37 protein-coding genes, 1 tRNA gene and 1 rRNA gene are annotated in these 42,804 nt (G+C 70.9%); 5 read left to right on the forward strand and 34 right to left on the reverse strand.

Annotated elements, in window-relative coordinates:
- Positions 1-365: 365 nt before the first annotated feature.
- The 9 genes from IEZ24_RS20650 to IEZ24_RS20690 form a co-directional block, all read right to left on the reverse strand.
- A complete protein-coding gene (locus IEZ24_RS20650) occupies positions 366-3,275 on the reverse strand; it encodes a BTAD domain-containing putative transcriptional regulator (RefSeq protein ID WP_165356212.1) in 2,910 nt (969 codons plus the stop codon).
- A gap of 556 nt (positions 3,276-3,831) precedes the next feature.
- On the reverse strand, positions 3,832-4,278 hold the full coding sequence (locus tag IEZ24_RS20655) for a signal peptidase II (protein ID WP_165356213.1): 447 nt from the start codon (positions 4,276-4,278) through the stop codon (positions 3,832-3,834).
- 763 nt (positions 4,279-5,041) lie between these two features.
- Positions 5,042-5,518, reverse strand: coding sequence for a hypothetical protein (locus tag IEZ24_RS20660; protein WP_129456987.1), 477 nt, complete (start codon positions 5,516-5,518; stop codon positions 5,042-5,044).
- Between the two features lie 212 nt (positions 5,519-5,730).
- A complete protein-coding gene (istB, locus tag IEZ24_RS20665; RefSeq protein ID WP_129456988.1) occupies positions 5,731-6,528 on the reverse strand; it encodes an IS21-like element helper ATPase IstB in 798 nt (265 codons plus the stop codon).
- Positions 6,528-7,790 (reverse strand): IS21 family transposase, encoded by a 1,263-nt coding sequence (gene istA / locus IEZ24_RS20670; protein WP_129456989.1) that lies wholly within the window; start codon positions 7,788-7,790, stop codon positions 6,528-6,530. Before istA ends, istB begins: the two co-directional genes overlap by 1 nt.
- A gap of 563 nt (positions 7,791-8,353) precedes the next feature.
- Positions 8,354-8,932, reverse strand: a complete 579-nt coding sequence (locus tag IEZ24_RS20675) for a hypothetical protein (protein ID WP_129456990.1) — start codon at positions 8,930-8,932, stop codon at positions 8,354-8,356.
- A gap of 634 nt (positions 8,933-9,566) precedes the next feature.
- Positions 9,567-10,172, reverse strand: coding sequence for a response regulator (locus IEZ24_RS20680; RefSeq protein WP_207206943.1), 606 nt, complete (start codon positions 10,170-10,172; stop codon positions 9,567-9,569).
- Positions 10,169-12,130, reverse strand: coding sequence for a sensor histidine kinase (locus tag IEZ24_RS20685; RefSeq protein WP_129456991.1), 1,962 nt, complete (start codon positions 12,128-12,130; stop codon positions 10,169-10,171). The genes IEZ24_RS20680 and IEZ24_RS20685 overlap by 4 nt, the downstream gene beginning before the upstream one ends.
- A gap of 4 nt (positions 12,131-12,134) precedes the next feature.
- Positions 12,135-12,842, reverse strand: a complete 708-nt coding sequence (locus tag IEZ24_RS20690) for a DUF4386 family protein (protein WP_165356214.1) — start codon at positions 12,840-12,842, stop codon at positions 12,135-12,137.
- A gap of 605 nt (positions 12,843-13,447) precedes the next feature.
- Here IEZ24_RS20690 and IEZ24_RS20695 point away from each other — a divergent pair.
- Complete coding sequence (locus IEZ24_RS20695) at positions 13,448-13,729, forward strand: helix-turn-helix transcriptional regulator (RefSeq protein WP_129456993.1); 282 nt, start codon at positions 13,448-13,450, stop codon at positions 13,727-13,729.
- A gap of 124 nt (positions 13,730-13,853) precedes the next feature.
- On the forward strand, positions 13,854-14,948 hold the full coding sequence (locus IEZ24_RS22495; RefSeq protein WP_207206944.1) for a tyrosine-type recombinase/integrase: 1,095 nt from the start codon (positions 13,854-13,856) through the stop codon (positions 14,946-14,948).
- A gap of 67 nt (positions 14,949-15,015) precedes the next feature.
- Here the strand turns inward: IEZ24_RS22495 and IEZ24_RS20705 are convergent.
- Positions 15,016-15,089 (reverse strand) — tRNA-Pro (locus IEZ24_RS20705).
- Between the two features lie 179 nt (positions 15,090-15,268).
- On the opposite strand from IEZ24_RS20705, the gene IEZ24_RS22500 reads away from it, so the two are divergent.
- The gene (locus IEZ24_RS22500; protein ID WP_129456995.1) at positions 15,269-15,934 is read left to right on the forward strand and encodes a M23 family metallopeptidase; all 666 of its coding nucleotides are present in this window, start codon (positions 15,269-15,271) and stop codon (positions 15,932-15,934) included.
- 17 nt (positions 15,935-15,951) lie between these two features.
- On the opposite strand, the gene der is transcribed toward IEZ24_RS22500, so the two are convergent.
- The 14 genes from der to IEZ24_RS20780 all read right to left on the reverse strand — a co-directional run bounded on the left by der (position 15,952) and on the right by IEZ24_RS20780 (position 29,788).
- Positions 15,952-17,331, reverse strand: coding sequence for a ribosome biogenesis GTPase Der (der, locus tag IEZ24_RS20715; protein ID WP_129456996.1), 1,380 nt, complete (start codon positions 17,329-17,331; stop codon positions 15,952-15,954).
- Positions 17,332-17,337: 6 nt separating this feature from the next.
- Complete coding sequence (locus tag IEZ24_RS20720; RefSeq protein ID WP_129456997.1) at positions 17,338-18,087, reverse strand: lysophospholipid acyltransferase family protein; 750 nt, start codon at positions 18,085-18,087, stop codon at positions 17,338-17,340.
- Positions 18,084-18,791 (reverse strand): (d)CMP kinase, encoded by a 708-nt coding sequence (gene cmk / locus IEZ24_RS20725; RefSeq protein WP_129456998.1) that lies wholly within the window; start codon positions 18,789-18,791, stop codon positions 18,084-18,086. Before cmk ends, IEZ24_RS20720 begins: the two co-directional genes overlap by 4 nt.
- Before the next feature lie 11 nt (positions 18,792-18,802).
- Positions 18,803-19,888: a prephenate dehydrogenase gene (locus IEZ24_RS20730; protein WP_129456999.1), complete on the reverse strand. Its 1,086-nt coding sequence runs from the start codon at positions 19,886-19,888 to the stop codon at positions 18,803-18,805.
- Complete coding sequence (gene aroH, locus IEZ24_RS20735) at positions 19,881-20,258, reverse strand: chorismate mutase (protein ID WP_129457000.1); 378 nt, start codon at positions 20,256-20,258, stop codon at positions 19,881-19,883. Before aroH ends, IEZ24_RS20730 begins: the two co-directional genes overlap by 8 nt.
- 25 nt (positions 20,259-20,283) lie before the next feature.
- Positions 20,284-21,087: a pseudouridine synthase gene (locus tag IEZ24_RS20740; RefSeq protein WP_129457001.1), complete on the reverse strand. Its 804-nt coding sequence runs from the start codon at positions 21,085-21,087 to the stop codon at positions 20,284-20,286.
- A 7-nt stretch (positions 21,088-21,094) separates the two neighbouring features.
- Positions 21,095-21,889 carry an SMC-Scp complex subunit ScpB gene (gene scpB / locus IEZ24_RS20745; RefSeq protein WP_129457002.1) on the reverse strand — a complete coding sequence of 265 codons (795 nt, stop codon included), beginning with the start codon at positions 21,887-21,889 and terminating at the stop codon, positions 21,095-21,097.
- Positions 21,886-22,788 carry a segregation and condensation protein A gene (locus tag IEZ24_RS20750; RefSeq protein WP_129457003.1) on the reverse strand — a complete coding sequence of 301 codons (903 nt, stop codon included), beginning with the start codon at positions 22,786-22,788 and terminating at the stop codon, positions 21,886-21,888. Before IEZ24_RS20750 ends, scpB begins: the two co-directional genes overlap by 4 nt.
- Entirely contained in the window at positions 22,785-23,147 is a 363-nt protein-coding gene (locus tag IEZ24_RS20755) for a hypothetical protein (RefSeq protein ID WP_207206945.1), read from the reverse strand. The genes IEZ24_RS20750 and IEZ24_RS20755 overlap by 4 nt, the downstream gene beginning before the upstream one ends.
- Positions 23,132-24,052, reverse strand: coding sequence for a ParA family protein (locus IEZ24_RS20760; protein WP_318151931.1), 921 nt, complete (start codon positions 24,050-24,052; stop codon positions 23,132-23,134). The genes IEZ24_RS20755 and IEZ24_RS20760 overlap by 16 nt, the downstream gene beginning before the upstream one ends.
- 321 nt (positions 24,053-24,373) lie before the next feature.
- Entirely contained in the window at positions 24,374-26,971 is a 2,598-nt protein-coding gene (locus tag IEZ24_RS20765; protein WP_129457004.1) for a DEAD/DEAH box helicase, read from the reverse strand.
- A 49-nt stretch (positions 26,972-27,020) separates the two neighbouring features.
- A complete protein-coding gene (gene xerD, locus IEZ24_RS20770; protein ID WP_242498620.1) occupies positions 27,021-27,953 on the reverse strand; it encodes a site-specific tyrosine recombinase XerD in 933 nt (310 codons plus the stop codon).
- Complete coding sequence (gene ald, locus IEZ24_RS20775) at positions 27,950-29,065, reverse strand: alanine dehydrogenase (RefSeq protein ID WP_129457005.1); 1,116 nt, start codon at positions 29,063-29,065, stop codon at positions 27,950-27,952. Before ald ends, xerD begins: the two co-directional genes overlap by 4 nt.
- Before the next feature lie 78 nt (positions 29,066-29,143).
- Entirely contained in the window at positions 29,144-29,788 is a 645-nt protein-coding gene (locus IEZ24_RS20780) for an NUDIX domain-containing protein (protein WP_129457006.1), read from the reverse strand.
- 45 nt (positions 29,789-29,833) lie between these two features.
- On the opposite strand from IEZ24_RS20780, the gene pepN reads away from it, so the two are divergent.
- On the forward strand, positions 29,834-32,281 hold the full coding sequence (pepN, locus tag IEZ24_RS20785; protein ID WP_129457007.1) for an aminopeptidase N: 2,448 nt from the start codon (positions 29,834-29,836) through the stop codon (positions 32,279-32,281).
- 58 nt (positions 32,282-32,339) lie between these two features.
- Here pepN and IEZ24_RS20790 read toward each other — a convergent pair whose 3' ends face one another.
- The 8 genes from IEZ24_RS20790 to IEZ24_RS20825 are packed head-to-tail and all read right to left on the reverse strand — an operon-like array spanning position 32,340 to position 40,942.
- The gene (locus IEZ24_RS20790) at positions 32,340-34,034 is read right to left on the reverse strand and encodes a CTP synthase (RefSeq protein WP_129457008.1); all 1,695 of its coding nucleotides are present in this window, start codon (positions 34,032-34,034) and stop codon (positions 32,340-32,342) included.
- An 11-nt stretch (positions 34,035-34,045) separates the two neighbouring features.
- On the reverse strand, positions 34,046-34,939 hold the full coding sequence (locus IEZ24_RS20795; protein WP_165356215.1) for a copper transporter: 894 nt from the start codon (positions 34,937-34,939) through the stop codon (positions 34,046-34,048).
- On the reverse strand, positions 34,936-36,135 hold the full coding sequence (gene steA / locus IEZ24_RS20800; protein WP_129457010.1) for a putative cytokinetic ring protein SteA: 1,200 nt from the start codon (positions 36,133-36,135) through the stop codon (positions 34,936-34,938). The genes IEZ24_RS20795 and steA overlap by 4 nt, the downstream gene beginning before the upstream one ends.
- Before the next feature lie 15 nt (positions 36,136-36,150).
- The gene (recN, locus tag IEZ24_RS20805) at positions 36,151-37,923 is read right to left on the reverse strand and encodes a DNA repair protein RecN (protein WP_129457011.1); all 1,773 of its coding nucleotides are present in this window, start codon (positions 37,921-37,923) and stop codon (positions 36,151-36,153) included.
- Complete coding sequence (locus IEZ24_RS20810; protein WP_242498621.1) at positions 37,916-38,881, reverse strand: NAD kinase; 966 nt, start codon at positions 38,879-38,881, stop codon at positions 37,916-37,918. Before IEZ24_RS20810 ends, recN begins: the two co-directional genes overlap by 8 nt.
- Positions 38,878-39,717 (reverse strand): TlyA family RNA methyltransferase, encoded by an 840-nt coding sequence (locus IEZ24_RS20815; RefSeq protein ID WP_129457012.1) that lies wholly within the window; start codon positions 39,715-39,717, stop codon positions 38,878-38,880. The genes IEZ24_RS20810 and IEZ24_RS20815 overlap by 4 nt, the downstream gene beginning before the upstream one ends.
- Before the next feature lie 6 nt (positions 39,718-39,723).
- The gene (locus IEZ24_RS20820; protein ID WP_129457013.1) at positions 39,724-39,912 is read right to left on the reverse strand and encodes a hypothetical protein; all 189 of its coding nucleotides are present in this window, start codon (positions 39,910-39,912) and stop codon (positions 39,724-39,726) included.
- A gap of 10 nt (positions 39,913-39,922) precedes the next feature.
- Positions 39,923-40,942, reverse strand: coding sequence for an HAD-IIA family hydrolase (locus IEZ24_RS20825; RefSeq protein ID WP_129457014.1), 1,020 nt, complete (start codon positions 40,940-40,942; stop codon positions 39,923-39,925).
- A 48-nt stretch (positions 40,943-40,990) separates the two neighbouring features.
- On the opposite strand from IEZ24_RS20825, the gene IEZ24_RS20830 reads away from it, so the two are divergent.
- Entirely contained in the window at positions 40,991-42,109 is a 1,119-nt protein-coding gene (locus tag IEZ24_RS20830) for a DUF1015 family protein (RefSeq protein WP_129457015.1), read from the forward strand.
- Here the strand turns inward: IEZ24_RS20830 and IEZ24_RS20835 are convergent.
- Entirely contained in the window at positions 42,084-42,464 is a 381-nt protein-coding gene (locus IEZ24_RS20835; RefSeq protein WP_242498622.1) for a single-stranded DNA-binding protein, read from the reverse strand. The two genes, IEZ24_RS20830 and IEZ24_RS20835, sit on opposite strands and share 26 nt — an antisense overlap.
- Before the next feature lie 220 nt (positions 42,465-42,684).
- Positions 42,685-42,802, reverse strand: a 5S ribosomal RNA gene (gene rrf, locus IEZ24_RS20840).
- Positions 42,803-42,804 lie beyond the last annotated feature (2 nt).

Consider the following 42,804-nt stretch of genomic DNA (forward strand, 5'->3'; position numbering starts at 1 on the left):
CATCCCGCCCGCCGAGTTCGAGGCGAACCACTGGGCCACCGGAGTCGTCACCGACTACGTTGAAACACCCGTCCCGACCGGGGCTGGTTCCAAGTAACCGAGCCTCCACGAAACCCGGGGCGATTCAGTGTGGTGTTGCATTCAACTGTGTCCCACATGGCTGGTCACTCCTTGGTCCATGCGGTTCCTAGTGCGGAGCCGACGCAGACAGGCTCACCTCGAGCGCTGAGGTTCCGCTGAAGGGAGGTTGAAAGCACCTGTGTTAGCAGGTTGTCCCCGGCTCAGGCATGCCGTCGGATCAGACCTTGTGGATTCGCAAGGCTCGCGCGGGTGGTTAGAGAGACAACCTTCGAGTGCAGGTCTAGTCACCAGGTGAGTGCGTAGGCGACGGCATCGTCGTATGTCATGGCGCGTCCCTTGGCGAGCAGGTCAGCGTATTCAGCGGCCACTAGCACCGCACGCACCTCTTCTCGGCACTGCTCGCGTTGGTCGGTGAAGTAGGGAACCAGGCCGGTCGTGACAGCGATGGCGTCAACGGCGCCCAGGAGGTGGGCGGCCGTCCGAGGTTGGCCGCAAGCAACTGCAAGGGAGGCCATCCCGGCAAGAACGTCGAACACCATCGAGACGTCCCACATCTCGGTCCCGAGCACCAATGCCTCGTCATACAAACGTCGGGAACGGTCTCGATCCCCCTCCCTCCGAGCAATCTCGGCCAGGCCCAGCAGTGCCTCGTTCATGAACTCGGCGTCGCCCAGCTCACGACCACCTTCCAAGACCTGCCGATAGAGCGATCGCGCACGAACGAGCTCGCCTGTGCCAACGGCGAGCCGTGCCAGACCCGTGGTGGCATGGATGATTCCGCCCTTCATCCCCACTGCGATTTGGATGTCCAGCGCCTCTTGGTGCAAAGCCCGCGCATCATCGAGACGATCCTGACGCTCCGCGATGTGACCCAGGTCGCAAAGCGTGGCGGCCGCCAGTACGGGTACGGCCTGTCGGAGGATCGGCAGTCCTGCCTCCTTGGTCGCTCGCGCACGTTCGAAGTCACCTTGGAACCGGTAGAGCTCGCCGAGGCACATGAGCGCGCGTGCTCGCTTGGGATCCTCCGAGCCGTCCGAGTGCGCAAGGACCCGCTCGATCAAAGCGGCGCCCTCGCGCAGCCGGCCGCGCTGGATCCAAACGCGCCACGCTCCGATCGCGATGTCCATTGCAGGCCCAATCCGTTGCGTCTCGAGTAGCCACTCCGTGGCGCTACGGAGGTTGCCGTGTTCGACCTCGAGCTTGTCGCGCCACCCACGTCCCTCCATGGATTGCAGAAAGGCCGTCGCCTTCACTGCCAGATCCGAGAAGAAGTCGGCGTGTCGGTCGCGCACTACTGCATGAGCCGGGTCGCTCACCAGTCGTTCCTCTGCATACTCGCGAACGGTCTCCAGCATCGTGAATCGGGGCTCGCCTTGAGGGGACTCGTCCTGGCGCACCAAGTTCTTGTCGACCAGTGAGGCCAGCCCGTCGAGCACCTCCAGGCCGATGTGATTGTCTGCGTCGCAGACCGCTTCGGCTGCCTCTAAGGTGCATCCGTCGACGAACACAGCCAGACGGGCGAAGAGCAAACGCTCCGATGCGGTAAGCAAGTCATAGCTCCAGTCGATCGTTCCGCGCAGAGTCTGCTGACGTGCCGTCACACCCCTGGCGCCGGCGGTAAGCAGGCGCAGCCGCTGACCCACGCGTTCCAGCATCGCCTGCGGAGGGAGCACCTTGATCCTGACCGCTGCGAGCTCGATCGCCAGAGGGAGCCCATCGAGCCGAATGCAGATCTCGGCGACCGCCCGCACATTGCGGTCAGTGATCTTGAAGCTCGGCTTGACTGCTTGAGCGCGCTCGACGAAGAGGGCCAACGCCTCGAACTGGGCCAACGTGGCGGTGCTGGCAAGCGCCAGGCTCCTCTGGTCGGGTACGGCCAGCGGCGGTACCGGGTACTCCTGCTCACCATGCTGCCGCAGCGGTTGCCGGCTGGTCACCAGCACGGAGAGACTCTGACAGTCCGCCAACAGAGCCGCGACATCTGGGGCCGCGGCGATCACCTGCTCGAAGTTGTCCAGCACGAGCAGCAGCCGCCGGTCCCTCAATAGTTCTCGCAGAGCCTGCTCGACCGTACGACCGGCACCCTCCTGAACGCCAAGGGTCTGGGCCACCGTGGCCATCACGTCTGAAGGGTCGCCTACTGCCGCCAGTTCTACCGAGTAGACGCCCCCGGGGAAGTCCTTAAGCACCTCGGCGGCGACCTCGAATCCAAGGCGGGTCTTTCCCGTGCCGCCGGGTCCGGTCAGCGTGACCAGTCGCGATCGTTGATCGCGAAGTAGTCCGCAAACCTCCACCAGCTCTTGCGCTCGCCCCAGCAGCGCCGTCGGTTGGCTCCGAAGGTTCGTCGGCGGCGCGTCCGCGGCATCGAGCCGCACAACTGATTCCTTGAGCGCCCCCACGACGACGCGTTGAGCCTGAGGCGCGGCCGCGACCAGCGCCGGATCATCCGCCAGGATCGCAGTATGCAGCGCCTTCAAGACTGGCCCCGGATCCAACCCCAGTTCGTCCCGCAGGAACGCCCGCGCCTCGCCGTACATGTCCAGGGCCTCCACGCCACGGCCTTGTCGGTACATCGCCGTCATCACAGCTGCGCGCAACCGCTCCCGGAACGGAAACTCCCGCACTAACGGGGCGACCTCGTCCACTATCCGCTCATCGTCTCCAATGGCAAGCAGCGCCTCAGCCAAGTATTGCACCGCCGCCGCCCGGAGCTGCGTCAACCGCGCGGCCTCCACCCGGGCAAACTCATAGTCGCCAAGGTCCGCCAAGGGTTGATCGCCCCGCCACAAACGCAGTGCCGCCTCGAAGACACCCACCGCTTCGCCCGGACGCCCCGAAGTCACCAGATGCGCGCCGGCAGCGACGCGTCTGCCGAACTCGTGGGTGTCAACAGATGACGGGTCCAGCGCCAGACTGTAGCCCGCCGCTCCAGACCGGATCACCTCCTGCCCCAAGCGTCGACGCAGGTGCGAGACGTATACCTGCAGCGTGTTGCGCGCGCCCGACGGAGGAGCATCACCCCACAGGTCGTCGATCAACCGATCTACGGTCACGACCCGACCGACGTCGAGGGCCAACCGCGCAAGCAACGCCCGCTCCCGCGGGGCAATCCGGTCGGCCGCCCCGTTCAGTCCCTGTGCCCGCAACTCCACCGCGCCCAGCAACAACAACTCCAGCCGATCCAGATCGATCACCGGGATCCTTCCGCCAACCCTCACCGACTCTCGAGACCCACGTTCCACTTTCGGGCTGTCTAGACGGGGCGTCAACCTCCCCGATGCCGAGCGCCGGGTAAGGAATCACCTGGAAGCAGGGAGTCATGCCGGCATCTAGGACGTGCCCGCGGAGCCCCGCGACGGGCCGATGCGTCTGGTCGACGATGTGCCTGACGATCCGAAGCTGGAGTCGGCAGTGACCGCGGCGTGTAGCGGGGTCAGAGGTCGGTTGGCTTCTAACGGTGGCCATGTTGCGGGTGGGGTCAAGAGACAACGGAGCGACGCTGGGGTTCAGCTGTTCTCTCCATCTACGATCGCCGACGTCGTGTCGATCCTCTGCGACAGACCGCGAGCCGTGCCGCGCGAACGGGATCGGGAAGACCGTTCGGACCTTTCCTCGTGCCTGTGCGGGGCCCCCGTCGCCCCGCTCGTTAGGTTCATCGACGGCACCCCACGCACTGGGACGTGGGGTCGCGCGTCATGAGCTCGAGGTTGGAACCGACCTGCCGTCGGCCGTCCCTACACTCCTGTCAGATCACCGCGGCCACTCCACGCGGGTGTCGGTGCGGGATACCCGGGTGCCGGTGGGGAGCAGCGAGTAGGCGGTGATGGCCATGCCGATCACGACGGCGGCGTCGGCGAGGTTTAGGACCACGTGCCCGACGACGAGGTAGTCCTGAACGGCTCCGTTCAGAGCCCGGTCCACTGTGTTGGCGACCGCCCCGCCGATGGTCAGCCCCGCAGCCCACGCGGGAACCCTGCCTCGTGTGACCAGAGGGATCACGACGGCAAGGGCGGCGACGACACCCAGGGTCATCAAGGCGACCATCACGAGGGGGTGGCCCCCGGCAACTCCGAGGGTGAACTCGGGATTGGTTATCGGTGCCAACAGAGCGAGCTGCTGGCGCGGCGGGATCCAGGTGACGACGAGGTACTTGATGGTCAGGTCCACCGCGGTCACCGCAGCGCCGGTCGCGGTCATGGCGGTCAGAGGGCGACGCCGCTGGTTCTCCACGGCGCGCGCCGGTAGGACCCGAGGACTTGTGGTTGCTCGGATGGTCATGGTCGATCTGCCGTTCTGTGATTTGGTACCGCGCGGTGTATGCGGGGCTCGGGTGCGGTTCCGCTGGTTGGTTGTCCGGCCCCCGTGGCCGGGTGCCGGACAACCGGTCGAACTGGAACTGGCGTCGGTCACGGGAATCCTCGGCCGGCGGTCTCGACGAGCACGAAGGCCAGCGGCCCGACGGTCGCGGCGACCCAGACGAAGCTCTTACGGAGCGTGATGGTCATGGTGGTTCACCCCCCTCCCGGGATGGCGCAGAGAGTGAGCGAGCGCAATGCAGCTGGAGGGCCACTGATCCCGGTCAGGGCGTGTACTTGCCGGCGGTCTCGAGGAGCAGGAAGATCAGGGTTCCGACGCTGCCTGTGATCCAGACGATGCTGGTGCGGACTTTGGAAGTCATGCTGTTCACCTCCTTCCAATGCTAGGTGGACGGTGCTTGCTCAGCCGATGGTCCCGAAGTAGCGCACCCTGGGTGCCGTCTCCAGCATCAGGAACGCGAGCGGACCACACGTGACGACGATCGCCCCGATGAGCTTGCGTGCTGTGTTCATGGGTTTCACCTCCCCTCTACGAGCTGAACCGGAGGGCGCGAGCGTCCGCTCCTCCGATCGGTGGAGGTCGGGAGGTTCGCGCTGGAGGCACGAAGCGTTGCCCCCAGCGCGCGGGCGGCACCCAACTCGGGTTAGGCGTAGCAAACCGCGGTGGCCTGATTGACCCACCCCTGCTGGAGCCAGGTGGTGCTGTAATGGACCGGTGTCCAGGGCGCCCAAGCCGGGTAGCCGCGCGCCGTGCCGAAGCGGGCGGAGTGGTAGATCTGGAACCGACCGCTCGTCCGGAGAATGCCGCTATACATGATTGTTGCGGTTGTGGTCACCCGAGTGGTTAGAACGTTGGTATAGGACACCTGCCCGGTGTTCAGGTCGACGACCTTGTACTGGACCTGGATGTCCTGCCAGGAATACCCAGGGTCCTTGTACAACCAGTTCTGGATTTGAATGGTGTGCGTGTTGACGTTGCACAACGCAACCGGGTCGGCCTTTCCTCCCCCGCCGCTGTACAGCGCCATCGCGGACGCCGGTTGTGCGCTGCTCCCGAAGAAGCCGATAGCGAGTGCCAGACCCGCAAGGATGGCGACGATTCGGTTCTTGGTGTGGTTCATGACACTGAATCCTTAGCTCCGGGGCCGGTGCCCGCTGATGAATGCTGCGAGCGTGCCGAAGGCCGCTGAAGAACCGCTGAAGGATCGCTGCGGGGCGTCTGACACCGGGGTGGTCGGAGCGCTGGCGCCCTGCTTTGACGGCGCCCGTGTCGGCAACGCTCGAAAATGAGGCCGATCCGACGCTCGAAAACGAGGCCACCGGTTCGTGCTGTCTAGTCTGCCGTGTCTTGGGTCTTGATGCTGGGCAGGGTGTCGATCCCGCGGTTGCGTAGCCGGTAGCTGGCGCCCTTCAAAGTGAGGACGTCGGCGTGGTGGACGACGCGGTCGATCATCGCCGCGGCGACGGCCTGGTCGCCGAACACACCGCCCCAGCCGCTGAACGGCAGGTTGGACGTGAGGATCAGCGAGGCGTGTTCGTAGCGCGATGAGACGAGCTGGAAGAACAGGTTCGCGGCGTCTTGCTCGAAGGGCAGGTAGCCGACCTCGTCGACGATGATCAGGCCGTAGCGCCGAAGCCTGGCCAGCTCGTGGGGTAGCCGGCCGGCGCGGTGGGCGTCGGTGAGCCGGGTGACCCATTCGGTCGCGGTCGCGAAGAGGACCCGGTGGCCGTGGTGCGCGGCCGCGATGCCCAAGCCGGTGGCCAGGTGGGTCTTGCCGGTGCCGGGCGGTCCGAGCAGCACGACGTTGCGTGCTTCGGTGAGGAACCCACCCGATGCCAGGGACGCGATCTGCTGACGGACAGCGGGTTGGGCGTCCCAGTCGAACTCCTCGAGCGTCTTGCGGGAGCCGAACCCGGCGGCCCGGATGCGCAGCTGGGCACCGGATGCGTTGCGGGCGGCGACCTCGCGGTCGAGGACCGCGGCGAGGTACTCCTCGTGGGTCCACCCCGCGTCGCGGGCGTGATCGGCCAGCCGGCCGGCGGCTTCGGTGATCCGAGGCGCCTTCAACGCCGCCGCCAGGTAGGTAAGCTGCTTGAGCGTCTCAGCCGCTTCTGTCTTCTTCGTGGCCATCAGGCGACCTCCCCGTCGCTCAGCCCGTCCGCAACGCCGTCGGTGAGCCCGCCGTCGATGAGGCCGAACGCGCGGTCGTAGTCGGCCAGGTCGCGAGTCAGGTCCCGGCCGAGCTCCTCGTCGGGCTCAGCGGGTCGGGGCAGCTGGTACTGCTCGCGCAGCACCTTCGCCGCTGCCACGTGGGCGGGATCGGTGATCGTCATGCCGCGTGCCCAGACCCGGTCATGAGCGGCGACGAGTCGGCCTTCGTGACGCACCTCGACCCGGGCCAGGTCGGCATGGACGTCGACGAACCTGCCGATCACGTTCGGGTCGACGGAGTAGTCGTTGCTGTCGAGCCGGACGTAGTAGTCACGCCCCAGCCGGACCCGGTTGACCCATCCCACCACCGGTGCGACCGGTGGCAGCGGCAGCATCGCCGCCCGGTCGGCGTCGAGCAGGTCGACCGGCCTGGCCTTGATCGTGCGCACCACCCTCGCGTTCGCGAGTCCCAGCCAGTCGCCGAGCTGGGCGTCGAAGTCGGCCGGTGAGGTGAAGTCCCGGCCAGGCATGAAGGACGTCTCGAAGAAGCCGTTCCTGCGTTCGACCAGACCCTTCGACTCGGGGTCGTAGGGCTTCAGCCGGACCAGCGTGGTGGCCAGGGTGCCGGTGAATGCACCGACGCCGTCGGCGTGCCGCTTGCCGCGGCCGATGCCGGACTCGTTGTCCCAGATCAACCTGCGCGGGACCCGCCCCAGCTGCTGCACCAGCAGCCACATCGCCAGCAGCAGATCCTGGGTGTGCCGGGTCGGGATCATCTTCGCGACCATGAACCGCGAATGCGCCGCGGTGATCACCATGACCGGCAGCAACGCCGTGCTGCCGTCCTCGAGCGGGATCTTCCGCGGCGGGAACCACAAGTCGCACTGCGCAGCGTCCCCGGCCAGCCAGCTCAGCCGGTCCGAGGGATCAACCGGCCGATGCTCGGGCCGCAGCCGGCGGACGTGCTCGCGGAGCCAGGTGATCGACCCCGTCCAGCCGACCCGCTCGGCGATCACCGTCGCGGGCATGTCCGGCGTCGTGACCAGCAGCTGCCGCACCGCCAGCTCGGACGGCGTGAACGACGTCGGCACCGCCGGCCGCTCGTACTTCGGCGGCCCATCGGAGGCCACCGCCCGCGCCACCGTCGCCCGCCCGATACCCAAGTCCCGCGCGACCTGACGCTGCGAAACCCCGTCCGCCACCAGCCGCCGGATCAGAGCCCAATCCTCCACAGAGATCACCCATCCAATCTGTCTGGGTGGCCTCGTTTTCGAGCGTCGCTATGGCCTCGTTTTCAAGCGTCGTCGACAGCCCGGGACCCAGGCCGCAGGTGCACCGGCTGGCCTAGGCGTAGTTGACGGGTGGGGGAGGTTCAGCTGGAGCGCAGGTGGCGCGACGGCCGCCGTGGACGATCGGGGTCAACAGCACGAAAGGGCGACAGATTTGGCTTGGCCTTGGGGAGCACACGCAGCCAACGACCAGTGTCCGCGCTGTCCTGTCGCGGAGCTATGCCCCCGAAGAGCCTCAACAGTGGCTGGCAACTGACAGCGCGTCATTCCGCCGCCTGTGACTGTCAAGCCATGAAGGCGCTCGGGGCTCCGTGTCCCAGCGGAGCCGTGGTCCGTCGGGGCGCGCTGGAAGGCTGCGTGCGCTTGGGGCATGGCGATCGATCGATAGGCGGCTCGCGGCTTGACTGCGATGGATGGCCCCTCCGCGCAGGCGCCTCCAGCTCACGAAATGCCGTCGATACGGTCAAGGTCAGTCTTCGCAGTGACACTCTCCCGGAGAGGCGCGCGCACGGTTGCTAGACCTCCTGCTCGCCGTGGTCGGTTGTCCGGTCAGGTTGGACCGGCATGCGCTGCTCTTGCTGCAGCTCAGTCGGACGAGGCTGGTTTCGAGTCAGCTCGAAATCATTGCTCTTGCCCTGCGGCTTGGAAATGAAAACCAGGGCAACCGCGACGGTGGTGGTTGCGAGAGCTGCCCCGTAGCTCTCGACGGTGCCAGCACAGAACAGGACCACGCCGGCGATGAATGTGAGGTGCTGCGGACGGCACATCTGGGGCAGGTACATCACACACCTGACCCCGAAGAGATGGAACACGATCGGCACGTCATAGATGCCGGCATCGACGTCTCGCTCGAGCTGCTGGGCGATCAGCGGAATGAATGCGAGCGTGAAGATGCCGAAGACGATGGAGATCCCCAGGCACCAGAGCGCCGGGGCCTGCAGGCTGGCGTTGGCAAATGTGACCTTGTCCGACCCCACCCAACCGCCAGCTGCGACCGTGGTCACGAGCAGGTAGTTGCTCCAGTCCTTGAAATGTGCGAGCGCGTCGAAGCGACGATCGTTCGCGGGCGCTACATCCGGTGCGGGCCAGCTCACAGCACGACCCCCCTTCACCCGGCGGTCCTTCGGACAAGGATGCGCCAACGCTCCGTTTATCCTCCGGCCCTCAAGCTCTGTCAAGCGCGAGCGCCCGAGGTCCCCAACAGCTGCGCAAACTGCTGATGCGCCGCCTCAGGCCGGACGAGGTCGCCCGCTATGGCCAGCAGCACTCGCTTCCGAGTAACCAGCCGGACCATCGAACCAGGGGCAGCGGGACATCGAGACTGGGTGGCGGGACGCTCCGTCAACTGCGGTCGGGGCCGGTCCGTGAGTCGGCCGCTGCGAAGGTGGAATGGCTCCGCAGCCGGGAAATGCAGTCATGCGGTGTGACGCTCCAACCAGGACCGACCGACTGGCGCGGTCCCGGCAACCCTGGGGCACCTGAACAGCATCAGCGCAGATCGCATGCACCGGTCCGCGTCAGTGACAGGTCGTGCTTGACGGGACCCGCCTGTTACAACCAACAGATTCAGGAAGTCGATCGGCCTCGTGAGAACGCAGGCCGATGACCAATAGTCGCTGTCTGCGGAAGTGAACAAGGCGGCTGGTCGCCGCGCTCGAGGGTAGACCCTCGTCGGTCACGCACACCAAAGTCGCGGTGCCTGAGATTCGCGCAACTGTCTCGGGGGGCTCACCGCAGGCCGCGCATCCGGAGCACCGCTTCAGTGCGGTCGCGCACCTGCAGCTTGCCGAGCACGCTCGACACGTGGTTCTGCACTGTCTTGAGGCTCAGCCCCAACTCGCGCGCGATCTCGGAGTTTGACCGGCCTCTGGCGAGCAACGCCAAGACTTCCGACTCCCGATGAGTCAGCGCGCTGCCTGGCGATGGCCGGTCGAGCAGCCGGCCCGCCAGACCCGGGCCGAGCACGGCGCCACCGGCGGCCACAGTACGGATGGCGGCGACCACCTCATCCTGGCCTGCCTCCTTGAGGACGTAGCCGAGCGCCCCGACCCGCAGTGCCGCCACCACGCTGGCCTCGTCGGCCAGCATCGTCAGCACCAGTACGGCGACCTCTGGCGCCGCGGCAACGATCCGTCGAGTGGCCTCCAACCCAGGAGTGCCGGGCAGATTGAGGTCCATCAGGACCACGTGGGGGCGCAGCTCGACTGCGCGTGACACGGCAGTGTCACCGTCGGCTGCCTCGCCCACCACCTCGACGTCGGCCACCGTCTCGAGCAGTCCGCGCAGCCCGCTGCGGAACAGCGGATGGTCGTCGACGACCAGCACCCGGATCACGAGGCCGTCTCCACGGCGAGCGGGAGACTGATGGTGACCGTGGTGCCGCCGCAGGTGCTGTCGACCTCGATCCGACCCCCGATCTCCCGGGCGCGATCCCGCATGCTGCGCAGCCCGACACCGCGACCTGGCCGCGCGCCGCCGACGCCGTCGTCGACCACCTCGAGCACCAGGTGACCGTCGCCGACGGCACCCTTCACTCGACAGCAGGTCGCACCGGCGTGGCGGACCACGTTGGTCAGCGCCTCTTGGGCGACCCGGTAGGCCGCGACCTCGACCGCCGCCGGAAGCGCGCGCCGCTCCTCGGGCAGTTCCAGCGCAAGCACGACACCGCTGCCGTCGATCAGCTGATGGCCGAGCTCAGCGACGGCTCCGAAGAGCCCCAGCTCGTCGATCGCGGGCGGGCGCAATCCCTCGACGATCTGGCGTACCTCCACGACCGTGTCCTGCAGGCCGGCCCGCAACCGGGCGATCCGGTCGTCCACGGGCCGGCCCGCCGCAAGCAGGTTGTGGACGGTGTCGAGCTGTAGGCCCAGCGCGGCGAGCTGCGGGCCGAGCCCGTCGTGCAGGTCACGGCGCAGTCGCCGCCGCTCCTGCTCCCGGCCGACGACGAGCTCCTCGCGCGCCTCGCGCAACGACTCGAGCAGCGCCGTCGTGTGCACGACGCCGCCGATCTGATGAGCCAGGTCGGCCAGCAGCGCACGCTCGCCTGGTCGCAGCGGCTGGGATGCCCAGCGCAGCTCCCCGACCTGTCCGCCATACGCCGTCAGGGGCAGCGTCTCGACCTCATCCGGGACCGTGCCGGTGGCAGCCAGCTGGCGCCCGGTCGTGTCCCGGATCTCCGCGGCCGTCACCCCGAGGCCGTGCACCAGCTCATGTGTGAGCGACGCCAGCAGCGCCGGGCCGTCGGCGGCGTCGGCAAGCCGTCGGCCCGTGTCCGCAAGCACTTCAGCGGGCGTCGACCACCGGCCGTGGGTCAGCCGGTTGGCCGCCCGCTGTAACGAGTCGCGCAGCGGCGCGAACACCACGGCGATGACACCCGCTGCCGCCAGCGGCAGCCACGGAGCACCGCTGTCGTGGAGTACCACGCCGACGCCGCCGACCACGAACGCGTAGACGACGGCAAGCATCACGGAGAGCGCGACGTAGGTCAGCGTCCGGTTGGCCGCGAACTGGAGGTCGTAGAGTCGCCGTTGGAACATCGCCACCGCCACCGCCGCCGGCACGGGCAGCGTCACCAGCGCGAACATCCACGGTTGCGCCCAGGGCGTCGCAACGAACGGCAGGAGGAGCAACGGCACCGCAAACGCAACGCCGAAGACCAGGATCTGCTGGCGCACCAACTCACCGCCGGTGCGCCACCGCCGTACCAGCGTCACGACCGCGATCAGCAGCGCGACGAAGGCCGCGGCGAGGGCACCCAGGGCGAGCAGGTCGGCCAGCGGCCTCCACGACTCAGGCAGGCCGAGCGGGTTTGCGACGGTCTCCAGCCGGGACTCCAGCGGGACCGGGGCGAGCAGCGTGGCAACCGTGAACGCGGAGACACACCCGGCGACCAGCGCGACCGGCGCGCGGCCCGGAGCCCGGCCGTCGGGGAAGACGAGTGGCAGCGCCAGGATGAGCAGCAGCCACCCGCAGCCACGAGCCGCCGAGCCGACGACCCCCAACACGACGTACGCCGCTCGGTCCGGTGCCGCGGCGACGCCCGCGAGGCCGAGGGCCAGCAGAGCCTCCCCGATGCCCCAGGCGGTCGCGCCGGCAAGCATCAACCGCCCGACCGGATGACCCGGTCGGGCGAGCTCGATGACCACGGCGACGAATGCGTAGGTGGTGACCGCGACCCCGATGGCCAGGTCGTCGGCGAGCGGACGCGACCCGGTCACGGCCGCCGCGACCACCACCCCCGCGATCGCGAGAGCGGCGAGCAGCGGTGCCGTGGAGACCCGGATCGCGTGCATGGACTCACCTCGACGTCAAGGATGCCCGATCCGGGCCCCGCGTGGCGGTGATTCCGGGGTCGCCCGGCTGGTCCTCGCGGTGTCGGATCATCAGCACTGCGACGCCGACGAACCACACCATCCAGACCAGGGTGCCCCAGTCCTGCTGGCCGATCCCTGCCAGCGGGGTGGACGCGAGCAGAGCCACCGCAGTGACGACCCCGAACCATCCGAACCAGCGCCGGTGGAGCCCGTCCATGAGTGCGGCGGCCGCGAATCCGAGGGTGCTGCCGCCCAGCAGCAGCAGGCTGAGGAAGTAGCCGAAGATGCGAACGTTGTTGAGCGCGAACGCGGTGTCGACATCAAGGCCCTGCTGGGCGCCGTACATCGCGGCCGCGCCCGCGGGGAAGCCGACGGCGAAAGTGACAGCGACGTAGCCCATGCCGCAGAGCAGGCCGGTCTCGGCCGCCCAGCCGCCGGCTTCACCGCGCCGCCCGAGCACGCGGCCCAGGAACACCAGCACCGGGACCATCAGCAGGAACCCGAACGACTCCAGCACGCCGCCGACGAAGCTGCGGGTGATGTCGCCCTCGACGTACGACTCGGTGATGCCGGCGGTGCCGTCGGCGAACAGCGGGCTGTCCTGGAGATAGATGCCGACCGGGATCAGCACGACGTGGGCGAGCGCGAAGACTCCGGCCAACTGCCAGAGGCGGCGGGATGGGGTTGTCATGGTTCCTCCTAGAGGTGGTGGACGTCCTCCGAGGATCACGGCCAGGGGGCGGCGTCGCCTCAGGCGGCTTCCCAAGCGAACCGGGAAGATCTCCCAGTCCGTACACCGCGACCCCGGGCCGCTCATACCGGTCCCGGACTCATCCAGGCCGCATCGCGCGTGCCGCGACGTCAGGCCGGACTCACTCCAACACCCTTCCTGCCACGGCTTCGGCGGACACCCCCGGAGCAAGTCCGTCGGCGTGCCTCACACTTCCACCGGTATCGAGGGGCGCCCCAAGCCCGCAGGTTGAGGAGGAAGGCCCGCAACCCCGACGGCAATTCGCCGCAGGCGCTGCGCCACGCCCTGGACCAACTGTGCTGCGCTACGCGGCAGAGCGCCGAGAGCGCTCAACGAAGAGTCCGGGCTGCGGCTCCATACTGGGATTCGGACAGCCGGCTGGTTTGAGCGACCTCGGCGGCAACCACAGGGGCACGGAGTACTCGTTCTCAGCTCAGCCTCCATGGCATGCCATCCGACGCCCTTCTCCACAGAGGAGCCGGTTTCCGCTGCACACCTCCAGTCACGAGGACAAGCCTGTTCTCACCACGGCGAAGGAGCACATCATGAGCACTACGGTCGACAACAGCGCGGAGGGCGGCATGCTCACCATCGACCAGGCGGCGGCGTACCTCTCGATACCGAAGGCGACGCTCTACACCTGGCGAACCCGGCGTGCGGGCTTCGGGCCGCGAGCCGTGAAGCTCGGCGGCTGTCTGCGCTACCGGCGTGCCGACCTGGACGCCTGGGTCGCGGATCACCTGGAGAGCTTCGATGACACCGCGGCCATCCCGGAGCAGCGAGCGGGAGACGGGGTCTCGCTGTCCCGAGCGAGCCGGCCACGTTGAAAGGAGATTCGAGATGGGACGCGGACGTCCGCCGACATCGCTGGGCACCTGGGGCATGATCCGCACGACGAGGGTCCGCGAGGGTGTGTACAGGGCGCGCACCCGGATCCGGGACAGGGATGGCGTGACCCGCGAGGTCACGGCCACGGGCACCACGAGCGCTGCCGCGGAGCGCGCGTTGCGGGAGAAGCTCGTCGACCGGACGACGCCAACGCAACAGGCGATCACCGCCGACACCACCATCGCGGGCCTCGCCGGCCTGTGGCTCGCGTTCCTTCGTGACGAGGGCCGGATCGAAGCCACCACCGTCACCGAGTACGAGCGCGTCCTCGACAAGGTCGTCATTCCTGAACTGGGTGGCCTACGACTTCGAGAGGTCACCACCAGTCGACTGGATCTGTTCCTCGTCGGACTCCGGGGGACGAGCGTGAGCCGCCAACGGAAGGCGAAGGTGGTGATGGGCGCGATGCTGGGGATGGCCGTGCGTCACGACGCGCTCGCCGTGAACCCGGTCCAGCAGACGTCACGCATCCACCGGGAGAGATTCGAGACTCGATCGCTGACCCTTGAGGACCTCAGCACCGTCCGCGAGGCTCTCCGCGCGTGGACGGCAAGGCAGCGGCCCGGGCCGAAGGCGTCCCGCGACATGGCAGACATCATCGATCTGATGCTGGCCACCGGCGCGAGGATCGGCGAGATCCTCGCGGTGCGCTGGGTCGACGTCGCACTCGACGCCACCCGTCCGACTCTCACCATCAACGGAACGATCAAGACCGAGCCGGGTAGGGGCACGTACCGCAAGCCGAGCCCGAAGTCGGACGCCAGCGTGAGGACGGTCGTCCTTCCGGACTTCGCCATTGCAGTGCTCCGGCGCCGTCTGGCGACAGCGCGGAACCGAGACGACGCGGTGTTCCCGACACGCAACGGCACCTGGCAACAGGTCAACAACGTCGAACGTCGCTGGCGGCAGGTCCGCAAGGACACCGGCCTCGAGTGGGTCACGCCCCACACGTTCCGCAAGACCGTCGCCACGCTCATCTCGGAGCGGGTCGACGCCGAGACCGCCTCCCGGCAGCTCGGCCACTCCTCCCCCGCCATCACGCGTGAGTTCTACATCTCCAAGCCGACAATCGCCGCCGACGTGGCACACGTCCTGGACGAGCTGGCCGCCCCAGATCCGGCGGTGGGCCCGAATACTTGGGGAATAAGTGGGGAATAGGCCCTTCGGGTTCAAATGACGAACCGCCTCTGACCTGCGTTTCCGCAGGTCAGAGGCGGTTTCTCGGTCGGGCTGACAGGATTTGAACCTGCGACCCCTTGACCCCCAGTCAAGTGCGCTACCAAGCTGCGCCACAGCCCGAACGCCTCCGGCACGAGGCCTGCGAAGCGAGTGGAACACTACCGCAGCCCCTCCGCCCCTGCGGAATCGACCCACCCACCACGTCCGGCCAGTAGTCCGAGTGGGCCATTTGGGTCGATTCCCGCCACCTGCGCTCGCTCCTGCCCTGAGGATGAACCGTCAACCTGTGGGGGGTTCACATGTCATCCATGCTGCAACGTGCCGGCATGGCGGTTGCCGCGGCCGCCGCCGCACTTGCCCTTGCCGCGCCGTCGGCCCACGCAGCCCCGGAGGTCACGGTGCGCGAGGACGGTCGGCAGCTGGAGGCCATCGAGCTCGCCCGTCAGGTGGCCGAGCGCCAGCAGCGGCTCGCGTCCCTCAACCGCCGAGCCGACGCACGCGACCGCGCCCTGGTCGGGCGCAAGGAGCTGCTGGCGAGGTACGGCTACCGCGGCGACCCGGACACGGTGCGTGTCGTGCTGCCGATGGCGTCCTACGACATCTCGGCGGGTTTCGGCCTGACGGGACCGCTGTGGGAGGCCGAGCACGGCGGGCAGGACTTCAGCGCCGGGGCTGGCGAGCCCCTGGTCGCGGTCGCCGGCGGCGTGGTCACCGAGGTGGCGTATGCCGGCCCGTACGGGCTGCGCACGATCCTCGAGCTGCCTGACGGCACCGAGGTCTGGTACTGCCACCAGACCGACGCCACGGTGGCGGTCGGGCAGCGGGTCGAGGTCGCGGACGTCATCGGGAGCGTGGGGTCGACCGGCAACTCGACCGGCCCGCACCTGCACCTCGAGGTACGTCCCGCCGGCGGCAGCCCCGTCGACCCGATGGACTGGCTGCGCGCCGCGGGGCTCACGCCCTAACGATCACGCCCTGACGCTCACCGCTTGCGCTTCTCGCGCGGCTTCTGGTTGATCACGATCGGCGTACCCACGAAGCCGAACTCCTCGCGCAGCCGCCGCTCGATGAACCGCTCGTACGCCGCGTCGAGCTTGCCGCTGGTGAAGAGCACGAAGGTCGGCGGCGCGGTCGAGGGCTGCGTGGCGAACAGGATCTTGGGCTGCTTGCCGCTGCGCACCGGGTGCGGGTGCTCGGCGACGAGGCGGCCGAGGAACGTGTTGAGCGCGCCGGTGCCGATGCGGGTCTCCCAGCCCTCGAGCGCCTTGTCGATCGCCGGCACGAGCCGGTCGACGTGCCAGCCGGTGCGAGCGGTGAAGTTGATCCGGGGAGCCCACTTGAGCTGCACGAGGTCGCGCTCGATCTCGCGCTCGAGGTAGTAGCGGCGCTCCTCGTCGACGAGGTCCCACTTGTTGAACGCGATGACCATCGCCCGGCCCGCGTCGCGGATCGTCTGGATGATGCGCATGTCCTGCTCGGAGACGGTCTCGCTGGCGTCGAGCACGAGCACGGCCACCTCGGCGCGGTCGATCGCGGTCGTGGTGCGCAGCGACGCGTAGTACTCGTGGCCGGACGCCTGGTTGACCCGCTTGCGGATGCCCGCGGTGTCGATGAAGCGCCAGGTGCGGTCCCCCAGCGTGATCAGCTCGTCGACGGGGTCGACGGTCGTGCCGGCGGCGTTGTCGACGACGACCCGGTCCTCCTTGGCGAGCATGTTGAGCAGCGAGGACTTGCCGACGTTGGGCTTGCCGACGATGGCGATGCGGCGGGGACCGCCGACCTCCTCGAAGGACTGCTCGGGGGTCTCGGGCAGGGCCGCGAGGATCGCGTCGAGCATGTCGCCCGACCCGCGCCCGTGGAGCGCGGAGACCGGCCACGGCTCGCCGAGCCCGAGGTTCCACAGTCCGTACGCCTCGGCCTCGGTGCGGGCGTCGTCGACCTTGTTGGCCGCGAGCACGACCGGCTTGCCCGACGCGCGCAGGATCCGTACGACCGCCTCGTCGGCGTCGGTGATGCCCACGGTCGCGTCGACCACGAAGAGCACCGCGTCGGCGAGCGAGACCGCCACCTCCGCCTGCCCTGCGATGCGCTCCGCGAGGCCGCGGGCGTCGGGGTCCCAGCCGCCGGTGTCGACCACGGTGAAGGCGCGCCCGCCCCAGTGGGCGTCGTAGGACACGCGGTCGCGCGTGACGCCCGGTCGGTCCTCCACGACGGCCTCGCGACGACCGATGATCCGGTTGACGAGGGTGGACTTGCCGACGTTGGGCCTGCCCACGACCGCCAGGACCGGCGTCGGTCCGGAAGCGTCGGTCGAGTCGGTCGGATCGACAGGCTCGACGCTGGTGGCGTCGTACTCACTCATGCGTGATCACAGCTCTCTGGATGGCTCGACGAGCCCGGTGTCGGGGTCGTCCTCGGATTGTCCCGCAGGAAGCGGCCCGGGCAAGGATCGGCGCGTGTCCGCGAGCGCAGCCGCGAGCTCGGACAGCATGTGCCCCCGGAGCAACACCGACGTGGCGGCGACGTGTTCCCGGGTGCGCGGCCACGGCTGCTGTGTCGTCCGCCACGGTCGGCCGAACACGATCTCCACGACGCCGCCGCGCTCGGGGAGGGCGTTGGAACCGCCACCGGGCGGTCGGGTGCCGATCATCGTGACCGGGACGACCGGGACGCCGGTCACCAGCGCGAGGTACGCGGCCCCGTGGTGGAACCGGTGCAGCTCGCCGTCGCCGCGGGTCCCCTCGGGGAAGATGCCGACCGCTCCCCCGTCACGGATGACCCGCAGGCACGTACGGATGGCGCCGGGGTCGGGGCGGAACCGGTCCAGCGGGATCTGCCCGGATGCGCGCAGGAACCCGCCGAGCGGACCGGCGAACATCTCCTGCTTGGTCAGCGCGTGGACCGGTCGCGGCGCGAGCACCGCGAGCAGAGGGCCGTCGATCGCGCCGACGTGGTTGGCCGCCAGCACCACGCCGCCAGTTGCCGGCACCCGCTCGGCGTGGTGCACCGCGACCGCCCATCGACGCCGGACCAGCGCCGCGGACGGGGCCCGCAGCCGCTGCAGGAGGCGGGTGGGTGGGTGCCGGTCGGCGCTGGCGGGGAGCTCGGCCCCGCTCACGCGTCCCGCGTCCCGGTGTCCCGGGGGGTGGAGGCCAGGGCGACGATCTGGTCGATGACCTCGGGCAGGGTGAGGTGCGTGCTGTCGACGTGCACGGCGCCGTCGGCCATCGTCAGCGGCGCGGTGGCGCGGCCGGAGTCGATCCGGTCGCGCTCGAGCAGCGACTGCTGCGTGCTCGCCACGTCGGTGCCGCCCTGCTCCGCCGCCCGGCGCTGGGCGCGGGCGTCGGGGTCGGCGCTCAGGTAGACCTTGACCTCGGCCTGCGGCCACACCACGGAGCCGATGTCGCGTCCCTCGACGACGATGCCTCCGTCGCCGATCACCGCGCGCTGGAGGTCGAGCAGCCGGGCCCGCACCTCGGGGACGGCGCTGACCGGGCTGACCGCGCCGTTGACCTCGTCGCTGCGGATCTCGACCGAGACGTCGACCCCGTCGACCGTGATGGTGGGGTCGCGCGGGTCGGTGCCGGACTCGATGGCGGGGCGACCCACCGCGGCGGCGACCGCGGCCGCGTCGCGTACGTCGATGCCCTCGCGCAGCAGCCACCAGGTCATCGCCCGGAACATCGCGCCCGTGTCGAGGTAGCGCAGGCCGAGTCGCTCGGCCACACCGCGTGAGGTGCTCGACTTGCCGGAGCCGGACGTGCCGTCGACGGCGATGACGAGACGGTGCCTGTCGAAGGGGGTGCTGTCGGCGTGGGTCACGGGCGAGAAGATTACCGGTGAGTCGTCCACCCGCGGGATTCGAGAGCCGCGAGGAGCCGCTCGGCGCTGCCGCGCTCGACGACCAGCTCGGTGAGGCCGACCGGTCGCCCGGGATCGTGGTCGATGTGCACGTCCTCGATGTTGACGCCGATCTCGCCGGCGTCGCCGAACAGGCGGGCCAGCTCGCCCGGGTGGTCGGGCACGGCCACGAACACCGAGCGCGTCGGGCGCGCGGGGCCGCCGTGCTTGCCGGGGATGGCGGCGGTGCCGGCGTTGCCGCGGGCGAGGATCTCGACGAGGTCGGGACCGGAGTCCGCCGCCACGGCGGTCATCAGGGCGTCGAGGTCGGCACGGACCTCGGCCAGGAGGTCGAGGACGGCCTCGCTGTTGGCTTCGAGGATCTGCTGCCACAGCGCGGGGTCGCTGGCCGCGACCCGGGTCACGTCGCGCACGCCCTGGCCGGACAGGGCGAGGTGCTCGACGGGCGCGGTGGCGAGCCGGCCGGCGACGAGGACGGCGGCGAGGTGGGGCAGGTGCGAGATCCGGGCCACGGCGCGGTCGTGCTCCGTGGGCCCCATCCTGACCGGCGCTGCACCGCACTCGAGGACCAGCGACTCGACCAGGCCCACCGCGTGCGAGTCGGCCGATCCGTGGGGCGTGACCGCCCACGGCCGGCCGTCGAACAGGGCGGCGCTGGCGGCGAGCGGGCCCGACCGCTCGCTGCCGGCCATGGGGTGCGACCCGACGTAGCGAGCGAGGTCCGCGGCGCCCACGCGTGGGGTCACCGCGGCGAGCGGGGCCGCCTTGACGCTGCCGACGTCGGTGACGACCGCGTCCGTGCGGCCGAGGGCCTCCACGATCGCGTCGGCGATCCGTGCCGGTGGCACGGCCACCACCACGAGCTGGGGACGGTCCGCATCGGTGGCGGCCCGCCCGGCGCCGAGGCCGTGGGCCGTGCGGATGTTCTCCTCCGAGGCGTCGCGCAGCACGACCTCGATGCCGAGCCGGCTGCACACGAGGGCGATCGAGGTGCCGATGAGTCCCGCGCCGACCACCTCGACCGGCCCGGTCAGGGCCGGCAGCGGGTCGTCAGTCATGGCTGGTGGTCCGGGTCAGGTCGCGTCGCAGGTTGGCGGCGCCGTGGAGGTAGACGTGCGTGACGTCGGAGCGCGGGAGGTCGGTCTCCACGTGGGCCATCAGGCGGACGACCCGCGGCATGGACCCCTCGATCTCCAGCTCGCGGGCACACACCAGGGGGACGTCGGAGAAGCCGAGCTGACGCGCGGCGTACGCCGGGAACTCGCTGGTGAGGTCGCTGGTCGCGGTGAAGATGATCGAGATGAAGTCGTCGACCTCGAGCCCGTTGGCCTCCATCACGTCGGTGACCAGCTCGGCCACCCGGTCCAGCATGTGCTCGCGGGTGTCCTCCTCGAGCTGGGTCGCGCCTCGCACTGCTCTCACTGCCACGCGAGGAGCCTAGCGGCGAGCGACCTCAGAGCTGCGCGCTGTCCATCAGCTCGCCCAGCTCCGCCACGGTGAGCTCGCGCATCTCCCCGGGGCCCAGCCGCGCCAGCGTGACCGGACCGATCTGGGTGCGGGTGAGCCGGCGGACGGGGTGACCGACGTGGTCGAGGAGCCGGCGCACGATGCGGTTGCGGCCCTCGTGGATCGTGAGCTCGACGATCGACCGCTTGCTGCCCTCGCGGCGCGGGTCGCCGCCGACGACGCGCGCGTGCGTGACGGTGACCGGACCGTCGTCGAGGGTGACCCCCGCGAGCAGCTCGCGGACGGTGCGGACGTGCACCTCGCCCTCGACCTCCGCCACGTAGGTCTTGTCGACCTCGTGGGACGGGTGGGCCAGGTGCTGGGCGAAGTCGCCGTCGTTGGTGAGGATGATCAGGCCCTCGGTGTCGGTGTCGAGCCGGCCGACGTGGAAGAGCCGTTCGGGCCGGTCGGCCACGAGGTCGCCGAGCGTGGGTCGGCCCTCGGGGTCGGACATGGTCGACACGACGCCACGGGGCTTGTTGAGCACCAGGTAGACCTTGTCGCTGATCGGCGGCAGCCGCTTGCCGTCGACGCGGACGACCGCGGTGCGCGGGTCGACCTTGGTCCCGAGACGGGTGACGACCTCGCCGTCCACCTCGACGAGCCCGTCGAGCATCAGCTCCTCGCACTTGCGGCGGCTGGCCACGCCCGACTGCGCCAGCAGCTTCTGCAGGCGGATCAGGCCGTCCTCGTCGGTGGCTGGACGCTGCGAGGCGGGCTGGTCGTTGTCGGGGGCGTCGTGCGGCTTCATGCGGTCCTCATGCGATCTCGGTCCCGCCGTCGGGCTCGGTGCCGGACCCGCTGTGCGGCGAGTGGTGTCTCTCGGGAGTGGGCTCGGGGGCGGGCCCGGGCTCGGGCTCCGCGGCGGGCTCTGGGATGGGCTCGGGGGCGGGCTCGGGGGCGGGCTCGGGGGCGGGCTCGGGGGCGGGCTCGGGGGCCGGCGCGTCGAGCCCGGCGACGCTGGCCAGCTCGTCCTCGAGGTCGTCCATGTCGGGCAGGTACGGGGCGAGCTCGGGCAGCTCGTCGAGCGAGGTGATGCCGATGCGCTCGAGGAAGTAGGAGGTGGTGCGGTAGAGGTTCGCACCGCTCTGCTCGTCCTGCCCGGCCTCCTCCACGAGCCCGCGGGTGAGGAGCGTACGCATCACGCCGTCGACGTTGACGCCACGGATCGCGGAGACGCGGGCGCGCGACACGGGCTGCTTGTAGGCGACCACCGAGAGCGTCTCGAGCGCCGCCTGCGTGAGCCGGGCCTGCTGGCCCTCGAGCACGAACGACTCGACGACGGCGGCGAAGTCGGCGCGGGAGTAGAAGCGCCAGCCGCCTGCGACCGATCGCAGGTCGAAGCCGCGGCCCTGGTCGGTGTACTCCGCGGCCAGCGCCACGAGGGCTGCCTCTACCTCCTCGACGGGGTGGCCCACCACGGAGGCCAGCCGGACCGTTGCGAGCGGCTCGTCGGAGACCATGAGGATCGCCTCCAGCGCCGGGCGCAGCTCGGCCACCGCCACGGCGAGGGTGTCCACCTCGCTCGGGTCGACGTCGGGCTGCTGGCTCACTGGTCCTCCTCCGGCTCGTCGGCTGCCACCGACGGCATGGCTGCATCATCGTCGTCGACGGGCGCGCCGTCGAACTCGTCGTGGATGTCGACGTCACCGTCCTCGGCGCCGGTCCAACGTACGGTCAGCTCGCCCAGGGGTGTCACCTGGTCGAACGACACGGCGCCCTCGCGGAAGAGCTCGAGGAGCGACAGGAACCGCGCGACCGTGGTGAGCCGGTCGGGCGAGTCGCCGCACAGGGCTCGGAAGGTCATCGTGCCGCTGCGGCGCAGCCGGTCGACGACGACCTGGGCCTGCTCGCGCACGCTGACCTTGGCGGCGTGGATGTGCTGGAGCGACACCTCGAGGACCGGCTTGGGCTCCATCGCGCGGGCCGCGAGCCGGGCGAAGTCGTCGAGCCCGATCCCGATCAGCACCTCGGGCAGCAGGGTGGCGAACCGCTCCTCGAGCCCGACAGCGCGGGGGTGCCGCCGCGACTCCGAGGCGAGTCGCCCCTCGAGCACCGACGCGACCAGCTTGAACGCGCGGTACTGCATGAGGCGGGCGAAGAGCAGGTCGCGGGCCTCGAGCAGCGCGAGGTCCTCCTCGTCCTCCACGTCGCCCTGCGGCAGCAGCCGGGCCGCCTTGAGGTCCAGCAGGGTGGCGGCCACCACGAGGAAGGAGGTGGTCTGCTCGAGGTCCCAGGAGCCGCCGAGGTTCTTCACGTGCGCGATGAACTCGTCGGTGACCTGGGAGAGCGCCACCTCGGTGATGTCGAGCTTGTGCTTGGCGATCAGGCCGAGGAGCAGGTCGAACGGACCCTCGAAGTTGTCCAGCCGTACGGCGAACGCCGGAGCCTCGCTCCCGGGCTCGAGCGCGCTCGACGCCGGGTCCGAGGCAGGTCGGGCGGGGGCGTTCACTCGTCGAGCAGCCGCTGCACCAGGGCGCTGTCGGCCCCCTGGGCCTCGAGGTCCGCGAGCACCATGGCGAGGGCCTCGCGGACCAGGCGCCCGCGGTCGACGGCCAGGCCGTGCTCGCGGCGCAGCACGAGGCGGGCGTGCTCGATGTCGAGCAGCTCGTCGGAGGTGACGTACACCGTCATCTTCTCGTCGTGGCGGACCCGTCCGCTCGGCCGCCTCGGCCCGGCGGGCTCGGCGTCGTCGGCCACCGCGCGGACCCGGCGGGGACGCTTCCCCGCCTCGGTCCCGGTCGCGTCGCCGCTCTCGGACGTCGGCCGGAACAGGTCGTCCGCGGCCGGCATGCTCACTCGGCGGGCCACCGGGTCAGCACCTCCCTCGCGAGCTGGCGGTAGTGCTCGGCGCCCGTGGACGACGAGGCGTAGGAGGTGATGGGCTCACCGGCGACCGTCGCGTCGGAGAACTTCACGGTGCGGCGGATGACGGTGTGGAAGACGGTGTCGCCCCACGCCGAGACCAGCCGCTCCATCACCTCGCGGCTGTGGAGCGTGCGGCCGTCGAACATGGTGCCGAGCACGCCGTCGATCTCCAGCTTGGGGTTGAGCCGCTCACGCACCTTGTCGATGGTGGTCTTGAGGAGCGCGACGCCGCGCAGTGCGAAGTACTCGCACTCGAGGGGGACGATGACGCCGTCGGAGGCCGTCAGCGCGTTGACCGTCAGCAGGCCGAGCGAGGGCTGGCAGTCGATGAGGATCACGTCGTAGTGCTCGAGCGCCGGCGCGAGGACCCGCTGGAGGGTCTGCTCGCGGGCGACCTCGTGCACGAGCTGCACCTCGGCCGCGGACAGGTCGATGTTGGAGGGCAGCAGGTCCATGCCCTCGATGCCGGAGGGCACCACGACCTCGTCGAGGGTGACGTCGCGGTCCATCAGCAGGTTGTAGATGGTCAGGTCCATCTCGTGCGGGTTGAGTCCCAGGCCGACCGACAGCGAGCCCTGCGGGTCGAAGTCGACCAGCAGCACCCGGCGACCGAACTCCGCGAGCGAGGCCCCGAGGTTGATCGTGGTGGTGGTCTTGCCGACCCCGCCCTTCTGGTTGCACATCGAGATCACCCGGGCGCCCCCGTGCTGGGTGATCGGGGTCGGCTCGGGGAACACCGGCATCGGGCGGCCGGTGGGGCCGAGGGGCGGCTCCGCCGTGGCGGTCGTCGCGGCGCGCGCTTCGGAGCGCGTCTCGACGGGGCGTTCGAAGGGGATCGGCTGGGTCACGTTGTGCTCGTCTCGCAGGGTCGGGCCGGGCTGTGGACTGTGGTGCGGCTGCGGAGGTCGTACGAGGGGCGGCATCTGCGTGGCACTGCTGCCCGTGTCGTGACCGTGGAATCCCGCACCGCTCATGTCTGCTCCTCGTGCATCCGTCGTGCATCGGCCTGGACCTCGATTGGACCACGCCGGACGCCTCCGGCTTTGTCGACACGTCGACAGTTCCCGCACCAGTTCGAGACCGGTCCGGGACGGGTCCCCGGCCACACCGCGCGGGACTCTACGCGCCCGGCGGCACCGTCCTCACAGCCCCGTCGTCACAGCCCTGTCTCACAGCCGCCGCATCGCTGTGGTCGCCAGCACCAGCTCGCCTGCGGCGTCGGTCGCGTCGCAGTCCACGACGGCCTCGATCACCCAGTCGTGGTGGCCCTCCGGGTCGTGGATCGTCTGGCGTACGTCGCGCACGCGGGCGGTGGTGCCGTCCTCGGCGCCCACGGGCTCACCCGTGCGCTCCTCCCCCACCACCAGCAGGTCGGGTCCGCGCGCGTCGCCGTCGGTCAGCACCCGGTCGTGCTCGGCGTAGTAGTCCTCCAGCGCGGCGTCCCAGGCCGATCGGCCGACCACGACCTGGCGCGGCGGGTCGGTGCGGTCGGCGGCGTTGCGCTCGAGGCGTACGAGCGTGTCGAGGTCGTCGCGGGACACGGCGTCGACCCGGGCCCACATGGCGTTGCGGAGCATCACCCGGAAGGGGCGCTCCTGCCTGGACAGCGGGCGCGGAGGTGGCGGCGGCTCGTGGTGGGCGACGGCGCTCGACACGTGGTCGGGGTCCGACAGCGCCTCCCACTCGTCGAGGAGCGACGAGTCCGTCTGGCGCACCGTCTCCCCCAGCCACTCGATGACGTCCTCGACCTCGGGGGCGCGGTGCGCCTCGGGCACCGTCTGGCGCAGGGTGCGGTAGGCGTCGGTGAGGTAGCGCAGCACGAGGCCCTCGGAGCGGGCGAGCTGGTAGCGGCCGACGAAGTCGGTGAACCCCATCCCGTTCTCCCACATCTCGCGCACGACCGACTTCGGCCCGAGGGCGTCGTCGGGCAGCCACGGATGGGTCTGGCGGTAGGTCTCGTAGAGGGCCTCGAGGAGCTCGCGCAGCGGTTGCGGCCAGGTGATCTCCTCCAGCAGCGCCATCCGCTCGTCGTACTCGAGGCCGTCGGCCTTCATCTCCGCGATCGCCTCGCCGCGAGCGGCGTGCTGCTGCGCCATCAGGATCTGGCGCGGCGCCTCGAGGACCGCCTCGACGACGGAGACGACGTCGAGGCCGTAGGTCTCCGACTCGGGGTCGAGGACGTCGAAGGCGGCGAGCGCGAAGTGGGCGAGCGGCTGGTTGAGCGCGAAGTCGTCGGGCAGGTCGACCGTCAGCACGAAGCGTCGACCATGCCCGTCCGGCTCGTCGAGGCGGGTGACGATGCCCGTGCGCACCAGCGAGCGCGCCAGCCTCAGGGCGCGGCGGGCCAGCCGCAGCTGGGCGCGCCGGTCCTCGTGGTTGTCGGTGACCAGGCGGCGCATCACCGCGAACGCGTCCTCCTCGCGGGAGACCACGTTGATCAGCATCGCGTTGTCGACCTTCATCCGGCTGCTCAACCGCTCCGGCACACCCGCGACCAGCTTGTCGAAGGTCTGCTCGGTCCACACGACCGTGCCCTCGGGCGGCTTCTTGAGCTGGGCCTTCGACTTCTTCTTGCCGGCCGCGACCCGCGCGGCGGACTTGGCCTTGGCCTGCTCGTTCTCGATGACGAAGTCCGGCGCCTGGACGACGACGTAGCCGGCCGTGTCGTAGCCCGCCCGGCCGGCGCGACCGGCGATCTGCTGGAACTCCCGTGTGCGGAGCACCCGTTGCCGGTTGCCGTCGAACTTCGCGAGCCCGGAGAACAGGACCGTGCGGATCGGGACGTTGATGCCGACACCGAGCGTGTCGGTGCCGCAGATGACGCGCAGCAACCCGGCCTGCGCGAGCGTCTCGACCAGCCGGCGGTACTTCGGCAGCATCCCGGCGTGGTGCACGCCGATGCCGTTGCGCACCAGTCGCGAGAGCGTCTTCCCGAAGCCGGCGCCGAAGCGGAAAGCGCCGATCCGCTCGGCGATCGCGTCCTTGTCGACCTTCTTGGGCGGATGCCGCAGCAGGTTGGTGGCGTGCTCGACCGCGGCCGCCTGCGTGAAGTGCACGACGTAGACGGGGTCCTGTCCCGTGGACACGAGCTCCTCGAGCGTGTCGTCCAGGGTGTCCATCGACCACCGGAAGCCGAGCGGTACGGGCCGCTCGGCGTCGTCCACGACCGCGGTGTCGCGGCCGGTGCGTCGTCGCAGGTCCTCGACGAAGAACGAGACGTCTCCCAGCGTCGCGGACATCAGCAGGAACTGGGCGTCGACGAGCTCCAGCAGCGGCACCTGCCAGGCCCAGCCGCGGTCGTGCTCGGAGTAGAAGTGGAACTCGTCCATCACCACCAGCCCGACGTCCGCCGACCGGCCCTCGCGCAGCGCGATGTTGGCGAGCACCTCGGCGGTGCAGCAGATGATCGGGGCGTCCGGGTTCACCGCCGCGTCACCGGTCAGCATGCCGACGTTGTCGGCGCCGAAGACCTCGATGAGAGCGAAGAACTTCTCGCTGACCAACGCCTTGATGGGCGCGGTGTAGAAGCTGACCTTGTCCTGGGCGAGCGCTGCGACGTGGGCGCCGATCGCGACCAGCGACTTCCCGGAGCCGGTCGGCGTGGCGAGGATGGCGTGGTTGCCACCCAGCAGCTCGATGACGGCCTCGTCCTGGTGCGGGTAGAGCTCCAGCCCCCGGTCGGACACCCAGCCGGTGAAGGCGTCGTAGACCGCGTCCGGGTCGGCGCCCGTCGGGACCCTCGTGTCGAGGCGCGCAGGGTCCGGCATGGGTCGATCCAACCATCCTGCGGGAGCGGACACGCAGCCGGCGCGGCAGTCAGTCCCGGGCGCGGGGGTGGGCGGTCGCGAAGACCTCGCGCAGGTTGTCGACGGTGACGAGCGTGTAGACCTGCGTGGTCGTCACGGACGCGTGGCCGAGCAGCTCCTGCACCACGCGTACGTCCGCCCCGCCGTCGAGCAGGTGCGTGGCGAACGAGTGGCGCAGCGTGTGCGGCGACACCGACGCCGTCACGCCGGCGCGCTCGGCAGCCTTGACGAGCACCGCCCACGCGCTCTGCCGCGAGAGCCGGCCGCCCCGGGAGTTGAGGAACATCGCCGGCCCCCCACGTCCGGCGCCGACCAGATCCGGGCGCGCGCGGGTGAGGTAGGCAGCCACCGCCTCGCGGGCGTAGCCGCCGACGGGCACGAGCCGCTCCTTGCCGCCCTTGCCGCGGAGCAGCACGGTGCCGTCGACCTGGTCGATGTCGTCGACGTCGAGGCCGACCGCCTCGGAGATGCGGGCGCCGGTGCCGTAGAGCAGCTCGAGCAGGGCGCGGTCGCGCAGCGCCAGCACCGTGTCGGGTGCCCCCGCCGCCTCGAGGATGGCCTCCACGTCCGACAGCGGCAGCGCCTTGGGCAACCGCTTGGCCGGTGTCGGCGGCTTGACGGCCGCCGCCGGATCGGCCTGCGCCAGACCGTCGGACACCGCGAAGCGGTGGAACCCGCGCACCGCCACGACCGTGCGCGCAGCCGACGTCGCGCTCAGCGGCGGGTGCGCCGCGCTCCCCTCCCGCAGGCTCACCAGGAACGCGGCCACCGTCGCCTCGGTGACCGCGTCGAGGTCGTCGATGCCCTGGGCCGCCAGGAACTCGTCGTAGCGCCCCAGGTCGCGGGTGTAGGAGCTGAGCGTGTTGGCCGCGAGACCACGCTCGACCGTGAGGTGGTCGAGATACGTGCGCACGGCCCGGCGCAACGGAACCCCGGAGCTCACTCCAGGACGGTGTCGAGGTCCACCGAGTCGATGCCCACGGCAGCGCCGACGGGGGCGTTGGTGAGCTGCCCGGCGTGGGTGTTCAGGCCGAGCGCGAGGCTGCGGTCGTCGCGCAGCGCCTGCTGCCAGCCCTTGTCGGCCAGCGCCACGGCGTAGGGCAGCGTCGCGTTGGTCAGGGCGTACGTCGAGGTGTTGGGCACCGCGCCGGGCATGTTGGCCACGCAGTAGAACACCGAGTCGTGGACCTCGTAGGTCGGGTCGTCGTGCGTCGTGGCGTGGGAGTCCTCGAAGCAACCGCCCTGGTCGATGGCGATGTCGACGAGCACCGAGCCGGGCTTCATCCGCGACACCAGGTCGTTGCTGACCAGCTTGGGGGCCGCGGCACCGGGGATCAGGACCGCGCCGATGACCATGTCGGCCTCCATGACCTGCTGCTCGATCGCGAGCTTGGAGGAGGCGAGGCCGTGGACGCGGTTGTTGTAGCGCCAGAACGACATCCGCAGCTTGTCGAGGTCGGTGTCGAGCAGGGTCACGTCGGCGCCCATGCCGAGCGCGATGTTGGCGGCGTTCTGGCCCGACACGCCCGCGCCGATGATGACGACCTTCGCGTTGGCCACGCCACCGACGCCGCCCATCAGGACGCCGCGACCGCCGTTGGCCTTCATCAGCGAGTACGCCCCGACCTGGGGCGCGAGGCAGCCCGCGACCTCCGACATCGGGTAGAGCAGCGGCAGGCCGCCGGAGGGCAGCTGCACCGTCTCGTACGCGATCGCCGTGACCTTGCGGGACATCAGCTCCTCGGTGAGGGGCTTGTCGGCGGCGAGGTGGAGGTAGGTGAAGAGGGTCTGGCCCTCCCGCATCCGGGCGTACTCCTCGGCGATCGGCTCCTTGACCTTGAGGATCATGTCGGCGTCGCCCCACACGTCGTCGGCCGTGTCGAGCATCGTGGCGCCGGCGGCGACGTACTCCTCGTCGGGGATCTGCGACCCCACGCCCGCGGACTTCTCGACCACGACCTCGTGACCGTGCTGGACCAGCTCGTGCACGCCGATGGGGGTCAGGGCCACGCGGTACTCGCGGTTCTTGACTTCCTTGGGTACGCCGACCTTCATGCCTTGCTCCTCAGGGTCCGGGTGGCCACGACGGTGTGGCTCGCCTCACAGCGGGAGCGAGACTACTCCCGCGCCGCCTCACGGGGCGTCGAGGGCCCCTCGCTGCTTGAGCACCGCATAGGCGAGCACCGCCTGGACCAGTGGGCCCTGCCGGACCCGGCCCTCGAGCACCGCGTCCAGCAGGTCCGCCATCGGCACCCAGAAGCGCTCCATCTCCGCCTCCTCGTGGCGCAGGTCGAAGTCGCCACGCGAGGCGTGCGTCAGCCCGCGTGCCAGCAGGATCTCGTGCACCTCGTCACTGATGCCCGCGCTCCCGTAGGTGCTCAGCAGGGGGCGCCACTCGCGCGCCTCGAGCTCGACCTCCTCGCGCAGCTCGCGCCTGGCCGTCTCCACCGCGGGCTCGTCGCCCGCGTCGCGCAGACCGGCGGGGAGCTCGACGAACTCGTACCCGCTGGTGTGGCGGTACTGCCGCAGGCACATCACCCGCTCGTCGTCGTCCACCGCGAGCACGACGACGGCGCCGGGGTGCTCGAGGCTGATGCGGGTGAACTCCTCCGCGTGCCCGGGCCGGGTGATCCGGTCCTCCCGCAGGGCCACGACCCAGTCGTCACGGTGCAGGTCCCGGCTGGCGACCACCGGCCACGACATCGGCCGGTCGGCGAGCGGCTCGGCGGGAGATCCTCCGTCGTCGCCGGAGTGCGGATCAGCGTCAGCGGCAGGCATGCCCAGACGCTAGCGCGGCTGGACGGATTGAGTACGGTCGGGCCCATGACGTTGTCGAGCCTCACCAAGTCCGAAGCAGCGATCCGCTCCGACCTCCTCGAGGTCCAGCGCTACGACATCGCCGTGGACATGACCGGCCTGCTCGAGGGTGAGCGCTTCGCCTCGGTCAGCACCATCGCGTTCACCTGCTCGGACCCCGGAGCCACGACGTTCGTCGACGTCGCCATGGACGTGCGCAGAGCGACGCTCAACGGCGAGGAGGTCGACGTCTCGCAGGCCGCCGACGGCCGCCTCCCCCTCCCCCCGCTCGCAGCCGACAACGTCCTGGTCGTCGAGGCCGACACCACCAACACCGGTCGCGGCGAGGGCATCCTGCGCACCGTCGACCCCACCGACAAGCTCGTCTACGTCTGGACCAGCCTGGAGCCCGACGAGGCCCGCCGGGTCTGGGCCTGCTTCGACCAGCCCGACCTCAAGGCGCCGCACCGCTTCGTCGTCACCGCGCCGTCCTCGTGGGTGGTGACCTCCAACGGCGCCCCCGAGTCGGTCACGGACGCCGAGACCCAGGACGCCCGGGTCTGGACCTTCCCCGACACGCCCCGCCTCTCGACGTACGTCGTGGTGGTCAACGCGGGCCCGTTCCACGAGGTGCGGCGCCGGCACGACGGCTACGACCTCGGCTTCTACTGCCGGCAGTCCCTCGTGCCGGTCCTCGAGCGCGACCTCGACGAGATGGTCACCCTGACCCGCCAGGGCCTGGCGTTCTTCGGAGAGAAGTTCGGCTACCCGTTCCCCCAGGAGCGCTACGACCAGGTCTTCGTGCCCAACCTCGGCGGCGCCATGGAGAACTGGGGCTGCGTCACCTACGGCGACGGCCAGCTCTTCCGCACTCCCCCGACCCACGCCCAGCGGGCCGTGCGCGCGGAGTTCATCTTCCACGAGATGGCGCACATGTGGTTCGGCGACCTCGTGACCATGCAGTGGTGGGACGACCTCTGGCTCAACGAGGCCTTCGCGTCCTGGGCGGCCAACTGGGGCATGGCCGGCGCCAGCGAGTTCACCGAGCAGTGGGCGACGTTCCTGGCGGTCTCCAAGCGCACCGCCTACGAGATGGACATGAGCCCGGCCCGCCACCCGATCCGCAGTGACGTCCCCGACGTCTCCGCGGCGATGTCGAACTTCGACGCCATCACCTACGTCAAGGGCCAGAGCGTCCTGCACCAGCTCGTCGCCTTCATCGGCGAGGACGCGTTCGTCGAGGGGCTGCGCGACTACTTCAGCCGTTACGCCTTCACCAACACGCGGCTCGACGACCTCATGGACTGCTACTCCCGCTCGTCCGGCCGTGACCTGTCGGCCTGGACCAAGGCCTGGCTCGACGAGGCGGGCACCGACGTCATCTCGCTCGTGGACGACGAGCTCGTCGTCCAGACGACCGACGACCAGGAGCCCCGGCCGCACCGCCTCGACATCGCCGTCTTCGACACCACCGGCGACGACCTCGTCCCCGTCGGACGCTCGTCCCACGAGGTCGGCGGCCGGCGCACACCGGTCGACCTGCCCGCCGGGGACCTGCGACTCGTCAACGCCGGCGACTTCACCTTCGCCGCGGTCAAGCCCGACCCGGTCTCGCTCACCCGGATGCTGGAGCGGGTGCAGCAGCTCGAGGACCCGCTCGACCGTGCGCTCGTGGCAGCCACGGCCGGACAGCTCCTGCTGCTAGGCGACGTCGCGCCCCGCGACGTCTCGGCCGCGCTGAACCGCGCCCTGTCGTCCGAGACCAGCCCCGCCCTCATCGAGCCGTTCCTCTCGCAGGCGCTGCAGGTCGCCGACCGGTGGGCGCCCGCCTCGGAGTCCCCCGACCTCCTGCGCGGCCTCGCCGACGCCGCCGTGCGCCTCGTCGGCCTACCCGACGCGCGACAGGCGGCGCTGCGCACCTTGGCTGCGTCCGCCTCGACCGACGCCCACTGGACGGCGCTGGAGGCTGCCGCCGAGGACGCGACCGACCTCGACCTCGCCTGGCGGATGGCCGTACGCCGCTCGGAGCTCGGCGACTACGACGAGGACCGCGTCGCCCGCCTGCTCGAGTCCGACCCCGACCCCGACGCCGGCATGCGACGGCTCGCGGTCCTGGCGGCCAACCCGAGCGTCGAGGCCAAGGAGGAGGTGTGGCGCGCGTTCTTCGTCGACTACGCCGTGCCCGCCAGCAGGGAGACTCTCGTCCTCGGGTCCACGTTCTGGCGTCCCGGCCAGGCGGAGCTGCTGGCTCCGTTCGCCCACCGCTACCTCGAGGAGCTGCACACGCTCAAGGGCGGGCTGCTCAACCAGGGCCTCACGATCCGTGCGATGTACCCGCTCGGTGCGGGCGACGCGAGGTTCCTCGCCGCCGCCGAGGCGGCCGCCGACGACCCCAGCCTGATGGCGTACGCCCGCAACCAGCTCCGCTCGAACTCGTTCGTGCTCGGCCGGATCCTCCAGGCCCGCCAGCTCTGAGGCCTCCGTGGTCGAGTAGCCCGCGAGGAACGAGCGGGCACATCGAGGCCCGCGCTGCTCAGACCTCGGCGTCCTCGTCCTTGCGGCGCAGCCCCGTCTCGTCGATCGGGAACCGCTCGGAGCGCTGCCGCTCGATGGCGGCCCCCACGAGCCCGGCGAAGAGCGGGTGCGGTCGGGTCGGGCGCGAGCGCAGCTCGGGGTGCGCCTGCGTCGCGACGTAGTAGGGGTGCACGTCCGCGGGGAGCTCCACGAACTCGACCAGCCCCAGCTCGGGGTTGATGCCGGAGAAGACCAGCCCGGCCTCGGCCAGGGTCTCGCGGTAGGCGTCGTTGAACTCGTAGCGGTGGCGGTGGCGCTCCTCGACCGTCGCAGAGCCGTACGCCTTGCGCACGACGCTGCCCTCGAGCAGCTCCGCCTTCTGCAGGCCGAGACGCATCGTGCCGCCGAGGTCGCCGGCGCCCTCGACGAACTTCTTCTGCTCCTCGATCGTCGAGATGACCGGCTCGACGGTGTCGGGGTCGAACTCCGTCGACCCCGCCTTGGCGAGCCCGGCCACGTTGCGGGCGTACTCGATGACCATGCACTGCAGGCCCAGGCACAGGCCCAGCGTCGGGATGCCGTGGGTGCGGGTGTAGCGCAGCGCGCCGAGCTTGCCCTCGATGCCGCGCACGCCGAAGCCGCCCGGGACGAGCACGGCGTCGACGTCGGCGAGCTGCCTGGCGGCGCCCGCCTCGGTCTCGCACTCGTCGGAGGCGACCCAACGGATGTTGACCTTGGCCTCGTGGGCGAAGCCACCCGCACGGAGTGCCTCACTGACCGAGAGGTAGGCGTCGGGGAGGTCGATGTACTTGCCGACGAGCGCGACCGTGACCTCTTCCGAGGGGTGGTGCACCCGGCGCAGCAGGTCGTCCCAGGTGGTCCAGTCGACGTCGCGGAACGGCAGGTCGAGGCGGCGCACGACGTAGGCGTCGAGGCCCTCGCGGTGCAGCACCTTGGGGATGTCGTAGATCGAGGGTGCGTCGGCCGCGGTGACGACGGCCTCGTCGTCGACGTCGCACATGAGGGCGATCTTGCGCTTGATGCCCTCGGGCAGCTCACGGTCGGCGCGGCAGACGATGGCGTCGGGCTGGATGCCGATCGAGCGCAGGGCCGCCACGGAGTGCTGGGTCGGCTTGGTCTTCAGCTCGCCCGACGGTCCGATGTAGGGCACGAGGGAGACGTGGATGAAGAAGCAGTTGTCGCGACCGATCTCGTGACGCGTCTGGCGCGCGGCCTCGAGGAACGGCAGCGACTCGATGTCGCCCACCGTGCCGCCGACCTCGGTGATCACGACGTCGATGTCGGGTCCGCCCATCGCGAGGATGCGGTCCTTGATCTCGTTGGTGATGTGCGGGATCACCTGGACGGTGTCACCGAGGTAGTCGCCGCGGCGCTCCTTGGCGATCACCGTGGAGTAGACCTGTCCGGTCGTCACGTTGGCGATCTGGTTGAGGTCGGTGTCGAGGAACCGCTCGTAGTGGCCGATGTCGAGATCGGTCTCGGCGCCGTCGTTGGTCACGAAGACCTCGCCGTGCTGGAACGGGTTCATCGTGCCCGGATCGACGTTGAGGTACGGATCCAGCTTCTGCATCGTGACGCGCAGTCCGCGCGCCTTCAGCAGGTTGCCCAGGCTGGAGGCGGTGAGCCCCTTGCCGAGGGAGGAGGCGACGCCTCCGGTCACGAATACGTGCTTGGTCGGCGTGCGGCTCTTCACGGGCTTCGATCCTACCCGAGGGGGACGGGTCCGTCGGCACCCGACGCACCGAACGCGCCGCCCGGCGTCGCGAGCGAGCGCTGCAGTGTGATCATCGTCGCCACCCGACCGGCCGTCGTGTCGATGCCGTCGAGGCTGGCGACGCCGCTCGCAGCGGGGTCGGCGCGGAAGCGCCCGAGCTGTCCGTCCCCACCGTCGGCGGTCGTGCCGGCGAGCACCACGCCCACCGACTGTGCCGCGAGGCCCTGGGCGAGCCCGGCGAGGATCGCGTCGGCCCCCTCGTCGCGGGCGTCCGTCCCGAGCACGAGCAGGACCAGCGGCGCGCGCTGCGAGACCTCGTCCGGCTTCGCCATCAGACCGGCGCCGCTCACGGCGTCGACGATGGCGCGCGCCTTGCCGTTGACCTCCTGGCCCTCGACGTCCTTGGTCGCCACGGCCAGGCCCAGCAGCTGGCCGATCCGGTCGTACGTCGAGGCCTCGGCCGCCACGTCGCCCTCGGCCTGCTGGGTCAGCAGCTGGCTGCCGAGCGTGTCGACCAGTGATTTCTGGCCCGGGTCGACGAGGTCGTCGCTGAGCTCGTAGCGAGCGCTGACGCTGCCGCCGGACGCAGCCACCTGCTCGGCGAGCGCCGCGACGACCTGCTCGTCGGCGCCGGGCAGGGTCACCAGCGCGACCGAGCGCTCGGCCAGCCGGCCGCCCACGGCGCCCGGGCCGAGGGCCGAGACGAAGCTCTCGGTGTAGTCGGTGCGTGCCCGGTCCGCGGCGGGAGCGGGCTCGTCGTCGTTGCCCGCGGTCACGACGCTCTGGTTGACGTCGGACAGCGGACCGCCGCCCAGGACGATGCCGGCCGCGAGGGCGAGGAAGACGGCGACGACGGTGAGCAGGTGGTGGCGCAGGGTGATCACGGGAGGATTCCTCGTACGTTGTCGATCAGGTCGGACGTCGTGCTGGTGACGCCCGGGGACAGGTCGTCGACCCACTGCTGGCCGACCGGCGTGACGCTGACCGCCGCGGCGAGCGCGAGCGTCCCGGCGGCGAGCACGCCGGCGAGATGGCGCGGTCGCACCGCTCCGTCGTAGAGCCGGGGCAGGGCCGCAGCGTCGACGAGGTCGGGACCGAGCTTGAGCCGGGTCAGGAAGGTGCTGGCCAGGCCGGTGCGTCGGCTGTCGAGGAACTCGTCGAGCGTGGCGTGCATGCCCACGCCCACGACCAGGGACGCCTCGCTGGCGGACGCCAGCAGCAGCGCGGCGTCCTCGGTGGTCGCTGTCGTCTCGAAGCGCAGCGGGCGGATGCCGAGGCGCTCGAACGGCTCGGTGACGCTGCGGGGTGCACCTCGCTGGACGAGCACGACGACGTCGCGCGCCTTGCGCAGCACCGCGGCGGCAGGAAGGTCGTCGGAGCCGCCGGTCACGACGACGACGTCTGGGCTGTGCCCGGCGCTGACGAGCGCGTCGGCCCCGCGGTCGACCCCGACCAGGACCGGGCGCTGCTCGCGTACGAACGGCTTGATGCCGCGCAGCTCGGACTCCCAGCCGTGCGAGCGCACGGTCACCACGACCGCCCGCCCGGCCATCTCGGTCGCCGTCCGCGGCACGCCGTGGCCGTGGAGGAGCAGGTCCTCCTCGCGGCGGAGGAACTCGGTGCTGTTGTGGGTGAAGCTCTCCAGCTGCGCGGCCAGGCCGGTGCGCGCCCTGGCCATCTCGTCGCGCACCAGCTCGGGGGTCAGCTCGCGGGCGGCCGCGGCCAGGGTGTCCCCGGTGTAGACGTCTCCGCCGTCGATCCGCAGCGCGGCGCCGTCCTTGACCCGGTCGAAGACCGCCGGTCCGGCGTTGTCCACGACCGCGACGCCGGCGTCGACGAGCAGCTCGGGTCCGAGGTTGGGATAGCGCCCCGAGATCATCGGACCGGCGTTCACCACGGCCACGACACCGGCGTCGACCAGTGCCTGGGCCGTGGCCCGATCCATGTCGAGGTGGTCGAGCACGGCGACGTCGCCGTCGTGCAGGCGACCGAGCGCGCTGGCCGTGCGGCGGTGGACCCGGGCCGTGCCGTGCACGCCGGGGAGGGCGGGGGCTGAGCGGGAGCGGACTGCGAACTTCATGACCGCGCCATGGTGTCAGCCGCGGCCCTGCCCTTCGGGGAGGCACGCCCGCTCGGGCGCGGCGGCCTCGAGCAGCTCGCGGGCGTGGGCGCGCGCGCTCTCGGAGTCCTCGACGCCCGCGAGCATCCGGGAGAGCTCGCGCTCGCGATCGTCCTCGCCCAGCGACACCAGGCCCGAGGTGGTGACGGACCCGTCGCTGGACTTGTGCACGACCACGTGCCGGTCGGCGTACGCCGCCACCTGGGGCAGGTGGGTCACCACGAGGACCTGGGAGGTGCGCGCGAGGGCCGCCAGCCTGCGTCCGACCTCGATGGCCGCCTTGCCGCCGACGCCGGCGTCGACCTCGTCGAAGACGAAGGTGGGCACGGATCCGGTCTCGGCCAGCGACACCTCGAGCGCCAGCATCACACGCGACAGCTCGCCGCCCGACGCGCCCTTGTGCAGCGGTCGGGCGTCGGCGCCGGAGTTGGCCGCGAGCAGGAACTCGACGTCGTCGACGCCGTGCACGCTCGCCCGCACCCATCGGCCGTCGACCAGCAGCTGTGGGCCGGCGGGGGTCTCGGGCGTCGGGGTCTCCTGCTGCGTGACGGCGATGGTGACGGTCGCGTGCGGCATCGCGAGCGAGGTCAGCTCGTCGCTCACCGCCGCCCCGAGGCGCTCGGCAGCATCGGTCCGCTGCGCACTCAGGTCGGCCGCGTGGCGCCCCAGGTCGGAGCGCAGGCGGTCGCGGCGCTCCGCGAGCTCGCTGATCCGACCGTCGGTGTCCTCGAGGTCCAGCAGCCGCTTGGCACCGTCCTCGGCCCAGGCCAGCACCTCGTCGATCGTCTCGCCGTACTTGCGCGTCAGCGCCGTCAGCGCCGCCCGGCGCTCCGAGACCGCAGCGAGGCGGGCGGGATCGGTCTCGAGGGAGGCCGCGTAGGACGCGACGTCACCGGCAACGTCGACGAGGAGGTGGCCCAGCTCGGCCAGCCGGTCGGCCAGCTCGCCGGCCGTGGCGTCGTGGTCCCGTACGCCCTCCAGCGCCTGGCGCGCAGCGCTCGTGGTCGCGAGGGCGTCGGCGGCGCCGTCCTCGCTGGACAGTGCCTCGCGGGCCGTCTCGGCCGCGGTGCGGAGAGTGTCGGCGAAGCCGAGCCTGGTCTCCTCCGCGGCGAGCTCGGCGTCCTCCCCGGGCCGCGGGTCCACCGCCTCGACCTCGCCGAGGCCGAAGCGCAGCTGGTCGGCCTCGCGCGCCCGCTCGCGGGCGGAGCCGACGACCTCGGCGAGGGTGCGCTCGGTGGCCACGAGCTCGGCCCACGACTGTGCGTAGGCCGCGAGGGTGGTCGCCAGCGCGTCTCCGCCGAACCGGTCGAGCGCAGCGCGCTGCGCCCCGGGCCGGAGCAGCCGGTGCTGGTCGGACTGGCCGTGCACGGCGACGAGCGGCTCGGCCACGTCGGCCAGGGTGGTCACCGGAACGGAGGCACCCCCGACCCAGGCACGGGAGCGCCCCTGCGCGGCGACGTTGCGCGCCAGCACGACCCGGTCCTCCTCAACCTCACCACCGAGCTCCTCGACGGCCTCCCTGAAGCCGGTCAGCGATCCGGTGGCGACGACACCCTCGACCCTCGACTGCCGGGCACCGGAGCGTACGGCTCCCGAGTCCGCCCGGCCGCCGAGCAGCAGGCCGAGCGCGGTGACGACCATCGTCTTGCCGGCGCCGGTCTCGCCGGTGATCACCGTCAGTCCGGGGCCGAGCTCGAGCGTGGACGACTCGATGACCCCGAGCTGGCTGATCCGCAGCTCCTCAAGCATCCTTCTCGCCCCCGTCGTGGTCCCCGCCGTCGCGGCGTCGACGCTCGGCGGCGCCACGCCAGCCCTCGACCGGGAGGTCGAACTTCGCGACCAGGCGGTCGGTGAACGGCGCCTGGTGCAGGCGGACCAGCCGCACCGGCCGCGCGCCGCGGCGCACCTCGATGCGAGCCCCGGGCGGCAGGTCGACGGTGCGGCGGCCGTCGCACCACAGGACGCCGGACCCCTCGGTGTTGGCGAGCACCTCGACGGCGAGCACCGAGGTCGGGGCGACCACCATCGGGCGTGCGAACAGGGCGTGGGCGCTGAGCGGCACCATCAGCAGGGCCTCCACCTCGGGCCACACCACCGGCCCCCCGGCGCTGAAGTTGTAGGCGGTGGAGCCCGTCGGCGTGGCGCACACGACACCGTCGCAGCCCCAGCGGGAGAGGGGACGGCCGTCGACCTCGACGACCACCTCCAGCATCCGCTCGCGCGCGGCCTTCTCGACGCTCGCCTCGTTGAGCGCGAAGGTCGAGAACAGCACCTCCTTGCCCACCAGGACGCGTACGTCGAGGGTCAGGCGGTCCTCGGCGGTGTAGTCGCGCCGGACGATCGCGGTGATGGTGGACTCGACGTCCTCCTGCTCGGCCTCGGCGAGGAAGCCGACGTGTCCGAGGTTGACCCCCAGCAGCGGCGTGCTCGTCTCGTGGGTGAGCTCGGCGGCCCGCAGGATGGAGCCGTCTCCCCCGATGACGAGCACCAGCTCGCAGCCCTCGCCGGGCAGGTGGTCGGGGAGGGTCGTCTCGACGAGACCGTCGACGTCCTCCAGGCCCAGGTCAGCGGCTTCGTCGGGCAGGAGGCGTACGGCGATGCCGTGCGTGGTGAGGCTCTTGACGCACTGACGGGCCACGTCGCGCACCTCGGCACGACCGGTGTGCGCCAGCACCATGACTCGGCGCCGCGGGCTCTCGTTGGTCACGGATCCACCCTCTCACCCGCCACCCCCAACGACCGGGCACGCTCGACCTCGGCGCGGATCTCGTCCGCGCCGATCGAAGCAGGGCCGTGGCGCAGCAGCAGGAAGAACTCGACGTTGCCCGACGGTCCGGGGAGGGGGCTCACGGTCACGGCGACCGCACCCCAGCCGCGCTCGGCAGCCAGGTCCGCGATGGTGGTGACCGCCTCGGCCCGCAGCCCGAGGTCGCGCACCACGCCACCCTTGCCCACGCGGTCCTTGCCCACCTCGAACTGCGGCTTCACCATGAGCGCGAGCTCGCCGTCCTCCCGGGTCACCGACAGGAGCGGGTCGAGCACCAGGGCCAGCGAGATGAAGGACAGGTCGCCGACGACGAGGTCGACCGGCTCCCCGATGACGTCGAGGGTGAGGTCCCGGATGTTGGTGCGGTCGTGGACCTGGACGCGGTCGTCGCTCTGCAGGGACCACGCCAGCTGGCCGTAACCGACGTCGACGGCCACGACCTCGCGCGCACCGGCGCGCAGCAGCACGTCGGTGAAGCCCCCCGTCGAGGCGCCCGCGTCCAGGCAGCGCTTGCCGCCCACGGTGAGGCCGTGGTCGGCGAAGGCCGCCAGGGCACCGGCCAGCTTGTGACCACCGCGGGAGACGTAGTCCACCGTCGACGGGTCGTCCTTCACCACGATCGCGACGTCGGTCGTCACCCCGGTCGCCGGTTTCGTCGCCGGCGCCCCGGAGACCGTCACCCGGCCGGCGGCCACCAGCTCGCTGGCGTGCTCGCGCGAACGGGCCAGCCCGCGCCGGACCAGCTCCTGGTCCAGGCGTAGTCGTCTGGGCGGCACGGTCGCTCAGACGTCCCGGGCGTTGCCGGGCGCTTCGGGCTGGGCGTCGAGGGCGCGCCGCAGCTGGTCGTGTGCGCGTTCGAACACCTGGACGTGCTGGTCCACCGGGGAGTCGGCGAGACCCGCCACCTCGGCCAGGACCCGGTCCACTGCCTCGACGCCGGTGGACTCGTGGTCGGTGGACACCTCGCTCATGGCCGCGAGCCTACTCGGCGCCGAGCTGTCGAACAGGCCCGGGCGGCGTCGTGTCGGAGACGTCGGCGACCTCGCCCGACTCGTCGAGGTGGCGCCAGCAGGCGGTGGCAGCGACCCGCCACCAGTCCGCGACGGAGCCCTCCCCCACCACCCGCAGGCCACCGTCGCTCACGCGAGCGGCCCACCCGCCGAGCTCGACGGCCACGCCGTCCACCGCCGGCACCGGGTGCGGCTCGAACAACCCCTCCAGCGTCGGCGAGATGTACGTCGGGCGGAGCTCGGGCGTCGCGGCCGCCAGCTCCTCCAGCCAGGTCACGCCGGTGAGCACCAGCAGGGACGGGGCCGCGATCGCGTGCGCGCCCTCGATGTCGGTGTCCAGCCGGTCCCCCACCATGATCGGCCGGTCGCCACCGACGCGCAGGACCGTCTCCTCCATCAGCGGCCTCTCGGGCTTGCCGGCCACGGTGGCGTCGACGCCGGCGAACCCCGTGATCGTCCGCACGAGGACACCGTGCCCGGGGGCCAGTCCGTAGGGGGTCGGGATGGTCAGGTCCGCATTGCTGGCGACGTAGGGCAGGCCGTCCCGGACGAGCGTCGAGACCCGCATGATGTCTCGCCACCTCACATCGGGTCCGTAGCCGCTCGCGACGGCCGCCACCCCGTCCGGCTCGTCCGTCGGTTCGAGGCCCGCCTCGAGGAGGGCCACCCGCAGTCCCTCCCCGCCGAGCAGCAGGATCCTGGCGCCCTCGCCGTGCGCCTCGGCCAGCAGCCGTGCGGCCGCCTGGGCGGACGTGACGACGTCCGCGGGCTCGGCCTGGACTCCCACCCCGGTGAGCTTCGCGGCCACCTGCGCCGGCGTCCGGGACGCGTTGTTCGTCACGAATGCGACGTGGCGACCGGTCGCGCGTACGCGGTCGATGCGCTCCGCGACGCCCTCGATCGCCTCCGTGCCGACGTAGACCACGCCGTCGAGGTCGAACATGACCAGGTCGTGCGCCTCGACGACCGGCGCCGTGGACTCCTCGAGCATGCTGAACCCCTCTCTGGATCGTGACGAGCACCCCCCTACGATGCTCCGATGGACTCCGCCACCATCGTGCCTCCCTACGTGGCGAAGCCCCTCGAGCTCATGCCGTTCCGGGCCGTCATGCTGTCGCCGGAACGCGTCGGCGACCCGGCCTCTGCACGAGCGCTGGCGCGACCCTACCGTGACGTCGCCACCCGCCTGACCCAGTGGATCGAGCGCGGTCGTGCCATCACCGACACCGCACCCGCGCTGTACCTGCACGAGTACACGTCAGGGGGGCTGACCGTCCGCGGTCTCGTCGGAGCGCTGCGCGTCTCCGAGCGAGCCGCCGCGCCGGCCGATCGGGCGGTCTGGCCGCACGAGGCGATCCATCCCGAGCAGGCAGGCGAGCTCGCGGACCGGATGTCGCAGATGTCGCTCAACCCGGCCCCGATCCTGCTCGTCCACCACGGGCCGGACGCGCTCCGCGAGATCATCGGCGAGGTCGCTCGCACCGTGCCCGACTGGCGGTACCTCGACCGGACCGGGCAGCGTCAGCGGATCTGGGCCATCCGCGACCCGGACCTGCTCGACTCCGTCGGTGCGCTGCTGGCCACGTCCCGCTGCCTCATCGCCGACGGGCACCACCGGTACGCCGCGTACCTCCGACTCCAGGAACAGCATCCCGGCACGGCGTGGGACGCCGGCCTCGCGATGCTCGTCGACCAGCACGACACGCCCCTGTTCCTGGGAGCGATCCACCGGACGCTCCCGGGCGTCTCGCTGGCGCCGCTGGCGGAGGCCGCCCGCGCGGCCGGCGCCGCCGTCACCGAGCACCAGCGCCCACGGGCGCTCGGCGCCCTCGACAGCACCCACCTCGTGCTGACCGACGGCGCCACGTGGTACGCGGTGGCCCCGGGCGACCTCGCACGCCAGGCGGCGGTGTCCTGGCTCCACGAGCAGGTGCTCGGTCGCCTGGCCGATCCGCTGCCGCGGGTCGAGTACCACCACAGCGTCGACGATGCGCTTGCCGCCGCCTCCGGCACCACACCTGCGGTGCTGTTGCCGAGCCCGGACTTCGAGCAGGTTCGAGCCATCGTCGAGTCAGGCGGGCTTCTTCCCGAGAAGGCGACGTCGTTCCAGCCGAAGCCGAGCCTCGGGGTCCTCATGCGGCCGATGAACGACGCATGATCCGCGCCGCGGACGTCTCCACCTCGACACGCGAACGGGTCGCACCACCCGCTTGGTAGAACCGGCACCGCACTGCGCCCACCACCTCGACGACATCCCCGGCACGCCACGTCGCGATGCTCCGGCGGAGCCGCGGCGCCCACGCCGTGCACGGGATCGAGTCGACCCGTTGCGCGGAGGTCGGGCCGCGCCCGGTCGGTGACGCCCGGGGTACCGAGATGCGGAAGGTCACGAGCGCGTCTCCGCTCGGCAGCTCCACCGCCATCGGAGCCCCGCTCAGCCGGCCCAGCAGCCGCACCTCGTTGGCAACGCCCGCCGCGCCATTCTGTGCTTTGACGGTCTGTGTCTTCGTCACAGTGCACCTCCTGGGACGAAGACTTCCCGCCGGCACCGACCACCGGCGCAGCGATGCGGCATGCCCTGTGGACGACCCCGCGCACCGCCGGCCTGTGGACGATTCGTGGTCACGTTGCCGGATGACGCGCGGCGATCCGCGAAGACCGGCTGGTTGACGACCTTCGAGCGGGAACGCAAAAGTGGGGCCACCCGAAGGTGACCCCACTTTCACAATGTTTGTCCGGCGGCGTCCTACTCTCCCACAACCTCTCGGTTGCAGTACCATCGGCGCTGAAAGGCTTAACTTCCGGGTTCGGTATGGGACCGGGTGTTTCCCGTTTCGCTATGGCCGCCGTAAC

It is taken from the genome of Nocardioides ganghwensis (genome assembly GCF_014779655.1).
GTDB lineage: Bacteria > Actinomycetota > Actinomycetes > Propionibacteriales > Nocardioidaceae > Nocardioides > Nocardioides ganghwensis.

Excerpts from the sequence above, each read along its gene's own strand:
- IEZ24_RS20655 (WP_165356213.1), bottom strand. The coding sequence starts at position 4,278 with ATGACCGCGACCGGCGCTGCGGTGACCGCGGTGGACCTGACCATCAAG.
- IEZ24_RS20660 (WP_129456987.1), bottom strand. The coding sequence starts at position 5,518 with ATGAACCACACCAAGAACCGAATCGTCGCCATCCTTGCGGGTCTGGCA.
- istB (WP_129456988.1), bottom strand. The coding sequence starts at position 6,528 with ATGGCCACGAAGAAGACAGAAGCGGCTGAGACGCTCAAGCAGCTTACC.
- IEZ24_RS20685 (WP_129456991.1), bottom strand. The coding sequence starts at position 12,130 with ATGCACGCGATCCGGGTCTCCACGGCACCGCTGCTCGCCGCTCTCGCG.
- IEZ24_RS20690 (WP_165356214.1), bottom strand. The coding sequence starts at position 12,842 with ATGACAACCCCATCCCGCCGCCTCTGGCAGTTGGCCGGAGTCTTCGCG.
- IEZ24_RS20695 (WP_129456993.1), top strand. The coding sequence starts at position 13,448 with ATGAGCACTACGGTCGACAACAGCGCGGAGGGCGGCATGCTCACCATC.
- IEZ24_RS22500 (WP_129456995.1), top strand. The coding sequence starts at position 15,269 with ATGTCATCCATGCTGCAACGTGCCGGCATGGCGGTTGCCGCGGCCGCC.
- der (WP_129456996.1), bottom strand. The coding sequence starts at position 17,331 with ATGAGTGAGTACGACGCCACCAGCGTCGAGCCTGTCGATCCGACCGAC.
- IEZ24_RS20730 (WP_129456999.1), bottom strand. The coding sequence starts at position 19,888 with ATGACTGACGACCCGCTGCCGGCCCTGACCGGGCCGGTCGAGGTGGTC.
- IEZ24_RS20740 (WP_129457001.1), bottom strand. The coding sequence starts at position 21,087 with ATGAAGCCGCACGACGCCCCCGACAACGACCAGCCCGCCTCGCAGCGT.
- IEZ24_RS20765 (WP_129457004.1), bottom strand. The coding sequence starts at position 26,971 with ATGCCGGACCCTGCGCGCCTCGACACGAGGGTCCCGACGGGCGCCGAC.
- ald (WP_129457005.1), bottom strand. The coding sequence starts at position 29,065 with ATGAAGGTCGGCGTACCCAAGGAAGTCAAGAACCGCGAGTACCGCGTG.
- IEZ24_RS20780 (WP_129457006.1), bottom strand. The coding sequence starts at position 29,788 with ATGCCTGCCGCTGACGCTGATCCGCACTCCGGCGACGACGGAGGATCT.
- pepN (WP_129457007.1), top strand. The coding sequence starts at position 29,834 with ATGACGTTGTCGAGCCTCACCAAGTCCGAAGCAGCGATCCGCTCCGAC.
- steA (WP_129457010.1), bottom strand. The coding sequence starts at position 36,135 with ATGAAGTTCGCAGTCCGCTCCCGCTCAGCCCCCGCCCTCCCCGGCGTG.
- recN (WP_129457011.1), bottom strand. The coding sequence starts at position 37,923 with ATGCTTGAGGAGCTGCGGATCAGCCAGCTCGGGGTCATCGAGTCGTCC.
- IEZ24_RS20820 (WP_129457013.1), bottom strand. The coding sequence starts at position 39,912 with ATGAGCGAGGTGTCCACCGACCACGAGTCCACCGGCGTCGAGGCAGTG.
- IEZ24_RS20825 (WP_129457014.1), bottom strand. The coding sequence starts at position 40,942 with ATGCTCGAGGAGTCCACGGCGCCGGTCGTCGAGGCGCACGACCTGGTC.
- IEZ24_RS20830 (WP_129457015.1), top strand. The coding sequence starts at position 40,991 with ATGGACTCCGCCACCATCGTGCCTCCCTACGTGGCGAAGCCCCTCGAG.